The following is a 43421-nucleotide window of genomic DNA, read 5'->3' on the forward strand; positions in this document are numbered from 1 at the left end:
GGACCGGACGCCGAGTCACCGCCGATCCACCACGAAAGCGACTGGGTCCGTCGCGAGATCCGGGTGGCGATCCGGCGGGAAGTCCCGATCGTGCCCGTGCTCCTCGATGGCGCTGTGCTGCCCGACCCTAGGCAGCTGCCAGCCGATGTGCGCCCGATGCTCCTCCATCAGACGGCCCAGGTACGCCATCGGTCCCTTGGCGCGGACATCGAGTCGCTTGCCCGGCACGTCGCCAGGTTCGTCCCGGCACAAGGCTCCGGCCGGAGCGTGCCCCGTCAGGTGCCAGCGAGCACCCCCCTCGTCGGTCGTGAGGATGAGTTGGCTCAACTGGACGCCTTCCTCGCTGAGACTGCGGACTCGATGCCGCGGCTCGTCGTCATCTCGGGTCCGGCGGGGGTCGGCAAGACTGCGCTGGCGTCGTGGTGGGCACATCGCGCCGCCGCCGACTTCTCTGACGGCCAGCTCTACGTCGATCTGCGGGGATTCGGCCCGGACAAGCCTGTCGCGCCGCAGGAAGCGCTGTCGGGCTTCCTGCGGGCACTCGGTGTGGCGCGGCCCGAGGAGCTCACCACTGAGGCGGAGCGATCTGCACGTTTCAGGACGCTGTTGAGCGGGCGCCGCGCGGTCGTGGTGCTGGACAACGCCCGGTCCGCCGCGCAGGTCGAACCGCTGCTGCCGGGAACGGGTCCAGCAGTGGTGATCGTGACCAGCAGGGACTTGCTGAGCGAACTGCGCATCCGGCACACCGCCACCCTGTTGCGCCTCGCACCGCTGGAGACCTCCGAAGGGGTCCGGCTCCTGGTCGCCTGTGCGGGACCACGAGCATCCCGCGCGCCGATGGCGGCTGTACGGCTGGCGGAGCAGTGCGGCGGCCTGCCGTTGGCCTTGCGCATCGTCGCCGAGCGCTTGGTGTCCAGACCGCCGTCATCCCTGACGGAACTGGTCGCTGAGCTGGACGACGAGCGCGAGCGTTTCGCCGCGCTGAGTGTGCTCGGCCCGGAAGCCAACGTGCGCACCGTGTTCTCCTGGTCCTACAACCGGATCGACGGAGACCACGCCGCGGTGTTTCACGCGATCGGCCTCGGGCCGGGCCGTGGTGTCGAGGCTCAGACGATCGCTGCCATCGCCGGGCGCCCTGTCGACATGGTAGTGCGCGTCCTCGCGGACCTCGCTCGGGCGCACCTGGTGACCGAACTGGGTGGCGGCAGATACGGAATGCACGACCTCCTGCACGTCTACGCGGGCGAGGTCGCTGCGGCGAGCGACGACCCGCCGCCCGAGGATGCGCGACGCCGTTTGTTCGACCACTACCTCCAGTCCGCCGCCCACGCGGACCGGCTGCTCACGCCGCACCGGGTGCGGATCCCACTGACCGGTGACCAAGAAGTCGGCCGCGGGTTCGCCGACGCCGCCGCGGCGAAGCTGTGGCTGGGTGCGGAAGAGCAGAACCTCGTCGCCCTGTCCAGGCTGGAAGACCCCTCTCTGGACGAGCATCGCTGGCAGCTTGCCTACGTCCTGCGTGACTACTTCTACCTCACCAAGCAGCTCGACGGCTGGCTGGAAACCCACGTGAACGGCCTCTCCGCGGCCCGACGGCGTGGCAACGACTACGCCGAGGCGCTCACGCTGAACAACCTCGGCATGGCGATGACCGCCAGCGACCTGCTGGACGACGCGATGCGCCAGTTCACCGCAGCTAAGGAGATCTTCGCGAGGATCGGCGACAGAGGCGGGGAGAGCAACTCGCTGGCCAATATGGCGTCAGTGCTCCGCAGACAGGGAAACCCCGCCAGCGCGCTGCGCCTCCTGGAAGCCGCCATGACCTACTACCGCCTCACCGGGTCTGCCAACCACATCGGTATCACCCTGCGCAGCATGGCGAACGCCCATCTGCACTTGGGGCAACCGACCGAAGCGCTCCGGTGCGCACAGGAGGCCGTAGCCCTCGCCACATGGCTGGAGTTCCCGCTGGACATCGCGCAGGCCAGCAACATCCTCGGGGCGGCGCACCGCCAACTCGGAGAACTGGTGCTGGCCGAAATCGCCCACAGGCAGGCGCTGGAGATGGGGGCGAGCTGCGAGAGCGAATTCGAGCAGGCGTGGGCGCACCGCGGTCTCGGTTCGGTGGCGCTGGAGGACGGCCGCGCGTCAACGGCGCTCGTGCACTGGCAGACCGCCCACGCGCTCTTCCAGGACGTGGGATCGCCCCTCGCCAATGATGTGGCCACCGACATCAGGCGGCTGGTGCCACGCGAGCGTGGGCAGGTGGAGCTCCCGGTCCCGCGACAGCCTCGATGATCAGGCAGAGCGGGTAGTCTCGCGCCGTGGAGGACCACATCGCGTTTCTCTCCTTCTCCGGGCTCAAGCTGCAACGAGTGGAGGCAATTCACAACGAGCTGGTCTTCCGCGGCCACGACCCCTTCATCGACCGGGAGAAGATCCGGCCCGGCCAGGGGCTGACGCCGGAGATAGAGAAGGGGCTGCGCCGTAGTAAGCTGTTCGTCGTCTACTACTCCTCGTGTTACGCCATCCGCCATTCATGCCAGCTCGAGCTGCTGCACGCCTTACTCTCCGACGAGGTAGAAGGTGGGGAGAGCCGGATCCTTGTCATCAACCCGGAATCAGGCCGGGAGCACATCCAACCGGTCGCCTTGCAGGACAAGCTGTACATCGAGGATCGCGGCCAAGACGTTGGTGCGATCGTGGACTACATCTGCGCCAGGGCCCGGGATGTCCGAGGGACGTTCCCCGGTATCAAATTCGCCGTCACGCCTCCGCGGATCCACGGGGCAACGCCGACCGTTGACGTGCGGATCCGGCGTTACGGCGACATGTGGCGAGTGCGGACCGCACTGACCCGCAACGACTTCCCGGTGACGCAACGGCCCGTTAGCCGAACCGCGTTGCTGACAGGGTTGCCCGGCGCAGGCAAGAGCACACTCGTCGACGACTACATCCTGCACTTCGGTCATCTCTACGACGACGTGTGGAAGCTGGACCTCCACGGTGTCGCGGACCGCTATCCCGACGAGATCGAACGTCTCCTCGGCGTGCGCGACCCGGGAGAGGCGGTGGATCTGCTGAGCACGAAGCGGAGCAGCCGGCGCCAGCTCTGGGTGGTCGACACGATCCCACCCGATCTCACCGACAAGCAGCTCGACGAGCTGATCATGCCATTGGACACCGTCGACACGATCCTGGTCTCCCAGGGAGGGCCCGCGTCCCGACTCGCCGAGGAGGTACGCCTCGACGGACTGAGCGACGACGAGGCCGTCCAACTGGTCAAGCTGTACCACCCGCTGTCCGCCGCGGAAGAAGACGAACTTCCGGCACTGCTCGCCAAAAGCGTGTCCCGCCACCCGATGGCACTCGCTGCTCTGGCCCGCAGCGCGCGTGAGCGCAGCGACCTCGGGACGTTCGCCGAACACGTCGGACGCGTGCGCGAGGGCGCGGAGGCTGGGCTCGATGCGATCATCACCGTGGTCGCGAAGCGACTCGGACACGAGGCGAACCCGAACTGCCTGACGCTGCTGCACCTCGCCGCTGAATGCGCCCTGGACGTCATCCCGGTGCGATTCACCTGCGCGGTGGCGGAACGGTTCGATCTTGACGAACACTCCGTTCTCCAGGCGCTCCGAAGGCTCCGCGAAAGCCACCAGATCATCTGGGAGGCCGAGTCGTGGAGCGCGCACGCGCTCGTCCGGCTCGCGGCTCGCAGGCTGCCGTACCGCGTTCCCGCGGACGACCTGGCTGCGGCGGCCGTGCGCCTGCTCACGACAAGCGACACCCCGCTCGACGACAGATTGCTTCCCCACGCACGGCACCTGTGCGGCCACAGCGCCATAGCGCCTCAGTTGCGGGAGCCGCTTCTCGCGCGCACGGCTACGACGCTGCTCCACCTGCGCCGCCCTGAGGTCGCGGCCCGCTTCTACGACCGCCTGTTGACCGAATTCCCCGCCGCCGGCACCGCCGCGACCCATCTCGCCGCTGCTCGCTGCCACGCCCACGCGGGTGAGCACGACCGCGCGGTCGAACATGCCCGCCAAGCAGGCGACGGGCTCGACGCCCTCCTTGTCCTTGCGACCTCACTGGACGCCGGAGGCAGGTTCGAGGAAGCGAGCCCGGTGTGGGACAGCGTGATCACCCACCCGGACATTGCATCCTGGCCGGACGGCGCCACCGCCGAGATCGACTGGGTTCGCTCCCGCCGCCTGCGCGGCGACCTGCTGCCGCACCGAGAGCGTCTGAACGCCATCCTGGAGCGTGCCGACCAGCTGCCCGCTCAGGTCGCCCACCAGGCCCGGCTGGAGCTGGCCGAGATCGACATGCGCACCGACCGGCCCGACGACGCACGAGCTCTCGCTCGTAGTGTCGTCGACCACTACGAGAACGCGAACACTCCGCACGACCCACTGGCCGCACAGGCCCGCTTCACCCTCGCCAACGCCGACATCACCCTGGGCTTCCTCGAGCTGAAGCCGGATCTCCAGCGCTGGCCGGAAGCCGAGAAGCGGCTACGGGCACAGCTGGCCGAGCAGGAGAAAGCACTCGGCCCTCGCAACCTCTCCACCCTGACCACGCGCACCGCGATCGGCTTGGCCCTGATCGGACAAGGAGAAGCGGCCGCCGCACGCGACCACGCCAGAGACCTGCTCCCCGTCCTCGACAGCCGCGTCGGCGCCGACCACCCGCTCTACCACAGGTGCTCGTACGTCCTCGGCATGGCGTACGCACAGCTGGCCAGTTTCCCCCGCGCCGTCGACCATCTCGACTCCGCTCACCGCGGCCAGCTGATCACCTTGGGCGAAGCCCACCCCGAGACGCTGCGCACGCAGTTCGAACTCGCGATCGCGCTGAAACTTCGCGACAGCAAGTCGAACAAGCGGGCGAACGCCCTACTCGACCGGGTACGTGTTCTGAGCCCCAGGGTCACAGGCCGGTTGAACGACCTCTACGGCCAATCGGTGGTGGCGTCCACCCTCGCGCGGTTCAGCCCAACGTGGTTGCTGCGCTTCGCGCACCGCGCCAACCACAAGAGCAAGTGGGCTGACGAGATCAGGTGATGGACCGAGGTAAGAAAGAACGGTCGATCCGATGCCTGTACCGCCCACGGTCAGCACCACGTCACCGACATCTGGCGCATGCATCACATGTCCGCCGACGGTGTACACGACCTCACGCGCCGCCTTCCATGCGCTGATCGGCACCGACAGCGCGCTGGGCGAGGAGAACCGGGCCGCCCTGGCCCAGGAGCACCTGGTCGGCGGCGAGTGGCTGGTGAACACGGTGAGCCTGGACGATCAGCCGCTGCGCGGCATCGACTGGGAGGACCTCGACGTCGTCGAGCAGACCAGCCGTCTCGCACTGGAACAGATGTGGGCCAACCGGGAGATCATCCGCACCGCCCTGGACGTGGTGGCGGACACGCCCGAGCTGCTCGCATTGTGCGAGCGGCCCGACCCGGTCACGCTCGGCGAGGTCGGGCAGTCGCTGGACAAGATCGTGCTGTACGCCGATCCGGAGTCCGGTGTCCGGGTGCGGCTGCACGTATTCTGGAACGGGTGCTACGACCTGCCGCACAACCACCGGTGGACCTTCGCCAGCATGGTCCTCAAAGGACACTTCCGTCACTTCATCTACGGCGATCAGGGCGACGACGACGCTGCCTTCCCGCTGCCCTTCACCGCGTTGCACGCGCGCCTGGAGCGACAGGGGACGACCTACGCGCTGCACCACCGGATGATGCACGCGCTCGTCGCGGAGGAGAACACGGTCTCGCTCGTCATCCGGGGTCCGGCGCTCAAGGATTACTCGTTCCTGGTCGACACCAAGACCGGTGAACGCATATACCACTTCGGTGCGGACAAGGAATCACCGGAGAAGGAAGCGCGCAGGAAGATGACCCCGGAAGCCTTGCGTGACCTTTCCGCGAGGTTCAGCGAGTGGGGTCTGTTCTGAGTTGACGGTTGGTGCCGTGCACAGCTCGTGCTGCGCACGGCACCTTCGTCACGCGCGGGTCAGCAGGACTCCCTCGCCGTTCGTCCAGCTCTCGATGCTGACGCGGTCGACGAGGCGGGGGATGCCCGGCAGGTCGTGTTCGATGTGCTCGCTGCCGATGAGCAGGGCGTCCCAGCCTCGCGGGTCGACGCCGGCGGCGACGAGACTGCCGGTGAACCACGGCCAGTCGAGCTTTTCGTTGCCGTGCCGCACCTTGTCGAGAGTGGAGAGGACCTCCGGGTCGGCGATGCGGGCGGTGACCCGGTCCCAGGCTGCCTGCAGATCCAGGTCGTGGGGGTCGGACTCGGCATACAGGTCCCGGATGTGGGCCGCGAGGTCTTCGGCGGCGCCGGGCGAAGCCGGTTCGGCCATCGCGGCGTAGAGCTCGCGCATCCGCGTGCCGAGGAGGACCGAGATCTCCCGGATGAGGTCGACGGGTTCGTCCGGGGTGTGCACCAGAACGACCAGGACCGTCTCGGCGCCGAGGATCGTGCGGAGGTGGTGTTCGGTGCGTTTGGCCGGGTTCGACCGTCCCTTGAGGTCGGTGAGGCGCAGGCTGGCGGGTATCACCGGTTCCGCGGTGGTGTCCTCGAGCAGGACCAGGAGCGAGTCGCCCCTGCCGCACACCTGGTCGGCGATGTCCAGACTGTCCTGCGTGGAGATGTTGGACTGGTAGTGCCAGATGCCGGCGGTCTGTTCTGTGCCGAAGTGGAACCGGATCGTGTGGACGGGTTCGAAACCCTGCCCGCGCACGTGTTCCACGCAGCGCTCCGCCGTCCGTCCGGCGATGCAGTCCGGCTGGATCACCAGCACGGCGTGCCGCTGCACGAGGCGGCTCGCGTCGTCACCGAGCACCTCGTAGGCCGCGTCCAGTCCCGACTTGAACCATTCGTCGTCGGCGTAGGCGCGCAGCTTCTCCTGATCGGCGGTCAGGGAACGCCATCGTTCGTCTCGCAGCAACTCGTGAGCCGATGTTGGGAACAACTGTTTCTCTCCTGTCAGCACAGACCGAACGGTGGCTTGAGAAAATCGGGTCGCTCGCCGCGCTCGTCCACGGCCGGGGACGCGGTGAGCGGGGCGAACACGTCGTGCGGGATCGGGCAGTCCCACGGCTCGCCGAGCACGATGGTCGATGCGAGCCTGCCGATCTCGTCGGAACCTCTGGCGCCGTGGCCGTTGCCGCCGACGACGACCGCGAAGTCCTCGTCGACGTGGCCGATGTACGGGTACCGGGACGGTGTCTTCTCGATGATGCAGCACGCCTCACGCACGGAGACCGGCTTGAGGTTCGGCACCATCAGGTGCGTCATCGTGGTGAGGAACGCCATCTGCCGCGCGGTGATCTTCTGGTTCGAGTACCACGACACCATCTCCTCGACCGTGCGTAGCTCCTCGACCAGCGGCTGCATGCCCGGGCCGCACCGCATGTACCACTTGCCGTCGGGATACCGGATGGGCGGCAACAGGTACAGCGACGTGTTCGCGTCGCCGGTGTCCGCGGGATCCACGGTCACCACGGACGGCAACATGCGCAGCCGGTCCAGCTGCTCGGGGTGCACCTCGAACAGCAAGTTGGGTTCGGTGAAAGCGCGCAGGTCGAGCTGATGCGACACCGGCAGCACGTTGTTGACGTTGGTGAACGCGCCGGTGGCGACGAGCACCCGCTCGGCCCGGATCCGCGGTGGGCACCCGGCGCCGTCCGTGCGGAGCAGCCACCCTCCCGGCACCCGTTCGACACCGGTCGCGGTGCCGCGCACAAGCCGCGCGCCCGCGGCGGTGGCGAGCGTCAGCTGGGCGCTGACCAGCCGCCGGGGGTTCAGGTATCCCGCCTGCTCGCGCTCCAGCAGGCCCATGACCCCTCCCTCCATCGGTGGCAGGCCGAGGTCGGGGAACTGACCGCGCAGGTCCTCTTCGGACAGTTGGTCGACGGCGATGCCGGCGGCCGCGCACTGGTCCAGGATCGCGTTCGTGCGGTGCGCGATCGAGTTCGCCATCAGCACGAGCGAGCCGCATTCGTGGAAGAAGCTGATGCCGGACTCGTTCTCGATGTCGCGATAGCGTTCCTGCGACCGGGCGTCGGTCATCTCCCACACCGGGTCCCAGCCCAGCCGTCGGGTGATCCGGGCCTCGTCGAAGTGCGCGCCGAACGAGTGCTGGCTGACCGGGTCGCCCGCCCGCGGCTCGGCCGGGCCGATGATCACCACGTCGGCGCCCGCGCGGCTGAGGTGCTTGCCGGCGGCCGCACCGAACATGCCGGCGCCCACCACCGCTACTTCACAGTCGTACGTCATCGTGTGCCCCCTGCGACGCGTTGTCGGCTGCCGGAACCGCGGCCTGGTCCACGGCTGCCTGCACCCGGCCGGCGAATCCCGACAGCTCCTCGGTGCTCATCCCTCTCGTGTAACCGTCGAGAGTCGCCAGTGCGACCAGCGCTGCGAACGGCTCGGCTCTGCGGAGGTCGTCGAGGCAGTCGTCGAGGGTGTAGTCGAGGCGGCGATGAGCGGTCAGCGTCGAGTGGTACTCGTGCAGGAGCTCACCCTCCCACGCGCTGCGCGACTCCGGTGTCAGCGACGACATGAGGAGAAGCGCGACGTCGGACAAAGGGTTGCCCCACATGGTGAACTGCCAGTCGATCAGGAGGGCGGTGTGCTGCTCGGGAGGTTCACCGGGAACGAAGAGGATGTTGCTGGCCCACGCGTCACCGTGGCAGAGCGAGACGCACCTCGCTCCGAGGTGCGACTCGGCGACCACCTGTGCGATGTCGCTGTCGAGGACTCGCCGCACGTCCGTTGTGGACAGAGCGTGCGGCCAGCACTCCTCGATCATCCGCGGGAGGTCGTCAAGTCCCATCCTGATGGCCGCGAGCAGCCCTTCCGAGGAGAGTCCGTACAGCCACGGGTAGGGGAGTGTCCGCGGGTCTGCTTCGGTGTCCGCCAGTGTGGAGTGGGCCTTCGCCAGGCACCGCACCGCGGCACCGGCCTGCGCGCGGCTCAGGCCCGCGGCCATGATCCCGTCTGCGGAGGGAACGCCCAGGTCCTCCAACGCGAGCGCGCCCCGGCCGTCGAGGCTCGACGCCGACCAGTAGCACTCCGGCGAGACCTTCGGCGCCGATCGCCCGCGCGACTGGAGGAAGCGGTAGGTGCTCACCTCCCGCAGCCCGATGTCGGTGAGCAGGTTTCCCCAGTCGCTGGAGTCGTCCGGTGGTCCTTTGAAGATGAAGGACCGGCCCGCGCAGCTGACCTGGTCCACGCTGCCCATGACGCCGCCGGAATGGGAGATCGAGCGGATACCGATCACCTCGTCACCGGTCAGCGGCCAGTTCAGGTGACTGCGAAGCCACTGGTGGTCGACCTGGGTCACGTCCATGACCGGCTCGGTGGACTCCGGCCGTCTCACGACGCGGACCTCCGGCGCGACAGCTCGGGCGGCCCTTCCAGGAACCCTTGCTCGGCGAACCTGGTGAGGTAGAGCGGTATCAGCTCGAGGATCGGGGGACAGGCCTCGCTGCGGGACTGGGCCCCGGCGCGGGCGTTGCGGACGTCGAGCCTGGCCGGGCGGAAGAACGGGTCCGCCGACTCGGTGAACAGGGGCAGCAGCGGGTACAGCGCGTTGTCGTCCTCGTAGCGCAGGTTCTCCAGTACCGGTTCCCACTCGTGCAGCGGCACGACGTCGAGCTGGTAGCCGGTGTCCCGGATGGCGTCGATGAACTCGCGGTAGGTGATGGGATCGCGATGGGTCAGGTGGAACGTTCGCCCGGAGGTCGTGTTTTGCGACAGCTCCACGATCATGCCGGAGACAACGTCGACCGGGCTGAAGTCGATCGTCGCGGAGATCTCGGGACAGGCGCCCAGTTGCAGGACTCCCTTGATGAACCGGGTGAAGTAGTCGCCCAGCTGGCCGCAGCCACCCGCGAGGGCGCCCGTGATGGTGCCCGGACGGTAGATCGACGCCGGCAGGCCGGCGGCGCGCGCGTTCTCGACGAGCTTGTCCGCCACCCACTTCGACTCCGCGTAGCCGCCACCGTAGAGGCTGTCGCAGTGCGCCAGCGGCTGGTCCTCGTAGATCGTCGCGTTGCGCAGATAGCCGTAGGCGTCGAAGACGGCGTCGGACGAGATGTAGTGGAACGCCTTGGTCTTGTTGTCCACCGCGAGCCGCAGCAGCTCGCGGGTACCCTCCACGTTGGCCAGCCGCAGCTTGTCGTACGGCAGGAGCGAGTTGACGTGCGCGCCGTTGTGGTAGATCGCGTCGATCTGGCCGCCCAGCTCCCGCCACGCCGCGTCCGACAGCCCCAGCCGTGGTTGCGAGAGGTCTGCGGGAACGGCGATGACGCGATCCCGCGCCGACTCGGTCAGGCATCCGTTCGCCGCGAGGTTGTCGATCACCCGTTGCCGGGCTTGCTCGGCGTCACGGGCCCGCACCAGGCAGTGGATCCGCGCCGACGTGTCGCGCAGCAGATCATGCACCAAGTGTGCGCCGAGGAACCCGGTCGCGCCCGTCAGCAGAACGTCTCCACACGCCGCCTCGGTCGTACGAGGGGACACGGTGAAACCGCGGTCGAGGCTTGCGTCGGTGGCGAAACGCTCCCCGCGCGGCAGTGTGGTTCGCGCGGCGGGCACCGCGCGGCCGAAGAAACCACCGTCGCGCAACGCGTTCAGGCATGCCTTCGCGGTGTCGGAGATGTGCCGCAGATCCTCTTGGGTGTGGCCGGTGGACAGGAAGCACACCCTGGTCTCCAGGACGTAGATCCCCTTGAGCGCCAGCAGGTGGAAGAACAGGTCGATGGCGATCGGGTAGCGCTGCAGGCTGTACTCGCCGTCGCCGATGAACCGGAACACCGACGAGAATTGCACGATCCGGAGCGGAAACTCTTCCCTCTCGCAGAAGGTGTTGAAGTCGTGCGCCAGCCAGGCGACGTTGTCCGCGAGCCGCCGCTGCAGCTCGGGTCCCTGTTCCTTCAGGTGGGTCAGCACCGCCTGCGTGGCGGCCATGGTCATCGGGTTCTTGTTGAAGGTGCCGCCGAAGAACGTCGTCGGCACGGTGGGCGTCGAGTCGTCCCCGTAGTTCCACTGACCGCCGTCGACGGTGTCCATGAACTCGGCGCGGCCCGCGACGGCGCCGACCGGCATGCCTCCGCCGAGGATCTTCCCGTAGGTGACGATGTCGGCGTCCACTCCGGACCACACCTGTGCCCCGCCGGGATCGACGCGGAACCCGGTGACGATCTCGTCGAAGATCAGCGCCGTGCCGCAGGCGCGGGTCAGTTCGCGAAGCTCGTGCAGGAAACGCTTCGGCTGCAGGTCGGGTCGCCGGCTCTGCACCGGCTCGACCAGCACCGCCGCCAGTTCGCCGCCGAGCGCGCGAATCGTCTCCAGGCTCTCCTCGGCCCCGTACTCGAGCACCACCACGTCGTTCATGGCGCCCGCGGCGATGCCCCGCGCCATCGGGATGGAGTTCTGCGTGCCCGACGGCAACGCCAGCGTGTGGTCGGACCACCCGTGGTAGGAGCCTTCGAACATCACGAACCGGGTGCGTTTCGTCGCCGCGCGGGCGAACCGGAGCGCGGCCATGACGGCCTCGGTGCCGGAGTTGCAGAACACCGCCCGCTGCATCCCGGTGAGCTCGCAGAGCAGGCGCGCGGCGCGCCCGGCCTGGCTCGACTGCGGACCGATGTGGAAACCGTCGGCGAGCTGGCTCCGCAGCGCGTCGACGATGAACTCCGGCTGGTAGCCGAAGAGGTGAACTCCGTATCCCATCGAGATGTCGAGGTACTCGTTGCCGTCCACGTCCCAGAAGCGCGGACCGGCCGACCGCTCCGCGATGATGGGATAGGACATCTCCTTGCAGATCGCCTGGAACGGAGGCATACGGCAGTTGGCCATGAACGGTCGGTCCAGCTCCGCCTGTGCCTTCGAGGCGCGGGTCCTGGCCGTGTAGGCGTCGACGAGCTCCGCCACGAACCGGGCCTGCCGGTCGGTCAGCCGCTCGGCCGCCTGGGGAGCCTTGAGCAACGTGCTCGGTCCGGAGCGGAACTCGGGCTCGGGCATGCGGGCTGGTGCGGGGGCGACCGGTGCGATCTCGTGCGGCGCGGGCCGGGGCATCTGGGCGGTCACCAGCGCCGCCAGCTCCACCAGGGTGCTCGCCTCCTCGATCAGCTGCTGGAAGGAGATCACCAGCCGGAAGCGGTCCCGGATGAACTGGCTGACCCGCATGAAGATCAGCGAGTCGGCGCCCAGCTCGTCGAACGGCACCGTCGCGGGCAGGTCGTCGGCGGGCATGCCGAGCAGTTCGGCGACCTGTCCGCGCAGCTCCTCGATCACGCCGTCGTGGCGGGGTGCCGCGGTCGGCGGTGCGGCCGGTACAGGTTCGGGAAGGGGTGCCAACGCCTCCCGCAGGCGGTCGTTCTCGTTGATCCACACCCGCTCGCGCTTGAACGGATAGGCGGGAAGCGAGACCCGTTGCGGGAGTTGCGGTGCGTAGAGGCGCTGCCAGTCGATCTCGTATCCACCGCACCACATCTCGGCGAGACCGGTGAGATCGCGCTCCGCGACCATCCGGGAGAGCGTCTCCGCGGCGAGCCCGTCGTCCTCACCCGCTTGGCCCTGGACGAGTCCTGGCACGTCGGTCCGGCCCTGGAGGAACGCCAGCAGGCGCTCGCGCAGCACGGTCGTGTCCGGCGCCACCACGGCGAGCCGGCAGCGGTGCCGCCGGCGGACGGTCTGCAGGGTGAACGCCACCTGGGCCGGATCGTGAGGGGTGGGCAGGACGTCGACGAACCGGCGGAGGACGGCGTCGAGGTCGGTGTCGTTCCTGGCGGAGAACGTGAAGACATGCCGGTCGTGCGATGCACTCGTGCGAGCGGGTTGGGACCGGTGGGCCTCGATCACGACATGGGCGTTCGTACCGCTGGCCCCGAAGGAGCTCACCCCGGCGATGCGCGGGGCGTCCGCGGGCCAGGCGGTGCCGGTTCGCTCCACGACCACCGGCAGGTTCCGCCACTCCACCTTGTCGGTCAGCACGTCGCAGTGCAGCTGCGGCGGGATGACGCCGTGCCGCACCGCCAGGACCGTCTTGATCAGCCCGGCCAGCCCGGCCACTTCCTCGAGATGACCGATGTTCGCCTTGACCGAACCGATGCGCAGCGGGGACGTCCGGTCCTTGAAGACCGCGCCCAGCGCGTTGATCTCGATGGGGTCGCCGAGCGGGGTGCCGGCGCCGTGCGCCTCGACGTAGGTCACGTCGGCCGGAGCGACCCCGGCGTCGGCCAGGGCCGTGGTGATCAGACGTGCTTGGGCGCCGCCGTTCGGGACGGTCAGGCCCGAGCTCGGACCGTCGTGGTTGACCGCGGTTCCGCGGATCACCGCCAGCACGGGATCGCCGTCGGCGATGGCGCGGTCGAGGCGTTTGAGCAGTACCGCCGCGCATCCCTCGCCGCGGCCCAGTCCGTCCGCGTCCGCGGCGAACGCCTTCGAGCGGCCGTCGGGTGCCAGCACCCGCAGCTTGCACAGCTGGACGGTCTCCTCGGACCCCAGGACGAGCTTGGCGCCTCCGACGATCGCCATCCCGCACTCGCCGCCGCGGATCGCGCGCACCGCCGAGTGGACGGCGACGAGCGACGACGAGCAGGCCGTGGCGATCACCATGCTGGGACCGTGCAGGCCGAGCTTGTACGACAGCCGCCCGGCGGTGAAGCTCAGCGTCGTCCCCGTCGAGATGTACGGCTCGGTGCCCAGCTGCGGCTCGGCCTGCCTGAGGTAGTCGTTGGTGAACTCGTCACCACCGAGGTACACGGCCGTGTCGGTGCCACGCAAAGACATCGGGTCGATCCCGGCGTCCTCGATCGCCGACCAGGCCGCCTCGAGGAGCATCCGGTGGCGCGGGTCCATGCTGAGCGCCTCGCGCGGCGAGATGCCGAAGAACGCGGCGTCGAAGCGGTCCGCGTCGTCGATCAGCGCCGCCTGCCGGATGTAGATCTTGCCCGGTGCGTCGGGCGAGGCGTCGTAGAGCGCGTCGACGTCCCACCGGTCGCCGGGTACGTCGCGAACCGCGTCCCGGCCCTCGCTCAGCAGCTGCCAGAACTCGTCCGGCGTTGCCGCGCCGGGGAAGCGGCAGGACATGCCGATGATCGCGACCGCGCGTTCCGCTTCGGCCGGGGACGCGCTCTGCCGCGTCTCCGTCTGCTCGGTCACGGTGCCGGAGCTGGGCATGGTCAGGATCTCCTCCGCGAGGTGCTCCTCCTCGATGTGCCGGATCAGCGCGTCGAGGCAGGGATGGTCGAAGGCCAGGGTGGCCGGCAGGCTCAGGCCGAGCTCCGCCTGCAGCTTGCCGCGCAGGTCCAGCGCGCCCAGGGAGTCCACGCCGAGGTCCTCGAAGCCGCGGGTGGGGTCCAGGTCGTCCGCCCCGCCTCCCAGCACGCTCCGCACGGCCGCGGTCACGGTGTTCCGCAGGAGCGCCCTGGCCCTCGCCGGTGGCGCCTGACGCAGGGTGGCCCGGTACGAGGTGCCCGCCGCGCCGGTGGCCGGTTCAGCGTCCTGTTCCACCAACGCCTTGATCATGGACGGCACGCGGGGGCGCGATCGAGCGAACGCCGTCCAGTCCATGTTCGCGACGGCGACATGCGGTGCGTCGCCTGCCATCAGGGTCGCCAGCGCGGCAAGGCCGTGTTCTGTCGAAAGTGGAGTCTCACCGTCGTCGCGCAGCCGAGCCCGGTGCGCCTCGTGGATCCGCGCGGTCATGCCCGACTCCGCCCAGCTGCCCCAGCTCACGCTGAGGGCTGGCACCCCGTGGTGCCGGCGGTGCCGCGCGAGCGCGTCGAGGAACTCGTTCGCGGCGGCGTAGCTCGCCTGGCCGCGATAGCCGAGCACCGATGCCGAGGAGGAGAACAGGACGAAGAAGTCCAGGTCGTGATCCCGGGTGAGCTCGTGGAGCAGCCACGCCCCGTCCACTTTGGACCTGAGCACGGCGGAGAGTCGTGGCGTGGTCTGCCGCAGGAAGATCCCGTCGTCCACCACGCCCGCGCAGTGGAACACACCGCGGAGGCCGGACCCGCAGCTGGCCAGCACCTCGCGCATCCGTGCCGCGTCGGCGACGTCGGCCCGCACCGTGTCGACCGGCACGCCCGTCGCCGCCAGCTCCGCCCACGTCGCCGCGTCCTCGGGCGCGGGGTGCCCGCTCCTGCTCACCAGCACGATTCGGCCCGGCTTCAGCCGTGCGGTGGTGACGGCGAGCCGGAGCCCGAGTCCGCCCGTACCACCGGTGATCACGTAGACCCCGCCGGCGCGGATCGGCAACCGCGGTACGGCGGTTGCAGCAGGCTCCGGACGAGCGTGGAGACGTGCGAGGTGCACTCGCCCCTGGTGCACGGCGAGCTGTTCCTCACCCGCCGGCGCGGCACCGCCGATCAACGTCGCGACCAGCTCGGCCTCGTGGCTGTCCAGCACCGGTGGCACGGTCAGCGCGGCGCAGTCGAGCTCGGGATGTTCCGCGTTGATCGTCCGGGCGAGCGCGGCCAGGCCGGTCTGGCCCAGCTCCGCCTCGGTGGTGGGAGTGCCGAGCTCGCTCTGCCGCGTGATGAACCACAACTTCTCCGCGGCACCCGGTCCCACCGCGAACTCGACGATCCTCTTGGCATCGGCGAGGGAACGGGCAACGGTGCCGGGGACGTCCGTGGCCTCGGGCACGAACACGATGTGGGACCCGTCCGCCCTGGGAACGAACCCGGTGAGGTCCCCGGCCTCCATCTCGACGCAGTCATGACCGCGTGCCTTCAGCTGACAGGCGATCGTGCCCGCCAGACCTGACGCGGCACCGATGATGACGTAGCGGCGCACCGGCGACGGCGTCGCCTCGATCCGCGCCAGCGGCTCCCAGCCGAGCTCGAACGTGCGCGGCGGCTCGGCATCGTCCTGGACGTGTTCTGCCGGGCTCGGCTCGATCCAGTGGCGCGTGCGCTGGAAGGCATAGGCCGGCACCTGCACGCGGCGACGGCGGAACGGAGCGTCGAAGCCGTGCCAGTCGACGTCGGTCCCAGCGAGATAGAGCTTGCGAAGACCGTCGAGGGCGGCGTCCGGGTCCTTCGGGGTGAGGCTCGGCAGCCAGAGGAGGCCGCCGGCACCCAGGCACTGTCGGCCCAGGTTGCTGAGCGTCGGTTTCGCTCCGATCTCGACGAAGGCACGTGCCCCCAGTCGATGGGCGGCCCGCACCGCGCTGTCGAACCGCACCGGGCGGAGGATGTGCTCGACCCAGTAGTCGGCCGACTCCCATTCGCGGGCGTCAGCCGATTGACCGGTCACCGTCGACACGACGCGGACCGTCGGCGGCGAGAACCGGATGCTTTCCGCCACGGCGCGAAACGGCTCGACCATCGGTCGCATCAGCGGGGAGTGCGCGGCGTGGGAGATGTTGAGCGGAATCGTCTCCACTCCGTTGCTCTGCAACGCCCGGCAGATGTCGTTGAGCGCGTCCGCCTGGCCGGAGATCACCGTCGTGGTCGGCGAGTTGACGGCCGCGATCGACACCGTTTCGTCGTGACCCGCCAGATACGGCGTCACCCGCTCCACACCGGCGTTCACGAGGGTCATGCCGCCGACCCGCGGCAGGCTCTGCATGAGCTGTCCTCGCGCCGCCACGAGCTTCAGCCCGTCCTCCACGCTGAACACGCCCGCGGCGCAGGCGGCGACGAATTCCCCGAGGCTGTGACCCAGGACGAGGTCCGGCCGGATGCCCCAGGACTCCCACAGCCTGGTCAACGCGTGGCCCACCGCGAAGAGGGCCGGTTGCGCCACCGCCGTCTCGTCCAGTGACGGGTCCGGGTCGGTGCCGTACATCGTGTCGACGAGCGATCGGCCGGTGAGCGGCCGGAGAATCTCGTCGCAGTGATCGATGGCGGCGCGGAACACCGGTTGGGTTTCGTACAGCGAGAACCCCATCCCGGCGTACTGCGTGCCCTGTCCGGTGAACAGGAAGGCGAGCGGTGGCCGCCCGTCGCCGGAGTGGGACGCGACCGCGGGGAAGCGGGGCTGCGCCACCAGCGCGTCGAGCTGGGAGCGGGCGTCCTCGGCGTTCGACGCCAGGACCGCCACGCGCGTGTCGAAGTGCCGCCTGGCGGTCGCCGCCGAGTGGCAGATGTTCGCGAACTCGACGTCGTCCTGGCCCTCCAGGCGCTCGATGTAGCGGCGCGCCGCGGTCCGCAGCGCGTTGGCCGAGCGGGCGGAGATCGGCAGGATGTGCGCGGCCCGGTCGCGAGATGGCGGTTCGTGCTCCACAGCGGACGGTTCCTCGAGAACGACGTGACAGTTCGTGCCGCCCATGCCGAACGAGCTGACTCCTGCGCGCCGGGGCCGGCCGTCCGGCGCGGGCCACTCGCGCAGCTCGGCGTTGACGTGGAACGGGCTCGCCGGAAGCCCCGCGAGAGGGTTGGGCGAGGTGAAGTGCAGGCTGGGCGGAAGCTCCCGGTGCGACAGGCCGAGCACGGTCTTGATCAGTCCGATCACACCCGCCGCCTCGTCGAGGTGGCCGACGTTCGTCTTGACCGACCCGATCGCGCAGCGGATGTCCGCACGGGTGGCGGTGCGCCGGAACGCCTCGGTCAGCCCCGCGATCTCGATCGGGTCGCCGAGCAGCGTCGCGGTGCCGTGCGCCTCCACGTAGGAGATGTCGTCGGCGGTGACTCCCGCGTTGGCGTGCGCCTGTGCAATGACGTCGGCCTGTGCCGCGGCGCTCGGACCTGAGTAGTCCATTTTGGACTCACCGTCGTTGTTCACGGCGGAGCCCTTGATCACCGCGTGGACGTGGTCCCCGTCGGCGAGCGCGGCGGACAACCGCTTCAGCACGACCACCCCGAGCCCGTTGCCGAACACGGTGCCGTCGGCGTTCGCGTCGAAGGCCCGGCAATGACCGTCGCGAGAGAGCATCATGCCGTCCCGCCACAGATATCCCGTGTGCTGAGGAGTGATGACGGAGACTCCACCCGCCAGCGCGACCTCGCAGTCGCCGTTCAGCAGGGCCTGGCTCGCGAGGTGCACGGCGACCAGGGAGGTCGAGCAGGTCGACTGCACGTTCACGCTCGGCCCGCGCAGGCCGAGCTTGAACGAGACGCGCGTGGGCAGGTGGTCGTTCGCGTTGCCCTGCTCGATGCGCAGCTCGGACGCCCGGTCGAAGTGCCGGTGGCTGAGGAACGTGCCCGACCTCAGCTTCGCCGGCAGCACGTTGTTGACGAGGTAGGTGCTCATGCTGGCGCCCGCGTAGACGCCGGTGCGCTGCTGCCGGGGGTCGATGCCCGCGTGCTCGACGGCCTCCCAGGCGCATTCCAGGAACAGCCGCTGCTGCGGGTCGATCACCTCGGCTTCCGCGGCGCTGTAACCGAAGAACTCCGCGTCGAAGCGGTCCGCGTCGTCGACCACGGCGCCGACCCCGACGAAGTGCGGGTCGGCGGTCTGGTCCGGGTCGAGCCGCACGATCTCCTCGGCGGTGAGCGGCCGGATGCTCTCCACGCCGTTGCGCAGGTTCGCCCAGAACTCGGCGACGTTCCGGGCTCCCGGCACGCGGCAGGCCATGCCGATGACGGCGATGTCGCGATCGGCGGACCGAGCCGCGGGACTGGTCACGGCAGGGGCCTCCGGCACCTGTCCGTCGAGGAACCTCGTGAGCGTTTCCGCGGTCGGGTAACGGAACAACGTCTCGACCGGAAGCTCGATCCCCGTTGCGGCGCACAGCTGCTGGTGCGCCCGGACGAGCAGCACCGAGTCCCCGCCGAGCTCGAAGAACGTTCTGCGCGGATCGAGGTCGGGCAGTTCGAGCAGCTCGCACCAGATCCGGGTGACCAGAGCCGTGTGCAGGGAGGAGCCGACGGGCGTCGCCGGCGGTGCCGGCGAAGGGTCGGGCAGATCGCGCACGCTCACCTTGCCGCTCGGGGTCAGCGGCAGCGCGTCGAGCACGACGAAAGCGGACGGGACGAAGTGTTCGGGCAGCCGTTCGGCGACGCGGGCGCGCAGCACCTCGGGCAGCTCAGCGGAGTCGTGGCCGGCGTGCGGCACGACGTAGGCGACGAGCCGGGTGCGTCCTGCCGCCGTGGTCCTGGCCGCGACCACGCACTCGGCGACCGCGGGGTGCTCGGCGAGCACCGTCTCGACCTCCGCGGGTTCCACCCGGAAGCCGCGGATCTTGAGCTGCGTGTCGACCCGGCCCAGGCACTCGACGGTGCCGTCGGGCAGGTACCGGCCGAGGTCGCCCAGGCGGTACAGCCGGGTGCCCTGGACGCCGAACGGGCTCGGCAGGAACCGCTGCTCGGTCAGCTCGGGACGGCCGTGGTAGTGCCGTGCCAGGCAGTCGCCCTCGCCGTAGAGCTCCCCGACCACGCCGACCGGAAGCAGTTGCTGTGCGTCGTCGAGCACGTAGAGGTTCATGTTGTGGACGTTGGCCCGGCCGATCGGTGCCACGTCGGGCCACCGTGCGGGATCACCGGACAGGGTGTGCGTCGTGACGTCGATGCACTCCGTCGACCCGTAGTGGTTGTGGATCACACAGCCGGTGCGCCGGGCGAAGTCGCGGATCTCGGGCGTGATCCGCAGCACCTCACCGCCGACGATCAGCTCACGCAGGCCGGTCGGCACCTCGGCCGTCCTGGCCGCCTGCGCCACCTGCTGGAGCGCGACGAACGGCAGGTACCACTTCTCGATGTCGTGCGCGCGGGCGAAGTCCAGCAGCGCCATCGGGTTGCGGCGCGTGGTCTCGTCGACCTGCACCAGCGTGGCCCCCGTGCACAGTCCGGCGAGGATCTCGTGGAACGACACGTCGAAACTGATGGGGGAGTACAGCAACGCCCGCGTGCCCGGCTCGGCGTGCCACGCGTCCGCGTGCCAGGCCACGAGGTTCGCCACGGCCCCGTGGTCGACCACGACACCCTTCGGCGCTCCGGTGGAGCCGGAGGTGTAGATGCAGTACGCGGCGGCGTCGGGGCCGAGGTCGTCGACGAGATCACCGGCGCTGCCGGTGATCTCGTCCGCGTCGAGCCGGATCAGTGCGCCGGCCGTGTCCGGCAGACGGCCGGCGAGCTCGCGTGTGGTGATCACCACGCGGACACCGGCGTCGGTGACCATGTAGTCCAGGCGTTCCTGCGGATAAGCGGCGTCGAGCGGGACGACCACGCAGCCCGCCTTGAGGATCGCGAGCACCGCGACGACCAGCTCGGCCGATCGGTCCAGGCACAGACCGACCATGTCCCCCGCCACCGCGCCGCCGGCGAGCAGGTGCCCGGCGAGCCGGTCCGCCCGCCGGTCGAGCTCGGCGTAGCTCAGCCGTTCCGCGCCGAACTCCACGGCGGTGCTGTCCGGCGTGCGCCGCACCTGGTCCTCGATCAGCCGGTGGACCGGTTCGCGGCGGTACGGCGTGCGCGCGGTGTTCCAGTGGCGCCGGATTTCCTCGTGGTCCTCCTCCGACAGCATCGGCAGGGTCGCCACCGCGGCCGCCGGGTCCGCGACCGCGGCCGCGAGCAGCGAGGTGAAGTGCCGTGCCACCGCGGCGATCGTCCGCGGCTCGAACAGATCGGCGTCGTAGACCCAGCACAGCGCCGCACCGCCGGCCGTCCGGCGGGCGGTGACCACGGCGTCGTGCAGCACGTGCGCGGGCGGCACGTCGAAGTGCGCGACGTCGAGCCCGGTGGCCGGTGCGAGCGGTGCGGCAGTGTCCAGTTCGGACTCGAAGAGCAGCTGGAAGAGCCCGGCCGCGGCGGTGTCCGGGCTGCGGCCGAGCGCGCGGGTGAGGTGCTGGAACGGGTGGTCGCGGTGTGCTGCCGCCTCGGTGAGCTGCCGTGCGGTCTCGTCGAGCAGCGTCCGGAAGCCGGTGCCGGGTGACATGGCGAGGCGCAGCACCGCGACATCGCCGATCGGTCCCGCCGTGCCAGCGGGCCGGTCACCGGGCAGGTGGTGACCGAAGACCACTTCGGACCGTGCCCCGTAGCGGTGCAGCAGGGCGGCGAAGCACGCCGCGAGCACGACGGACAGCGAGCAGCTCGCCTCGTCCGCCAGCTGTCGCGCGTCCGTCAGGAGCTGGTCCGGCACGGGTTCGCAGTGCCGGCCCGCCCGGTGCTCACCGCTCGCCGGCCGCGGGCGCGAGAGCGGCAGCTGGGCGGGGGCCGGTTCGCCGTCCAGCAGCGACAGCCAGTGATTCCGGTGCGCCGCGAGGGTTTCCGCGTCCACCGCGTGCTGCCGGGCGGCGTGGGCGGAGTACCTGCCGGCCGGGCCTGGCTCGGTGCCGAGGAGTTCGGCGAGCACCAGTGCCAGCGTGCCGGCGTCACCGACGGCCGGATGCATGGTGAGCACGAGGACTTGCCGGTCGGCGGCCACCTGCACCAGCAACATCCGCCACAACGGGGCGGTGCCGAGGTCGAAGGGCCGCGCCACGAACGTCCGTGCGACATCGTGAGCGTCCACTTCGGACGCGGTGACGACGGTGAGATCGATGTCACACCGCTGGTGGATGATCTGCTCCAGCCCGTTCGCCGTGTCGCGGAGACCGGTGCGCAGGATCTCGTGCCGCGCGGCCGTGCGCTGCGCTCTTTCTGTCAGCGTCTCGGGTGACAACGCGCCGGTCACCAGCAGTGCCTGGTGCACACCGGGGGTGCGGCCGGACGTCAAGCGGTCGGTGACGTAGGCGCGTTCCTGTTCGTAAGACGCGCGGAAAACCTCGTGATCAGGCATGAGAATTGATCGGCCGCTTTCGTCACACAGAAATGGGAACTTCGTGAACGTTCAGGCCTGAAAGCAGTTTTTCATACATTTCAGCCACCCCCCCAGGTGTGAGTGAAAGCGGGAACGGGCGCGCGTGCCGAATCGACTCGGTGTTTCCGCGCTCTTCCGAGTCTGGGCACTCTAGCCCGGTCGAGCGAGTCCCGACAAGGGTGTGATCTCGAATCGCTCGGTCGACTGCCCTGATCACAGGGTTGCGGGACGGCTGGATCTGGGTACTATGGCCGCGACTGCCTGGGGGTTGTGGATATGCGTGTATTGGACCGTGCGTGCCTTCTGGTATGCGATTGGGTCGCGGATCGGTTCAGTCGTTGACGCGCGAGCCGGTGTATTCGAAATCACTTGTGCCGGGGGCTGGTGCGATGCATTCCAAGGCAGCTGCGGCGGATGTCGCGCGCGAACTCGTGCCGCTTCTGCGGGCACACGCGCGTGAGGTCGACGCGAAAGCCGCTTTTCCGGTCGAAGCGTTGCGCGCCTTGCGGGACAGCGGGCTGATGGGCCTGCTCGTCCCCCGGGAACACGGCGGAATGGGCGGTGACGTGCACGACGTCGCCGAGGTCGGCCGCGTGCTCGCACACGGCTGCGCGTCGACGGCGATGATCTGGGCGATGCACTCGCAGCAGGTGGACTCGATCGTCGCGTTCGCGGACGCGCGCTTCGCCGAGCGGTTGCTGCCCCGCGTCGCCGCCGGCGAGGTCTTCATCGCGTCGGTGACCACGGAACCGGGCAGTGGCGGGCAGATCCTGCGTGCCTCGGCCTCGCTGACCGGTGGCACCGGAACCCTTGCCCTGGACCGGAAGGCGCCGATCGTCACCGGTGGCGAACACGCCGACGGGTTCCTGATCACCATGCGGGACAGCGCCGAGTCCTCCGCCGACAGCGTCACCCTCGTGTACGCCGACCGCGACCAGCTCAGCCTCGAGTTCACCGGCGACTGGGACCCCATGGGCATGCGCGGAACCCGCAGCATCGGCATGCGCATCACCGGTGAGGTCGAACCGGACCAGGTGGTCGGGGAACGCGGTGGCTTCCGGCGCGTGGCGCTGGCGAGCATGGTTCCGCTCGCCCACGTCGCGTGGTCGGCCTGCTGGCTCGGCGCCGCCCAGTCCGCGCTCTCCGACGTGGTGCGGCTCATCCGGTCCGCCGCGAAGCCCGGCGGCCTCGACCCGCATTCGGACCTGGTCACCGAACGGCTCGCACGGGTCCGCATCGACCTGGAGCTGGTCAGCGGATACCTGCGGCAGGTGTGCGACAAGGTGGCGGCGCACCGGGCGCAGGGGCGCCCGCTCGACGACACCGCCACCCAGATCCACCTCAACACCCTCAAGGTCGCGGCGGCCGAGCTCACGTTCGGGGCGGTGGACCGGCTGGTGCAGCTGTGCGGGATGGCGACCGGCTACCTCAAGACGTCCGAACTCCCGCTGGAACGCCATTTCCGCGACCTGCGCTCGGCGTCGCTGAACATCGCGAACGAGCGCCTGCTCAAGGTCACCGGCGCACTGTCCTTGATGGACAGGCCGGTCACTCTCATCTGAAGGGGGAGCCCGCATGGCCACCACCGAATGGCTGCCCGAGTTCGAAACGGTCGTGCGGCGGCACCTGCCGCTGCTCGACGCGAACACGCCGATCACGCCGGACCTGGCGCTGGCCGATCACGGGCTGAACTCGCTCGCGATGATCCGCCTCCTGGTGGACATCGAGGACGGGTTCGGGGTGGAGTTCCCGGACGACGTGCTGGCCGCGTCGGCCTTCCGCACGGCGGGTGCGTTGTGGACGGTGCTGAATCAGGTGCTGGCCGCCTGACCGGCGTTCGACACGGGTTGGGGGTCTGTGTGCGTGACGGGATCGCGTTGTCGTCCGGCCAGCAAAGGCTGTGGCTGATCCAGAGGATGAATCCGGCGGAGACCGCCTACAACCTGCCGCTGGCCCTGGCGCACCGCGGCGGGTTCGACCTGGCGGCGCTGCGTCGCGCGCTCGACGTGCTGGTGTCCCGGCACGAGGTGCTGAGGTGGCGGTTCGAGGCCGACGAGGACGGGAAACCGCGCGCCCTCGACACCGCCGGCCACACCGTCGAGCTGGAGCGGGCGACCTCCGCGGACTGGCGCGCCGTCGCGGGTGCGTTCACCGACCGGCCGTTCGTGCTCTCCGAGGCTCCGCCGATCCGGGCGATCGTGGTGCATCTGCCGCAAGGCGGTGACGTGTTGTGCCTGGTGGTCCACCACATCCTCGTCGACGGCTGGTCGTTGCGCATCATCGCGCGCGAACTGTCCACTTTGTACGAAGCGGCGGCGGCGGGCCGGTCGGCGGACCTCCCGGCCGCAGCGGGCAGGTTCACCGATCACATCGCCAGGCAACAGGACGAGGCCGCCGACGCCGCGCGGCACGTCGAGCACTGGCGCCGCGAGCTCGCCGGGTTCGAGCCGCTGAGCCTCCCGCTGGACCGCCCACGTCCCGCGGTGGACGACTCGTCCGGTGACCAGGTGGTGTTCACCGTGTCTCCCGCGACGACGCTCGCGGTGCAGCGCCTCGCCTTCCGCAGCCGGTGCGCGTTTCCCAGCGCCCTCGCCGCTGCCTTCACGGCCCTGCTCGCGAGGCAGTGCGGCCAGGAGGACGTCACCATCGGCACGCTGCTCAGCGGTCGCCGGCGGGCCGACATGTCCGATGTGGTCGGTTTCTTCGTCAACACGGTGGTGCTGCGGGCGAACGTGGCACCGGACACGACGTTCCGCGAGCTCCTGCGGGCCGTGCACGGCGGGCTGGTAAGCGCCGACGAACACCAGGACGCGCCGTTCGAACAGGTGGCGGCGGCCGTTCACCCGGATCGCGAGGCCGGGCGCAGTCCGATCTTCGACGTCGTGCACGTGCACCACGGCGACCTCTCGGCCGGGGACACCGGATCGGACGTGCTGGAGCGGGTGGAGCTGCTCGCCCCGACGTCGCCCTACGACCTGGAGCTGAGCACGGCCGTGGTGGACGGCGCGCTCGACGTGGCGCTGACCTACCGCACGGCGCTCTTCGACCGGGCGACGGCGGAGCGGTTCGCGCGCCAGTGCGCCCTCCTGCTCGACGCGATGACCGCGGAACCGGACCGTCCCGTCGCCGAGATCGACCTGGTGACCGACGACGAACGCGCGCTGCTCGGGGCGTGGAACGACACGGAGGTGGCGGTACCGGACGTCACGCTCACCGAACTGCTGGAGGAGCAGGCGCGGCGCACCCCGGACGCGGTGGCGGTCGTCTTCGAGCAGGACCGGATCACGTACGCGGAACTGCACGAGCGGGCTGGCCGGCTGGCCGCGCTGCTGGCCGACCGCGGCGCGGCGCCGGAGACCTTCGTGGCGATCGCGGTGCCGCGGTCGGTCGAGCTGGTGGTGGCGCTGGTCGCGGTGCTGCGCAGCGGTGCCGCCTACCTGCCAATCGACCTCGGCCATCCGGTGGCCCGCATCGCGGACGTGCTCGACGAGGCGAAACCCGTCGCGGTGCTTACGCTCGCCGAACAGGCCGATCGGCTGTCGGGCACAGCACACACCGTGCTGGCCGTGGACGAGGTCGAGCTGCCGCCGGCCGAACCGCCGCGGGTGGTGCGCAGCGGTACCGACGCCGCCTACTGCATCTACACGTCCGGCTCGACGGGCAGGCCGAAGGGCGTGGTGATCGAGCACAGGTCGATCGTCAACCGCCTGCTCTGGATGCAGGCCGAGTTCGGTCTCGGCCACGACGACCGGGTGCTGCAGAAGACCCCGGCCGGGTTCGATGTGTCGGTGTGGGAGTTCTTCTGGCCGCTGATCACCGGTGCCACCCTCGTCGTGGCGGTGCCCGGTGGCCACCAGGACCCCGACTACCTGTGCCGGGTGATCACCGAGCAGCGGGTCACGACCGTCCACTTCGTACCGTCGATGCTGCAGGTGTTCCTCGCGAGCCAGGACGCCGCGGCGTGCGGCAGCCTGCGCAGGGTGATCTGCAGCGGTGAGGAGCTGACGTCGGCGTTGTGCGAGCGGTACGCGGAGGTGCTGTCCGCGGCGCTGTACAACCTCTACGGGCCGACCGAGGCCGCGGTCGACGTGACGAGCTGGCGCTTCGATCCGGCGCGGCCGCCGCGCGGGTTGGTGCCGATCGGCGCACCGGTGTGGAACACGCGGGCGCACGTGCTGGACGCGCGCGGACGGCAGGTTCCGGTCGGGGTCGTGGGAGAGCTGTGGCTCGCGGGCGTCCAGGTCGCCCGCGGGTACCTGAACCGGCCCGGTCTGACGGCCGAGCGGTTTCGCGTCGAGCCGGGTGGGGACGGCCGCATGTACCGCACCGGCGACCTGGTGAAGTGGACGCGGTCGGGAGAGCTCGTCTACCTCGGCCGGGCCGACGACCAGGTCAAGATCAGGGGTGTGCGGGTCGAACCCGGCGAGGTCGCCTCCGTCCTGACCCGGCATCCCGGGGTCGAGCACGCCGCGGTGGTCGCGCGCGAAGGTGCGCTCGTCGCCTACGTGGTGCCGGATGCGCGGTCGGCGGCACCGGTGCGCCGGCTGGCGGCGCTGGAGCAGAGCGGCGCGCTGACCGGCCTGCCCCGGCACGAGCTGTCCGGTGGTGCGGTGCTCGTCGGCCGGGGTGACGCCGAGGTGAGGTTCCTGCACGAGGAGATCTTCGAGCGCCGCGAGTACCTGAGGCACGGCGTGACGATCGGTGCGGGTGCCGTCGTCTTCGACGTGGGGGCGCACATCGGTGTGTTCTCGTTGTTCGTCAACAAATGCGCGCCGGACGCGATCGTGTACGCGTTCGAACCGATCCCGGACCTCTTCCGCGAGCTCGCGATCAACACCGAGATCCACGGCGTGACCACGCGGTTGTTCAACTGCGGGCTCGCCGACGTGCCCGGTGAGGCCGAGTTCACCTTCTACCCGCAGCTGTCGATGCTGTCCGGCCGGTACGGCGACGCCGCCGGGGACCGGGAGCTCGTCGACGCCCAGGTGGCGCGGGACGTCACCGAGGAGGTGGCGGCCGAGCTGAGCGAGCTCGTGGCCCGGCGCATCGAGGAGCGCCAACTCGTCAGGTGCGAGCTGCGGACCGTCTCCGACGTCATCGACGAACACCGGGTGGACGCGGTCGACCTGCTGAAGATCGATGCCGAGCGGAGCGAGCTCGAAGTGCTGTGGGGCGTCCGGCCGGAGCACTGGTCGCGGGTCCGGCAGGTCGTGGTGGAGGTGCACGACGAACACGGCCGCGCGGACGAGGTCGTGGCACTGCTGACGGCGCAGGGCTTCGCCGTGTCCGTCGACGTCTCCTCCCCGCTGAGCGACACGCCACTGCGCAACGTCTACGCGGTGCGGCCCGGCACGCCGCCGTCGCGACGCGCGGAGAACTCTCAGGAACCGGCCTGGCGCAACCCGGCGGCACTCGAAGCCGCACTGGCCGAACACGCTCGCGCGACGCTCATCGACCAGATGCGACCGACCGGTTTCGTCTTCCTCGACCACCTGCCCGTGACCGCCAACGGCAAGCTGGACCGGCGCCGGTTGCCCGCACCGCGGCGACGCACCGGTACGGCGTCGCTCACGCCGCGTTCGCCGCGGGAACGCCTGCTGTGCGACCTGTTCGGCGAGGTGCTCGGGGTCGATCGGGTCGGTGCCGACGACAACTTCTTCGAGCTGGGCGGGCATTCCCTGCTCGCGGTGCGTCTGCTCGCGAGGGTCAAGGCCGCGTTCGGGGTGGAGCTCTCGATCGCCGAGGTGTTCCGCTCGGCGACACCCGCCGCGCTGTGCGCGCGGCTCGACGAGAGCAGTCGCGCCGCCCGTCCGCCGATCGTCGCGCGTCCCCCGGTGCAGCGCGTTCCGCTGTCCGCCGCGCAGGCGCGGATGTGGTTCCAGCACAAGCTCGACGGCCCGAGTCCGGTGTACAACCTGCCGGTGGTGCTGCGGTTCACCGGAGCGCTGGAGCGGGACGCGCTGGTCGCGGCGGTGGCTGACGTCGTCCGCCGGCACGAGCCGCTGCGCACCCGCTACCCCGAGGTCGACGGTGTGCCCTGGCAGGAAGTGCTCGACGTCGTGCCGGAGACGACGGTGGTCGAGGTCGGCGCGGAGGAGGAGCTGCAGCGAGAGCTGGGCGCCACGGCGAACCACGAGTTCGACCTGACGCGGGACATCCCGGCGCGGGCCTGGCTCTTCGCCGCCGGGCCGCACGACCACACCCTTTTGTTGCTGTTGCACCACATCGCGGCGGACGGCTGGTCGTTGGGGCCGCTGCGGCGCGACCTCGCCGAGGCGTACCTCGCGCGGTACCGCGGCGAGGCACCGGTGTGGGAACCGTTGCCGGTGCGGTACGCGGACTACGCGCTCTGGCAGGCCGAAATGCTGGCCGCGCAGGATGATCCGGCCGGCATCGCCGGACGCCAGGCCGCGTACTGGCGGCGGGCGCTCGACGGTGTGCCGCAGCGGCTGGAGCTGCCCGCCCGGCCGCAACCGGGCAAGCCGGGGCACGAGGGCGGCTGGGTGCCGATCGAGCTGCCGCCCGATCTCCAGGCCGTGGTGCGGCAGGCCGCGGCGGCGGGGCAGGCCAGCACGCCGATGGTGCTGCGCGCGGTGCTCGCCGTCCTGCTCGGCAGGCTCTGCGCCGCGACGGACATCCCGATCGGCGGTGTCACGGCCGGTCGCGCCGACGCGGCGGTGCACGACCTCGTCGGGTTCTTCGTGAACACCGTGGTGTTCCGCTACGACCTGGCCGGCGCGCCGTCGTTCGACGAGCTGCTGGGCAGGGTGCGGGAGGTCGACGTCGCGGCGTACGACCACCAGGACCTGCCGTTCAACCGGGTGGTCGAGATCGTCAACCCGGTCCGCACCAACGCACGGCACCCGCTGTTCCAGGTGATGCTCGCCTTCGAACAGGAGACCGGTGACGAGTTCGCCGTGCCGGGCCTGGACGTCACCTCGACGGTCGCGGGGCTCGACACCGCCAAGTTCGACCTGAACTTCTCCTTCACCGAACGGCAGGACGAGCTGACCGGTGCGCTGATGTTCGCCGCCGACCTGTTCGACCGGGCCACCGCGCAGCGGCTCGCCGAGCAGTACACGCGGCTGCTGCGCGCGTTGCTCACGGCGTCCCACCTCCCGATCACCGAGATCGACGTGGGCGACGACTCCCTCGGCCGGCTGCCGGTGACCACCGGCGGCACCCGGAACCGGCGCCGTCCGGCGGCACCGCGCCGGCGCACCGGTACGGCGTCCCGCGCGCCGCGTTCACCGCGCGAGGAGCTGCTGTGCGAGCTGTTCAGCGAGGTGCTCGGCGTCGAACGCGTCGGTCCGGACGACAACTTCTTCGAGCTGGGCGGGCATTCCCTGCTCGCGGTGCGGGCGGTGGCGCAGATCAGGTCCGTCCTCGGCGTCCGGGTGGCGGTCCACGACGTGTTCGACGCACCTACGGCCGGAGAGCTGGTCGGGCGGATCGAGCGCGAGATCGGTGCGGAGACGGGGCCGTTGCTGCGGATCCGCGACGGCGACGGGCAGCCGATCTTCTTCATCCACCCCGCCGTCGGCCTGAGCTGGTGCTACTACCCGTTCGTGAAGCACCTCAGGAACGTCCCGCTCTACGGGGTGCACGCGCCGGGACTGGCCGGCCCGCTCAGCGCCGAGCCCACGCTGGCCGAGCTGGCCCGCGGGTGCGTGGAGATCGTGAGGTCGGTGCGCCCGGCCGGGCCGTACCGGCTCGTCGGCTGGTCGTTCGGCGGCAACCTCGCCCACGAGATGGCCGTGCTGCTGCGGGAAGAGGGAGAAACGGTCGATCTGCTCGCCGTCGTCGACGGGTACCCGCACGCCGGCGTGGCACCGGGCGGCGCGCTGCCGGAGCGGGCCACGCCGGAGGAGGTGCGGGAGGTCTGCGCGGGCCTCGACCTCGACGACCGGCAGGTGGCACGGATCAGCGAGGTGTGGACGGCGAACACCCGCGCCGTCGTGGCGCACGAACCGCGCTGGTTCGACGGGATGCTCACGTTCTTCCGCGCGGACTGGCCGGACGACGCACAGCTGTCGGCGCGGCGCTGGCTACCGCACGCGCACACGGTGGTGGAACATCCGCTGGGTGCGAGCCACAACGACGCCATGCGGCCGGAACCGCTCGCCCGCATCGCCGCAGTGCTGCGCGGGTTCGACGTCGACCAGAGGAACTGAGGAGCAGATGCAGACACACGCCACCGCGAGGGACACGGCGTCCCCGGAGATCGAGCTGGCGCTGCTGTTGTCCACGCCGGAGCTCACGCCGGACGAGCGGTCCGCGCTGCGCGAGCGCATCACCGGCGTGCTCGACTGGAACCAGGTGCTGGGGATCCTGTTCGCCCACCGCACCGTGGGCACCGCGTGGCTCAACCTCTCCGGTCTCGGGGTCGACGCCCTGGAGGCGTTGCGGCCCTACTACGTCGTGCCCAGCCTGCAGATCAACTACGAGGCGCAGCGCATGTACGGGATCGACCAGACCCGTGGCACGGCACGGCTCATGCGGGCGTTCGACGAGGCGGGGATCCGCTGCGCGATGATGAAGGGTGCCGCTGTCGCCGCGATGGCGTACCCCGACCCCTCGGTCCGGCTCTACGTCGACAACGACCTGTTGTTCCACCGCGAGGATCTGCGCGCGGTGGGCGAGGTGCTGCGGGATCTCGGCTATCGCCAGGGCGTCTGGGACCCCGTCGAACGCGTCGTGCAGCCGGCCTCCCGCAGCGAGATCCTGCTGCACGCCGTGCATTCCCACGAGACGTTCCCGTACGTCGGGCTGATCGGCGAACCTCTGATCCACGGCGCGCACGAGGTGGACGTCCACTTCTCCATCGACCTGCTGACGAGCAACAACAGTGACGACGCCGTGGCCGAGCTGCTGTCCAGGCGGATCCAGGTGGAGGGTGCCAGCGGCGATCCTCTGTGGACGCTGGACCACGACGACATGTTCCTGTTCGTGTGCGTGCACTTCCAGCGCGAGGCCGTCCACCTGAGCGAGGTCGAGACGACCAAGGACCTGGTGCTGTACAAGGCGATCGACCTGCTCGGCATGATCAGCGGGGCCGGTTCGCGGATGGACCTCGCGACGGTGGTGGAACGGGCTCGCGCGCTGGGGTTGACGCGGGAGGTGTACTTCAGCGCGCACTACGTGGACGTGCTGTTCCCGAACCGGGTGCCGGCGGCCTTCCTGGAGGAGCTGCGGCCCGACTCCGTCGAGTACCTCGACGAGGTGTGGGACAACGACGGCCCGGTGCACCGGTGGCGGCAGGGAATGTTCGAGCGCTTCTTCGACATGCGGCGCTTCGGCGAACTGGAGGACAGGTGACCACGGCGGCGGTGCGGGTACGCGGTCTCACCCGGGAGTTCACCCGTCGTCGTGCGCAGCCGCGGCTCGCACTCGACGCGGTGGACCTCACGGTGGAGGAAGGTGAGGTGCACGGCCTGCTCGGCCCCAACGGTGCCGGCAAGACGACGCTGTGCAAGATCCTGAGCACGGTTCTGCTGCCCACGTCGGGCACGGCGCTGGTGAACGGCTTCGACGTCGTGCGCGAGACCAAGCAGGTGCGGCAGGGGATCGGCATCGTGTTCGGTGGTGAACGCGGCCTCTACACCAGGCTCACCGCGCGGCAGAACCTCATGTACTGGTCGGCGCTCTACCAGCAGCCGACGCGGGTGGCCAAGGCACGGGTCGCCGAGTTGCTGGAGAGGATGGGGCTGCTCGAGCGCGCCGACGACGCGGTCGAGACGTTCTCCCGCGGCATGAAACAACGTCTGCACCTGGCCCGCGGTCTCATCGGTGACCCGCGGACGTTGCTGCTGGACGAACCGACCGTCGGCATGGACCCGGTGGCGGCGCGGGACTTCCGCTCGCTGGTCGCGGAACTTCGCGGTGAGGGCAGGTCGATCCTGATCACCACGCACGACATGGCCGAGGCGGAGTCGGTGTGCGACAAGGTCTCGCTCATCGACGGCGGAAAGGTGATCGGCACGGAGTCGCCGAGGACGATCGGCGGCTGGATGTCGAAGTACGAACGGGTCCGGGCCCAGGGCGTGCCAGAAGAGGTGCGGGCGAAGTTGCGCGCCCTGCCGGGCGTGTCCGAGGTGCGCGTCGAGGACGACGAGGAGGTGCTGGTCTCGGTGGACGCGGAGGGTGCGGCCGCCAGGGTCCTGCGGACGCTGGTCGACGCGGGGGTCAGCGCGGTGTCGACCTCGCGGCCCAGCCTCGAGGAGGTCTACCTCCACGTCATCGGGGACCGCGGGCTGGCGGTGCGGTGATCGGCCTCTTCCTCGCGGCGATGAGGTTCCAGGCGCAGGTGGTGCGCCGGGAGCCGGACTACCTCATGTCGCTGGTGACGATTCCGCTGCTGACGGTGGCGTTCCTGGCCATCATGGGCAACGCCGGCCGTGCGGACCTCGCCCCGTACGCGGTGGTGGGCGCGGCGCTGATGACCATCTGGGCGACGGCGTTGTTCGTGTCCGGTGAGCTGATCGACGCCGACCGCTGGGAGGGCACCCTCGAAGGGGTGCTCGCCGCCCCGGCGCCCTACCAGGTCGCGTACCTGGGGCGGATCGCCACCGTCACGGTGATCAGCTTCCTCGGCCTGGTCGAGAGCGCGCTGATCGCCTGGCTGGTGTTCGGGGTGACGTTCCCGGTGCCGCACGCAGGATTGCTGGTGCTGACGCTGGCGTGCACCGCGTTCTCGATGGTCGGCACGGCGTCGATCATGGCACCGCTGTTCGTGCTCGCCCGCTCGGCGCGGATCTTCCAGAACTCGTTGTCGTACCCCTTCTACCTGCTCGGCGGCACGGTGGTGCCGGTCGTGCTGCTGCCGGAGTGGCTGCGGCCCGTCTCGAAGGCGATCTTCCTGTCGTGGGCGTCCGATCTCCTGCGGGACTGCCTGCGCGCCGAGGAACCGGTGGCGGCTCCCGCGCGGCTGGGTGTGATCGTCGGGCTCGGCGTCCTGGGCTTCGGCATCGGTCATCTGCTCACCAGGGCGGTGTTCAAACGCGTGCGCGAGAACGGTTCGGTGGGATTCGCATGAGGAACACCGCACGGGTGCTGAGGTACGCGTTCGCCAGCGCGATGGCGGACCTGCGCGCGACCTACACGTGGAAGTCGTGGGGACTCGCCTGGCTGCTGCGGATGTTGTTCCAGGTCACGCTGTTCGCCTTCATCGGCAAGCTGATCGGCGACCCGCGCGTCGTCGAGTACCTGGTGATCGGCAACAGCGTCTTCATCACCGCCGACGTGGTGATGCTGGTGTGCGCCAGCACATCCTGGGAGAGGATGTCCGGCACGCTGCCGCTGCTGGTGGCGAGTCCCGCCGCGCCGTTCACGGTCTTCACGGGCCGCAGCGCGCAGTGGCTGCTGGACGGGCTCGCCTGCAGCACCATCTCGCTGCTGGTGCTGCCGCCGTTCCTCGGCGTGCAGCTGCCGCTCGGCACCAGGCTCGCGGTGGTGCCGCTGATCGCGGTGATCGCCGTGAGCGTGTACTTCTTCGGGTTGGTGCTGGGCGGCCTCGCGCTGCGGGCGATGGCGGCACGCAACCTCATCGGTCGTGTGGGCAGCATCGGGCTCATGCTGCTCACCGGTGTTCAGGTGCCGGTGTCGTTCTGGCCCACGCCGCTGGAGTCCCTCGCCCAGCTGCTCCCGCTCACGCACGGCCTCGGTGCCGTGCGTGCCGCGCTGGGCAACGGGTCCGCGAGCGACGTGCTGCGCGGCATCGCGCTGGAGGTCGTGGTGGGCGTCGGCTGGGCGCTGGTGGCCGCCTTCACCTACTGGCGGCTCACCGCGAGCGGCCGGCGCGACGGCACGATCGAGTTCGGCGGATGAGGAGCGCGGCGATGACGTTGTGGCTGCCCGTGTCGAACAGGCGCGGCGACCGGTCGATCTGGCGGGCGGATCGCCGGCTGCCGGAAGGCTGGTGTGCGCTCGGGCCCGCGACCGACCGCGAGCAGGCCTTGGCGGTCGCCGCGGAGGCCGGCCGGCGCACACCGGGGCCGCACGGCGGTTCCCCGACGGTGGACGGCGTGTGCGCCGAGGTGGCGAGCCGCCATCCCGATCGCGTCGCGGTGCTCGACGGGGACCGGGAGGTCACGTACGAGGAGCTGCTCACCCGTGCCGCCGGCGTGCGCGCCGGCCTGGTGCGGCTCGGGGTCCGCCGGGGTGACGCGGTCGGCGTGTGCCTCGACCGCGGCACCGAGATGATCGCCGTGCTGCTCGGAACTCTCATGGCTGGCGCCGCCTACGTGCCGTTCGACGGCCGTTCCCCGGCCGCACGGCTCGAGTTCGTGGCGTCCGACGCGGAGGTGGTCTGCGTGGTCGCCTCCGAGTCCTACCTGGAGGCCTGCACCGCCGTCGGCGTGCCGGTGGTGCGGCCGGAGGAACTCGACGACGAGCCGCTGCGGCAGTCGAGCGCGAGCGAACCGGACGACGTGGCCTACGTGATGTTCACCTCGGGTTCGACCGGCAAACCCAAGGGCGTGGAGGTCACGCACCGCAACGTCGTCGCGTTCCTCGACGCGACGGCCGCGTTACTGCCCGCGTCCGCGCCGGAACGGGTGCTGTTCGGTACCAGGCTCACGTTCGACATCGCCGGGCTGGAGATCTACCTCCCGCTCAGCCGGGGTGGCACGTGCGTCGTCGCCCCGGACACCCCGCTGCTGCGACCGCGATCGCTGGCCAGGCTGATCAACGCGGTGCAGCCGACGCTCGTGCAGGCCACGCCCGTGCAGTGGCGCCTCCTCCTCGACGCGGGTGCCACCTTCGGCGCCGAGCAGACGCTGCTGTGCGGAGGTGATGTCCTGCCACCTGGCCTGGCCGCACAGCTGGCCGGGCTGACCGCATGGAACGTCTACGGCCCGACGGAGGCGACGGTGTGGGCCACGGCCTGGCGGGTCACGCCCGGTGCGGTGCGCATCGGCAGCGCCATGGACCACGCGACGGTGTACGTGCTCGACGAGCACGGTGATCGGGCAACCGAGGGAGAGCTGTTCATCGGCGGGCCGGCGGTCGCCACCGGTTACCGGGGCAGGCCGCGGCTGACGGCGGAACGGTTCGTGCCCGACCCATACTCCCCGGTCGCCGGTGCTCGCATGTACGCGACAGGAGACCTGGTGCGTGTCCACGGCGACGAGCTGGAGTTCCTCTGCCGCAACGACAACCAGGTCAAGCTCAACGGAGTCCGGCTGGAGCTGGGCGAGATCGAGTCGCTCGCGGCCGGCGTGCAGGGGGTGCGCGCCGCGGTGGCGGTGGTCGTCGCGAACGACGGGGTCAAGACGCTGCAACTGTTCCTGGACGCGCCGGTGCCTTCGTCGTGCGACGCGGTCCGGTCCGCGCTGGAACAGCACTTGTCGTCGTCGGTGATGCCCAGCCGCATCGTGGCGATCGACTCGTTCCCCACGACGGCGAACGGCAAGATCGACCGGAAAGCTCTGGTAGCCCTTTGCTGAACGGCGTTGAACAGCTCGGAAGGCGGCATGGTGGCCCATTACTACGACGTATTCGCCGAGGTGTACGACGAGCGGTGGGGGCAGCAGGACTACGCCGGTGCCGAGCTCGCGTTCCTGCGGGAGCTTGCCGGAGACGGGTCCGCGCTGGAGGTCGGCATCGGCACCAGGCGGGTCGCGATCCCGCTCGCCGAGGCCGGTGTCACGGTGGTAGGCGTCGACCCGTCACCGAAGATGCTGGCCGTGCTGGCGCGGAAGCTCGCCGGTGCGCCTCACCTGAAGGTGGAGGCCGGCGTGGGTGACATGACGCTCGCCGGCGTGACCGGTCGGTTCGGTCTCGTCTTCTGCGTCTACCACACGCTCTTCTACGCGGACTCACGCGAGGAGCAGCAACAGTTCTTCCATCGGGCCGCGCAGCTGCTTGCTCCCGGCGGTGCCGTGGTGGTCGAGGGCTACCAACCCGGACAGACCCGCAGAGCACGCTGGGCCAAGGGAGTCCGGGTCTGCGAGCTCTCTCCCGACGGCTTCGAGTACGAGCTCTACCGGCACGACGAGGCGAACCAGACGCTCGAGGTCGGCTGCTACTCCTTGGCCGGCGCGCAGCTCCAGTACTCCTACTGGGTGGAGCGCTACCTCACTGCGGGCCAGACCGACGAGCTTGCGGCCGAGGCCGGGCTGGCGCTGAGCGAACGCTGGGGCAGCTATGCCCGTGCTCCGTTCGACGACGCGAGCAGCCGGTGCGTGTCGGTATATGTGAGCTCATCGAGCTGACGTTGTAGGTTCCTTTGTGGATGGTCGCACCTCGATCGGAGGTGCGCGCCGTGTGAGCGCGGGGAGTGATGGCGTCGATCGCACTGGCGGGTGAACGCGTGCACGCGTCGTCCGCCTGGTTGGACGCAGCTACCACGTACACCACACCAGACGCGATCGACCTGGCCACCGAGGTGTTCGTCGTCCCGTTGAGGCTGATGTTGGCGACCGCCGGTTTCACCGCGTTGGCCGTGACCCAGTCCACGCCGGCGATGAGCGCCGCGAACGTCCCGTTCGCCGAACAGTCGAGCACCCGGACCTGCACCAGGGTCACGCCTTTGGCCCTGCCGTGGCGCGCACCACCGAGGATGCCGACTACATGCGTGCCGTGCCCGTTGCAGTCGTCGGTGCCGGTTCCGCCGATCGCGTCGAATCCGCTCCCGACTCGGCCACCGAGCTCCTCGTGTGTCTTGCGGACGCCGGTGTCGAGGACGTGCCCATGCACGCCGGCGCCCACGTTGGGGAACGTGTACTTCGCGTTCATCGGCAGAGAAGGCTGGTTGACGCGATCCAGTCCCCACACCGCGTTCGGCTGAGTGTCTGCCGCAGAGACCGTGTGGTTCTGCTCGACGTAGTCCGCTGCCGGATTGGGTGCCAGACGTCTGGCCGCAGGCTCGGTCAGGTGCACCTCGAACCCGTGCAACGCGTTCGTGAAGACCCCGCTTCTCCGTGCCACCGTGCTCGCCCGCCAATCGTTGTGCGCGCCCAACGACAGCCGCTCCATCCTTGAGCACCATGATGTAACTGCCGGCGACCGCGGTCACGCCGCCTGCCGACCGAATCTTGCCTGGCGTTGGCGCGGCCAGCCCGTCGGTAGCGGTGCCCGACGAGTTCGCCGGACACCTGCTGCACCCGCTCGTCCGGCGGGTCGACGGCAGTACGCTGACGAGCCTCGTCCTGCGCACGCACTGTGCGGAGTTGTCGCCCCGCAGCGGGATCCCGTCGTCGTTGGTGGTGACCTCGGACCCGTTGCCGTGCACTACGAGCGGCAAGGTGGACCGCCGCCGGATCGGGTCGCCGTGACGTCCCAGCGCGAGGAGATCGCCCGGTTCGTCGTCGCCCAGTTCGGGCTGGACGTCGGTCCGGCGGAGCTGTCGCCGGACTATGACCTGCTGGAGGCCGGGGTGCTCGACAGTATCGGCGCGTACACGGTCGCCGCGTGGCTCGTGCGCCGGTATGACCTGGATCCGCGCAACCAGGAGGTTCTGCCGGAACAGGTGTCGTCAATTCGTGCGTCTCGCCGGGCTGGAGAATGAGCCGACCCGCAAGGCAATACAGGGGGCACTGGAACGGAGGCTAATGCTCGCCCCGCTGCACGCCTGGCCGACGTGTACTTCGGCAGCTGCGCTGACGAACTGAGCGTGCTCGAAGACCACGTGTACGGGCGCACCGGCGTCGCGATAGTGGTGGTGCGGGGCGGGGTCGGGATGATTGTTAGGCCGAGAACCTATGACCCCTTTACTCGGCCAATTACACTCAGAGGTGACCTGGAAGAACAGGCCGGAGCACGCCGCTCAGTCGTTCCACGACTGGGGGTCAAGGGGTCGCAGGTTCAAATCCTGTCGTCCCGACGGTCTGAATCAGCCCGCTGATTCTGGGTGAAAGCCCAGGTCAGCGGGCTTTTTCGTGCGCTCGAACGATCTTGTATTGATCATCATTTCCATGATCAACGGGCGGATGAAGGAGTGAATAAAGAGCCGCGGGCTCCTTCGTTTTGACTAACGCCAAATGGGGTCGCCACGAACGGGTGAACTTGCCGAACGGCCCTGAACAAGCGTCAACCAGCGCGAATCGACGTCATCGGTATCGAACCGGCCTGGTGGCGGGCTGTCGTGACAGATAGTGGCCGAGATGCTCCTCGAAGCTGCACGTGTGTCCAAACTGCGTCGTGCTGACCTGAACCGCAGCGACTGTCCCGTAAGACAGCCCAAATGGAGGCTGAGGTGCCTGGCTGACGGCCGTGCCTCACCTGCAAACGTGGTCATCGTCTACTTCGGACTACTTGCCAGCGCGGGAGCTCGCTGCGTCAAGTGATCAAGTGGTAGTTCTTGCCTTGTCAAGGTGTGCGCAGGTTGGAATCCCGGATCGGCGACAAACGCGTCCTGCTGTTGGTCAAAGCCTTTCTGAAATCCGGGATTCTCGGCCGGGACGGCCAGATCCGGGGCAGCGGCACCGGCACGCCGCAGGGCGGCATCCTCTCACCGTTGCTGGCCAATGTGGCGCTGTCGGTGTTGGACGAGCACTTCGACCAGCACACGATCAGCACCGTGGATCGAGCGAAACGGCGTCGGCACGGACTCGCCAACTACCGGCTCATCCGGTACGCGGACGACTTCGTGATCATGGTGTCCGGCGCACGGGCACAAGCCGAAGCGCTCCTTCCAGAGGTAGCAGCGGTGCTCGGCACGATGGGGTTCGCCCTGTCGGCCGAGAAGACAATGATCACCCACATCGACGAGGGGCTCGACTTCCTTGGCTGGCGCATCCAGCGCCACCGCAAGCGAGGCACAGCCACGCACTACGTCAACACCTATCCGTCGAAGAAGGCGCTCCGCGCGATCACGACGAAGGTCAAGACCGCTATCGGGGCACGAAGATCCCGTCACCATGGCCGAGCATGGCATGAGATAACTCGCCGCACGGAGGGGTTTGTGGAGCGCCGGATGCGTTGAGAGGCGCACGTCCGGTGCGGGAGGCGGCTCGGGGAAACGGACTGGCTGCAAGGCCAGCACTGCGTCCCGAGTCGACCTCACCCGGGCATGCTTCAGTCGGTCGCACGTGATGCTCGAACAGTGCGAACTGGCGTTGAACTCGCAAGGCCGCACACCTTCGACGTCAGTGCGATTCCAACAGAACTGGTCGGCGGAGATCTCAGCCTGGCGCGCCAAGCTGATGCCCGGCATTGGGAGGCGCACATGCGTCCGATCTCGGCGGACACCCTGCGCACCGAGCTGAAGGTCAGTATGGACCGAGCTCGCGAGCTGGTGGCAGCCCTTCGTGCCGAACTTGCCGACGTGGTTGTCGAGCGTTCTGGAGTTGTTCGGCAGGCCGCGGCGTCATCCAAAGGGTGACGTGCGACCTCCGGCCGCGAGGGCGTTCAGCCTGCTCGAAGGATCTCATGACCAAGCGCGACAACCGCGCTCACCACTGGCTTGTCTGTTTTTGTCAGACCCCCGGCGTAGCGTGAGGCCCACGGTGAAGGGAGTCGTAGGTATGGCCGATCACGCTGCAGAAGTATCCGGCTCGAAGGCCACGTCGGGTGCCGGGACGCAAGCTGGGGCGATCCCGAAGAAGATCGGCATCGGCGCGCACATCGGAGACAGCGGCGTGGCGCTCATCCACGTGATGGTCAACAAGATGGGCTTCGTTTGGCACGAGCGGACTGGGACCTTGGACGCCGGTATCGAGGCGAGATCGAGCTGCGTGACCCTTCCACTGGTGCGGTCGCCAACCGGGTGATCTTCGTGCAGAGCAAGGCTAGCGACCGGAACTTCCCAGGTGAGACCGACCGAGGCTTCCACTACCTGTGCAAAGCCGCAGACGTCGACTACTGGATGAGCGCCGACAACCCCGTCTTGCTGGTGTGCAGCCACCCTCAGACCGGTGAGGCATGGTGGATGCACATCCAGACTTGGTTCGCCGATCCTGGCCACCGCGCATCCGGCCGGATCGACTTCGACAAGAGCACCCAGCGCTTCGACCAGGACGCGGCCCATCGCCTTCTCAACCTCGCCGATCCGCACGGCAACGCACATGTCGCTATCGCCGAGCACAGGGAGGAGAGCCTCACCAGTAACCTGCTCCAGGTCGAGATTCCCGCCCTCCTGTACGGCGCTCCCACCAAGTACAGCGATCCACGCGACGTCACCGCCCGCCAGCGGGAGTTCGCCGAAGAGGACGTGCGTCACGACTTCATCCTGCGAGGAGGGCGCGTTTACAGCTGGTTGCCGCCCGAAGAGACCGCCTTGCGCCACGTCATCTGTGGTCCTACGGATGCGATCGAGACCGCGGAGTGGTCGGCGGATCCGCAACGACAGCGGTGGCTCGTCCAACTCATGAACTACGCCTTGCAACGCGATGTGCGAGCTGACTGCGCTTGGCACGGTGGGCGCAAGGTCGTGTACTTCCGTCCCACCTCAGACTTGAGGCCTCGCCAGATTCGGGGCGCGAGCGGACGCCAGTGCCTCGTCTTCAACCCCAAGTTCAAGAAGTCGGCTCCGCAGGAGATCAGCTACTGCAAGCACGCTGCGCTTGAGTGGCAGTTCTTGCTGCTCGACGGCCAGTGGTTCTGCGCGTTGACACCCACGTCGCACTACACCCGCGACGGGTACCGGGACTCCCTGTTCCTCTCGGACTTGCTGACAGGTATCAAGCAGCTCGACCGGAACCCTGCTGTTCGCGGGCAGACCGGGATGTGGGCCACCTACCTGCACGGTGAGGACGGGGTCTTCGAACCTCGCGAGACGCTGTTGACCTACGGCAGCCTCATGACCTTCACCGCCACACGGGCCATCGACGACCAAGCGTGGCTGGCTGATCCCCGCAAGGACGGTGCCGTCGCAGAGGACGAACCCGAGGTCTTCACCCTGTTCGAGGTGGAATCATGAAACTGACCGTTCTAGAGGAACCACTGCTGGAGTTCAGTGGCGGTGCCCGCCACATCGACCCGCGGCACGGGATCACCGACTACGGGCCGGCCGACGCCACCAACACCGCCGTGCGCACGATCCGACTCGGCATCGTCGGCACTCCGGCAGCCATCCAGGGCCTGCGGCGCTGGCTCGACGGGTGCCGTCAACCCATCTCCGCAAAGGACAGTCGCCTTGGACGGCTGTTTGTGCCGTTCCCCGGTTTCGACACGAGCACCGGATTCCGATCGACCCTCATGTGGGACTCACGACTGGAACGGCCGATCCGCGAGCGCGACCTGAAGAAGCTTGCCGACCTGTCTCCTCAGGCGGCGGTGCAGGCCGCTGTCGAGCTGTACATGGCCGAGCTCGACGTCCTCGACGAGGAACCGGGCTGCGACGTCGTCCTCATCGCACGACCGGAGCACCTTCCCGAACGTCCAGCACCCGAGGTAGATCCCGATGCCCCGTGGAAGAAGGCGCCACCAGCTGAGCCGGTCGACGACTTCAGGGCTGTGCTCAAAGCCAGGGCCATGCGGTACAGCCGCCCTATCCAGATCATCCGGCGCAGCACGTGGGACCCCACCTTCATCCCGCCGGGCGGTACCAAGCCCCGCCAGCAGGACGAGGCGACCAAGGCGTGGAATCTGCACACCGCCCTCTACTACAAGGCGGGTGGCGTGCCGTGGCGTCTCCCACGTGAGTCCACGGACCTCGACAGCTGTTTCGTCGGCGTGACCTTCTACCGCAGCGGTGACCACACCACCCTGGAGACCAGCGTCGCCCAGGTCTTCAACCAGCGCGGTGACGGTGTGATCGTTCGCGGAGCGCCTGCCAAGATCTCCCGGCACGACCGACAGCCACACCTCTCGGAAAAGGACGCACACGCGCTCCTGACCGACGCGCTCAGTCGCTACCGCAAAGAGCATCGCCATCTCCCCGCACGCGTCGTCCTCCACAAGACCTCCTCGTACCTGCCAGAAGAGACCGCAGGTTTTCGCGCGGCTGCGGACGACGCGGACATCGACACCACCGAACTCCTGTGGTTCCCCACGAACGACTCCGTGCGGTTGTTCAGACCAGGCGCCCACCCGCCGCTGCGGGGCACGCTGCTCAGCCTCGATGCTCATCAACACACCGTCTACACCCGAGGCAGCGTGCCGTTCTACGGCACATACCCCGGCATGTACATCCCGTCACCGCTCGCTTTCCGCATGATCGAGACCGAGTCCAGTCCCGAACATCTCGCTGAGGAGCTCCTCGCGCTGACCAAAATGAACTGGAATCAGACCCAGCTCGACGGACGCCTACCGATAACACTGCGCACTGCCGACAAGGTCGGTCAGATCCTGCGGCACCTCAGCCCGCAAGATCGCCCACAGGGCCGATATGCGTTCTACATGTAGGTGTACCGAACAGACTCAGGCTAATGCAGCGGCCACAACTCGCCCGGATCGGAACGCTGGGTGAGGACGGATTTGTCGGCGCCCAGGCGTACCGTTATTTCGTCACGACGGCGATCAGCGGAGCACGTGCGTGAAGGAGGTCGGAATGGGGTCGTTGACTGATCAGCTGTTGCACGGCGACCAGGACATTCCGTGCCCGGAGTGCGGGTTCGGGGTCTGGATCCGCCTCTCCGAGGTCGTCGCCGAGTGCGCTGTGCTGTGTCCCGTGTGTCGCACACGGGTGTGGCTGCGCGACGGCCGCGGTCAGATGTCGAACCTGGGGGCGGTTATTGAGTCTGAGGTCGAGCAATTGCTGAAAGGTTTGTTGTGATGAGGGCGCAAGAGGACCTCCAGGTCGCGATCCGCGAGCGGTTCCGCCGGTTGATGACCGCGCACTACGAGGACTTCAGTCATCAGATCGATCTCACCACCGCCTGGATCGAGAAACAGCCCGCCCTGGCCTCGATTCTCGTTGCTGCGGAACAAGTCGAGCCTGAACTGGATTTCGACGGCTGGCTTGCGATGTTGACGAACCGCCGGATGAGCTGGCCGGCCAGCACCGAGGAGGGCAAGGCCACGCTGGTGTGGAGGCTGATGAAGTACATCGGCTCGGACGAGATCAACACCCAGAACTGGCGGATGATCTTGTTTACCTTCTCCGGCAAGCTGAGCGAAGCGCCGCGTGAGATGAGCGAGCGCCTGCTGGCCGCGCTGTTCGATTTCCTCACCGAGCGTGTGGGCATGGACAGCAACATCCTGCACGTGCTCAACCGCTACGTCCGCAAGGTCGAGTGGTTCGACCGGGAGGCTCTCCATGCGGAGTACCTCGCCCAGACGCGTCGTGGCGAGGAGGTCTATGACCGGCACCTGCGTAGGTTCCTGTTCTCTGAAGGCATCAACATGCCGTTCTCTCAAGCAAAGTCCGCCTCGGGGCTCTCGGATGTCCTCACGGATCTGGACACCGAGGACCCTCTGGTCTGCGAGCTCAAGCTGTTCGACGCGGACAACCACGGCAAGCGTGTCATCGCCGCAGGCCTTAACCAGGTGACCCATTACGCGGGCGACTACAACAAAACCGTCGCCTACCTGGTGATCGTCAACCTGTCCGGTCGTGCGCTGGAACTACCTACCGATGGCGAGGCGAAGGTCTGGCCTCGCTACATCGAACTGGGTGGCGTGCGGACCTATCTCATCCCGGTGAGGGCGTTGCCGCCCGAGGCGTCCGCAAGCAAGCTCGGCAAGGCCTCCCCGGTGAGCGTGAGCCGAGAAGAGCTCGTCAACCCGGACATGACCTAGGGCCCGTCCTCAAAGCCAGAGGGTGAGGGTGGCCAGGTCGATCATGGCTTGGTAGGACAGGGCGGTCTTGTCGTAGCGGGTGGCGATCGC

Annotated in this window: 25 protein-coding genes and 1 pseudogene (1 of these 26 only partly in view); 21 read left to right on the forward strand and 5 right to left on the reverse strand. The window is 69.1% G+C overall.

Annotated features, from left to right (window positions below; translation table 11 throughout):
• From C8D87_RS42850 to C8D87_RS42860, 3 genes are all read left to right on the forward strand, one after another.
• On the forward strand, positions 1-2298 hold the 3' portion of the coding sequence (locus C8D87_RS42850; RefSeq protein ID WP_112232205.1) for an ATP-binding protein. It extends 243 nt beyond the left edge of the window; only the last 2298 of its 2541 coding nucleotides appear in the window; the start codon falls outside the window, past its left edge; its stop codon occupies positions 2296-2298.
• A gap of 26 nt (positions 2299-2324) precedes the next feature.
• Positions 2325-5063 carry a TIR domain-containing protein gene (locus C8D87_RS42855; RefSeq protein WP_112232207.1) on the forward strand — a complete coding sequence of 913 codons (2739 nt, stop codon included), beginning with the start codon at positions 2325-2327 and terminating at the stop codon, positions 5061-5063.
• Between the two features lie 100 nt (positions 5064-5163).
• Positions 5164-5958 (forward strand): hypothetical protein, encoded by a 795-nt coding sequence (locus C8D87_RS42860; protein ID WP_215732652.1) that lies wholly within the window; start codon positions 5164-5166, stop codon positions 5956-5958.
• A 48-nt stretch (positions 5959-6006) separates the two neighbouring features.
• Here C8D87_RS42860 and C8D87_RS42865 read toward each other — a convergent pair whose 3' ends face one another.
• From C8D87_RS42865 to C8D87_RS42880, 4 genes are read right to left on the reverse strand one after another with little or no spacing between them, the layout of a single operon-like run.
• Positions 6007-6957 (reverse strand): nucleoside-diphosphate kinase, encoded by a 951-nt coding sequence (locus C8D87_RS42865; RefSeq protein ID WP_170166794.1) that lies wholly within the window; start codon positions 6955-6957, stop codon positions 6007-6009.
• A 38-nt stretch (positions 6958-6995) separates the two neighbouring features.
• Positions 6996-8288 (reverse strand): NAD(P)/FAD-dependent oxidoreductase, encoded by a 1293-nt coding sequence (locus C8D87_RS42870; protein WP_112232211.1) that lies wholly within the window; start codon positions 8286-8288, stop codon positions 6996-6998.
• On the reverse strand, positions 8272-9393 hold the full coding sequence (locus C8D87_RS42875; RefSeq protein ID WP_112232213.1) for an oxidoreductase family protein: 1122 nt from the start codon (positions 9391-9393) through the stop codon (positions 8272-8274). Before C8D87_RS42875 ends, C8D87_RS42870 begins: the two co-directional genes overlap by 17 nt.
• On the reverse strand, positions 9390-21689 hold the full coding sequence (locus tag C8D87_RS42880) for a non-ribosomal peptide synthetase/type I polyketide synthase (protein ID WP_112232215.1): 12300 nt from the start codon (positions 21687-21689) through the stop codon (positions 9390-9392). Before C8D87_RS42880 ends, C8D87_RS42875 begins: the two co-directional genes overlap by 4 nt.
• Positions 21690-22099: 410 nt before the next feature.
• Here C8D87_RS42880 and C8D87_RS42885 point away from each other — a divergent pair, with 410 nt between their 5' ends.
• The 9 genes from C8D87_RS42885 to C8D87_RS42960 are packed head-to-tail and all read left to right on the forward strand — an operon-like array spanning position 22100 to position 35923.
• Positions 22100-23272, forward strand: a complete 1173-nt coding sequence (locus tag C8D87_RS42885; protein ID WP_112232217.1) for an acyl-CoA dehydrogenase family protein — start codon at positions 22100-22102, stop codon at positions 23270-23272.
• Positions 23273-23285: 13 nt separating this feature from the next.
• Positions 23286-23540, forward strand: coding sequence for a phosphopantetheine-binding protein (locus C8D87_RS42890; protein WP_112232219.1), 255 nt, complete (start codon positions 23286-23288; stop codon positions 23538-23540).
• A 29-nt stretch (positions 23541-23569) separates the two neighbouring features.
• On the forward strand, positions 23570-29884 hold the full coding sequence (locus C8D87_RS46565; RefSeq protein ID WP_170166795.1) for a non-ribosomal peptide synthetase: 6315 nt from the start codon (positions 23570-23572) through the stop codon (positions 29882-29884).
• A gap of 7 nt (positions 29885-29891) precedes the next feature.
• Positions 29892-31028 (forward strand): nucleotidyltransferase domain-containing protein, encoded by a 1137-nt coding sequence (locus tag C8D87_RS42935; RefSeq protein ID WP_112232225.1) that lies wholly within the window; start codon positions 29892-29894, stop codon positions 31026-31028.
• Entirely contained in the window at positions 31025-31978 is a 954-nt protein-coding gene (locus C8D87_RS42940; protein ID WP_112232227.1) for an ABC transporter ATP-binding protein, read from the forward strand. Before C8D87_RS42935 ends, C8D87_RS42940 begins: the two co-directional genes overlap by 4 nt.
• Positions 31975-32745 (forward strand): ABC transporter permease, encoded by a 771-nt coding sequence (locus tag C8D87_RS42945; RefSeq protein WP_112232229.1) that lies wholly within the window; start codon positions 31975-31977, stop codon positions 32743-32745. The genes C8D87_RS42940 and C8D87_RS42945 overlap by 4 nt, the downstream gene beginning before the upstream one ends.
• Positions 32742-33536, forward strand: a complete 795-nt coding sequence (locus C8D87_RS42950) for an ABC transporter permease (RefSeq protein ID WP_112232231.1) — start codon at positions 32742-32744, stop codon at positions 33534-33536. The genes C8D87_RS42945 and C8D87_RS42950 overlap by 4 nt, the downstream gene beginning before the upstream one ends.
• A gap of 11 nt (positions 33537-33547) precedes the next feature.
• Positions 33548-35155 carry an amino acid adenylation domain-containing protein gene (locus C8D87_RS42955; RefSeq protein ID WP_170166796.1) on the forward strand — a complete coding sequence of 536 codons (1608 nt, stop codon included), beginning with the start codon at positions 33548-33550 and terminating at the stop codon, positions 35153-35155.
• 6 nt (positions 35156-35161) lie between these two features.
• A complete protein-coding gene (locus C8D87_RS42960) occupies positions 35162-35923 on the forward strand; it encodes a class I SAM-dependent methyltransferase (protein ID WP_146772075.1) in 762 nt (253 codons plus the stop codon).
• A 109-nt stretch (positions 35924-36032) separates the two neighbouring features.
• Here the strand turns inward: C8D87_RS42960 and C8D87_RS49380 are convergent.
• Positions 36033-36686: pseudogene (locus C8D87_RS49380) on the reverse strand (S8 family serine peptidase); the annotation flags it as partial.
• Positions 36687-36745: 59 nt separating this feature from the next.
• Between C8D87_RS49380 and C8D87_RS42970 the strand changes: the two are divergent.
• The 9 genes from C8D87_RS42970 (at position 36746) to C8D87_RS43000 (ending at position 43331) form a co-directional block, all read left to right on the forward strand.
• The gene (locus C8D87_RS42970; RefSeq protein WP_146772076.1) at positions 36746-36985 is read left to right on the forward strand and encodes a long-chain fatty acid--CoA ligase; all 240 of its coding nucleotides are present in this window, start codon (positions 36746-36748) and stop codon (positions 36983-36985) included.
• Positions 36982-37218 (forward strand): acyl carrier protein, encoded by a 237-nt coding sequence (locus C8D87_RS42975; protein WP_112232241.1) that lies wholly within the window; start codon positions 36982-36984, stop codon positions 37216-37218. Before C8D87_RS42970 ends, C8D87_RS42975 begins: the two co-directional genes overlap by 4 nt.
• 816 nt (positions 37219-38034) lie before the next feature.
• Positions 38035-38634, forward strand: coding sequence for a reverse transcriptase domain-containing protein (locus tag C8D87_RS42980; protein ID WP_215732653.1), 600 nt, complete (start codon positions 38035-38037; stop codon positions 38632-38634).
• A 120-nt stretch (positions 38635-38754) separates the two neighbouring features.
• Positions 38755-39033 carry a hypothetical protein gene (locus C8D87_RS45510; protein WP_146772077.1) on the forward strand — a complete coding sequence of 93 codons (279 nt, stop codon included), beginning with the start codon at positions 38755-38757 and terminating at the stop codon, positions 39031-39033.
• A 142-nt stretch (positions 39034-39175) separates the two neighbouring features.
• The gene (locus C8D87_RS46570) at positions 39176-39421 is read left to right on the forward strand and encodes a hypothetical protein (RefSeq protein ID WP_170166786.1); all 246 of its coding nucleotides are present in this window, start codon (positions 39176-39178) and stop codon (positions 39419-39421) included.
• Positions 39418-40569, forward strand: a complete 1152-nt coding sequence (locus tag C8D87_RS42985) for a DUF4365 domain-containing protein (protein ID WP_233442557.1) — start codon at positions 39418-39420, stop codon at positions 40567-40569. The genes C8D87_RS46570 and C8D87_RS42985 overlap by 4 nt, the downstream gene beginning before the upstream one ends.
• Positions 40566-41996 carry an argonaute/piwi family protein gene (locus C8D87_RS42990; protein WP_112232247.1) on the forward strand — a complete coding sequence of 477 codons (1431 nt, stop codon included), beginning with the start codon at positions 40566-40568 and terminating at the stop codon, positions 41994-41996. The genes C8D87_RS42985 and C8D87_RS42990 overlap by 4 nt, the downstream gene beginning before the upstream one ends.
• Positions 41997-42126: 130 nt before the next feature.
• Positions 42127-42366, forward strand: a complete 240-nt coding sequence (locus C8D87_RS42995; RefSeq protein WP_146772078.1) for a hypothetical protein — start codon at positions 42127-42129, stop codon at positions 42364-42366.
• Positions 42366-43331 (forward strand): hypothetical protein, encoded by a 966-nt coding sequence (locus C8D87_RS43000; protein WP_146772079.1) that lies wholly within the window; start codon positions 42366-42368, stop codon positions 43329-43331. Before C8D87_RS42995 ends, C8D87_RS43000 begins: the two co-directional genes overlap by 1 nt.
• Positions 43332-43421: the final 90 nt, after the last annotated feature.

The sequence above is a fragment of the Lentzea atacamensis genome, assembly GCF_003269295.1.
In the GTDB taxonomy this organism is placed as follows: Bacteria; Actinomycetota; Actinomycetes; order Mycobacteriales; family Pseudonocardiaceae; genus Lentzea; species Lentzea atacamensis.

Coding starts and splice junctions, on each gene's coding strand:
- C8D87_RS46570 (WP_170166786.1), top strand. CDS start 39,176: ATGGCCGATCACGCTGCAGAAGTATCCGGCTCGAAGGCCACGTCGGGT.
- C8D87_RS42955 (WP_170166796.1), top strand. CDS start 33,548: ATGACGTTGTGGCTGCCCGTGTCGAACAGGCGCGGCGACCGGTCGATC.
- C8D87_RS42950 (WP_112232231.1), top strand. CDS start 32,742: ATGAGGAACACCGCACGGGTGCTGAGGTACGCGTTCGCCAGCGCGATG.
- C8D87_RS42885 (WP_112232217.1), top strand. CDS start 22,100: ATGCATTCCAAGGCAGCTGCGGCGGATGTCGCGCGCGAACTCGTGCCG.
- C8D87_RS43000 (WP_146772079.1), top strand. CDS start 42,366: ATGAGGGCGCAAGAGGACCTCCAGGTCGCGATCCGCGAGCGGTTCCGC.
- C8D87_RS42870 (WP_112232211.1), bottom strand. CDS start 8,288: ATGACGTACGACTGTGAAGTAGCGGTGGTGGGCGCCGGCATGTTCGGT.
- C8D87_RS42935 (WP_112232225.1), top strand. CDS start 29,892: ATGCAGACACACGCCACCGCGAGGGACACGGCGTCCCCGGAGATCGAG.
- C8D87_RS42890 (WP_112232219.1), top strand. CDS start 23,286: ATGGCCACCACCGAATGGCTGCCCGAGTTCGAAACGGTCGTGCGGCGG.
- C8D87_RS42990 (WP_112232247.1), top strand. CDS start 40,566: ATGAAACTGACCGTTCTAGAGGAACCACTGCTGGAGTTCAGTGGCGGT.
- C8D87_RS42880 (WP_112232215.1), bottom strand. CDS start 21,689: ATGCCTGATCACGAGGTTTTCCGCGCGTCTTACGAACAGGAACGCGCC.